Annotated in this window: 57 protein-coding genes and 1 tRNA gene (2 of these 58 running past the window's edge); 26 read left to right on the forward strand and 32 right to left on the reverse strand. The window is 69.9% G+C overall.

All coding sequences use genetic code 11. From position 1 onward, the window contains the following. The 3 genes from CVO96_RS13055 to CVO96_RS13065 all read left to right on the forward strand — a co-directional run. A protein-coding gene (locus CVO96_RS13055; RefSeq protein ID WP_103312608.1) for an alpha/beta fold hydrolase crosses the window boundary here: on the forward strand, positions 1-84 show its 3' end. It extends 663 nt beyond the left edge of the window; the window shows 84 of its 747 coding nt (coding positions 664-747); its start codon lies beyond the left edge, outside the window; the stop codon is at positions 82-84. Between the two features lie 28 nt (positions 85-112). Further along, positions 113-817, forward strand: coding sequence for a CoA transferase subunit A (locus CVO96_RS13060; RefSeq protein WP_103312609.1), 705 nt, complete (start codon positions 113-115; stop codon positions 815-817). Between the two features lie 80 nt (positions 818-897). Next, positions 898-1,527 (forward strand): CoA transferase subunit B, encoded by a 630-nt coding sequence (locus tag CVO96_RS13065; RefSeq protein ID WP_103312610.1) that lies wholly within the window; start codon positions 898-900, stop codon positions 1,525-1,527. An 86-nt stretch (positions 1,528-1,613) separates the two neighbouring features. Here CVO96_RS13065 and CVO96_RS13070 read toward each other — a convergent pair whose 3' ends face one another. After that, positions 1,614-2,237: a CBS and ACT domain-containing protein gene (locus CVO96_RS13070; protein ID WP_103313481.1), complete on the reverse strand. Its 624-nt coding sequence runs from the start codon at positions 2,235-2,237 to the stop codon at positions 1,614-1,616. A 184-nt stretch (positions 2,238-2,421) separates the two neighbouring features. Here CVO96_RS13070 and CVO96_RS13075 point away from each other — a divergent pair, with 184 nt between their 5' ends. Both CVO96_RS13075 and CVO96_RS13080 read left to right on the forward strand, forming a co-directional pair. Further along, positions 2,422-2,913, forward strand: a complete 492-nt coding sequence (locus CVO96_RS13075) for an OmpH/Skp family outer membrane protein (RefSeq protein WP_103312611.1) — start codon at positions 2,422-2,424, stop codon at positions 2,911-2,913. Positions 2,914-3,010: 97 nt separating this feature from the next. Then, entirely contained in the window at positions 3,011-3,481 is a 471-nt protein-coding gene (locus CVO96_RS13080; RefSeq protein WP_103312612.1) for an OmpH family outer membrane protein, read from the forward strand. A 148-nt stretch (positions 3,482-3,629) separates the two neighbouring features. Here CVO96_RS13080 and CVO96_RS13085 read toward each other — a convergent pair whose 3' ends face one another. The 12 genes from CVO96_RS13085 to CVO96_RS13140 form a co-directional block, all read right to left on the reverse strand. Further along, positions 3,630-4,124 (reverse strand): pyridoxamine 5'-phosphate oxidase family protein, encoded by a 495-nt coding sequence (locus CVO96_RS13085; RefSeq protein WP_103312613.1) that lies wholly within the window; start codon positions 4,122-4,124, stop codon positions 3,630-3,632. Between the two features lie 111 nt (positions 4,125-4,235). Continuing rightward, positions 4,236-5,501, reverse strand: coding sequence for an MFS transporter (locus tag CVO96_RS13090; protein ID WP_103312614.1), 1,266 nt, complete (start codon positions 5,499-5,501; stop codon positions 4,236-4,238). Positions 5,502-6,058: 557 nt separating this feature from the next. Further along, entirely contained in the window at positions 6,059-6,361 is a 303-nt protein-coding gene (locus CVO96_RS13095; RefSeq protein ID WP_103312615.1) for a MarR family transcriptional regulator, read from the reverse strand. A 13-nt stretch (positions 6,362-6,374) separates the two neighbouring features. Then, the gene (gene feoB, locus CVO96_RS13100; RefSeq protein ID WP_243398348.1) at positions 6,375-8,609 is read right to left on the reverse strand and encodes a ferrous iron transport protein B; all 2,235 of its coding nucleotides are present in this window, start codon (positions 8,607-8,609) and stop codon (positions 6,375-6,377) included. Continuing rightward, positions 8,606-8,836 (reverse strand): FeoA family protein, encoded by a 231-nt coding sequence (locus tag CVO96_RS13105; protein ID WP_103312616.1) that lies wholly within the window; start codon positions 8,834-8,836, stop codon positions 8,606-8,608. The genes feoB and CVO96_RS13105 overlap by 4 nt, the downstream gene beginning before the upstream one ends. Positions 8,837-9,001: 165 nt before the next feature. Further along, a complete protein-coding gene (locus tag CVO96_RS13110) occupies positions 9,002-9,337 on the reverse strand; it encodes a type II toxin-antitoxin system PemK/MazF family toxin (protein ID WP_165795297.1) in 336 nt (111 codons plus the stop codon). Beyond that, positions 9,334-9,588 carry a hypothetical protein gene (locus CVO96_RS13115; RefSeq protein WP_133161795.1) on the reverse strand — a complete coding sequence of 85 codons (255 nt, stop codon included), beginning with the start codon at positions 9,586-9,588 and terminating at the stop codon, positions 9,334-9,336. Before CVO96_RS13115 ends, CVO96_RS13110 begins: the two co-directional genes overlap by 4 nt. A 57-nt stretch (positions 9,589-9,645) precedes the next feature. After that, positions 9,646-10,371: an RluA family pseudouridine synthase gene (locus CVO96_RS13120; protein WP_243398349.1), complete on the reverse strand. Its 726-nt coding sequence runs from the start codon at positions 10,369-10,371 to the stop codon at positions 9,646-9,648. Continuing rightward, positions 10,368-10,958 (reverse strand): NADPH-dependent FMN reductase, encoded by a 591-nt coding sequence (locus CVO96_RS13125; protein ID WP_165795298.1) that lies wholly within the window; start codon positions 10,956-10,958, stop codon positions 10,368-10,370. The genes CVO96_RS13120 and CVO96_RS13125 overlap by 4 nt, the downstream gene beginning before the upstream one ends. 29 nt (positions 10,959-10,987) lie before the next feature. Further along, complete coding sequence (locus CVO96_RS13130; protein WP_103312620.1) at positions 10,988-12,103, reverse strand: M48 family metallopeptidase; 1,116 nt, start codon at positions 12,101-12,103, stop codon at positions 10,988-10,990. Then, a complete protein-coding gene (locus CVO96_RS13135) occupies positions 12,103-13,152 on the reverse strand; it encodes a YjgN family protein (protein ID WP_243398350.1) in 1,050 nt (349 codons plus the stop codon). Before CVO96_RS13135 ends, CVO96_RS13130 begins: the two co-directional genes overlap by 1 nt. Positions 13,153-13,460: 308 nt before the next feature. Next, entirely contained in the window at positions 13,461-13,727 is a 267-nt protein-coding gene (locus CVO96_RS13140) for a cold-shock protein (protein WP_103312622.1), read from the reverse strand. Between the two features lie 411 nt (positions 13,728-14,138). On the opposite strand from CVO96_RS13140, the gene CVO96_RS13145 reads away from it, so the two are divergent. Both CVO96_RS13145 and CVO96_RS13150 read left to right on the forward strand, forming a co-directional pair. After that, positions 14,139-14,804: a gamma carbonic anhydrase family protein gene (locus CVO96_RS13145; RefSeq protein ID WP_112778686.1), complete on the forward strand. Its 666-nt coding sequence runs from the start codon at positions 14,139-14,141 to the stop codon at positions 14,802-14,804. Further along, positions 14,801-15,757 carry a hypothetical protein gene (locus tag CVO96_RS13150; RefSeq protein ID WP_243398351.1) on the forward strand — a complete coding sequence of 319 codons (957 nt, stop codon included), beginning with the start codon at positions 14,801-14,803 and terminating at the stop codon, positions 15,755-15,757. The genes CVO96_RS13145 and CVO96_RS13150 overlap by 4 nt, the downstream gene beginning before the upstream one ends. 82 nt (positions 15,758-15,839) lie before the next feature. Here CVO96_RS13150 and CVO96_RS13155 read toward each other — a convergent pair whose 3' ends face one another. Continuing rightward, positions 15,840-16,760 carry an SDR family oxidoreductase gene (locus CVO96_RS13155; RefSeq protein ID WP_103313485.1) on the reverse strand — a complete coding sequence of 307 codons (921 nt, stop codon included), beginning with the start codon at positions 16,758-16,760 and terminating at the stop codon, positions 15,840-15,842. A gap of 386 nt (positions 16,761-17,146) precedes the next feature. Here CVO96_RS13155 and CVO96_RS13160 point away from each other — a divergent pair, with 386 nt between their 5' ends. Next, on the forward strand, positions 17,147-19,180 hold the full coding sequence (locus CVO96_RS13160; protein ID WP_103312623.1) for a vWA domain-containing protein: 2,034 nt from the start codon (positions 17,147-17,149) through the stop codon (positions 19,178-19,180). A 6-nt stretch (positions 19,181-19,186) separates the two neighbouring features. On the opposite strand, the gene CVO96_RS13165 is transcribed toward CVO96_RS13160, so the two are convergent. After that, positions 19,187-19,522: a DUF705 domain-containing protein gene (locus CVO96_RS13165; protein WP_243398352.1), complete on the reverse strand. Its 336-nt coding sequence runs from the start codon at positions 19,520-19,522 to the stop codon at positions 19,187-19,189. 17 nt (positions 19,523-19,539) lie between these two features. Then, complete coding sequence (gene recG, locus CVO96_RS13170) at positions 19,540-21,885, reverse strand: ATP-dependent DNA helicase RecG (protein ID WP_103312625.1); 2,346 nt, start codon at positions 21,883-21,885, stop codon at positions 19,540-19,542. A 64-nt stretch (positions 21,886-21,949) separates the two neighbouring features. Between recG and cax the strand changes: the two genes are divergently transcribed. Continuing rightward, a complete protein-coding gene (cax, locus tag CVO96_RS13175; protein WP_279327010.1) occupies positions 21,950-23,107 on the forward strand; it encodes a calcium/proton exchanger in 1,158 nt (385 codons plus the stop codon). A 433-nt stretch (positions 23,108-23,540) separates the two neighbouring features. On the opposite strand, the gene CVO96_RS13180 is transcribed toward cax, so the two are convergent. After that, complete coding sequence (locus CVO96_RS13180; protein ID WP_103312626.1) at positions 23,541-24,947, reverse strand: MDR family MFS transporter; 1,407 nt, start codon at positions 24,945-24,947, stop codon at positions 23,541-23,543. Positions 24,948-25,024: 77 nt separating this feature from the next. Between CVO96_RS13180 and CVO96_RS13185 the strand changes: the two genes are divergently transcribed. The 3 genes from CVO96_RS13185 to CVO96_RS13195 all read left to right on the forward strand — a co-directional run bounded on the left by CVO96_RS13185 (position 25,025) and on the right by CVO96_RS13195 (position 27,460). Beyond that, positions 25,025-26,005, forward strand: coding sequence for an aldo/keto reductase (locus tag CVO96_RS13185; protein WP_207795313.1), 981 nt, complete (start codon positions 25,025-25,027; stop codon positions 26,003-26,005). A gap of 155 nt (positions 26,006-26,160) precedes the next feature. After that, the gene (locus CVO96_RS13190; protein ID WP_103312627.1) at positions 26,161-27,291 is read left to right on the forward strand and encodes a deoxyguanosinetriphosphate triphosphohydrolase; all 1,131 of its coding nucleotides are present in this window, start codon (positions 26,161-26,163) and stop codon (positions 27,289-27,291) included. A 92-nt stretch (positions 27,292-27,383) separates the two neighbouring features. Continuing rightward, positions 27,384-27,460: transfer RNA gene (locus CVO96_RS13195), tRNA-Ile, on the forward strand. Positions 27,461-27,509: 49 nt separating this feature from the next. On the opposite strand, the gene CVO96_RS13200 is transcribed toward CVO96_RS13195, so the two are convergent. Both CVO96_RS13200 and CVO96_RS13205 read right to left on the reverse strand, forming a co-directional pair. Next, positions 27,510-28,682 carry a M28 family metallopeptidase gene (locus tag CVO96_RS13200; RefSeq protein WP_103312628.1) on the reverse strand — a complete coding sequence of 391 codons (1,173 nt, stop codon included), beginning with the start codon at positions 28,680-28,682 and terminating at the stop codon, positions 27,510-27,512. Between the two features lie 59 nt (positions 28,683-28,741). Beyond that, positions 28,742-29,614, reverse strand: coding sequence for an EamA family transporter (locus CVO96_RS13205; protein ID WP_103312629.1), 873 nt, complete (start codon positions 29,612-29,614; stop codon positions 28,742-28,744). A gap of 86 nt (positions 29,615-29,700) precedes the next feature. On the opposite strand from CVO96_RS13205, the gene CVO96_RS13210 reads away from it, so the two are divergent. The 3 genes from CVO96_RS13210 to CVO96_RS13220 all read left to right on the forward strand — a co-directional run bounded on the left by CVO96_RS13210 (position 29,701) and on the right by CVO96_RS13220 (position 31,291). Then, positions 29,701-30,198: a MarR family winged helix-turn-helix transcriptional regulator gene (locus CVO96_RS13210; protein WP_103312630.1), complete on the forward strand. Its 498-nt coding sequence runs from the start codon at positions 29,701-29,703 to the stop codon at positions 30,196-30,198. Positions 30,199-30,202: 4 nt separating this feature from the next. Next, positions 30,203-30,760 (forward strand): chloramphenicol phosphotransferase CPT family protein, encoded by a 558-nt coding sequence (locus CVO96_RS13215; protein ID WP_103312631.1) that lies wholly within the window; start codon positions 30,203-30,205, stop codon positions 30,758-30,760. Positions 30,761-30,967: 207 nt separating this feature from the next. Further along, the gene (locus CVO96_RS13220; protein ID WP_103312632.1) at positions 30,968-31,291 is read left to right on the forward strand and encodes a hypothetical protein; all 324 of its coding nucleotides are present in this window, start codon (positions 30,968-30,970) and stop codon (positions 31,289-31,291) included. Positions 31,292-31,358: 67 nt separating this feature from the next. On the opposite strand, the gene lipA is transcribed toward CVO96_RS13220, so the two are convergent. Continuing rightward, complete coding sequence (gene lipA, locus CVO96_RS13225; protein WP_103312633.1) at positions 31,359-32,351, reverse strand: lipoyl synthase; 993 nt, start codon at positions 32,349-32,351, stop codon at positions 31,359-31,361. Positions 32,352-32,354: 3 nt separating this feature from the next. Beyond that, positions 32,355-33,071 carry a lipoyl(octanoyl) transferase LipB gene (gene lipB, locus CVO96_RS13230; RefSeq protein ID WP_103312634.1) on the reverse strand — a complete coding sequence of 239 codons (717 nt, stop codon included), beginning with the start codon at positions 33,069-33,071 and terminating at the stop codon, positions 32,355-32,357. A 191-nt stretch (positions 33,072-33,262) separates the two neighbouring features. Here lipB and CVO96_RS13235 point away from each other — a divergent pair, with 191 nt between their 5' ends. After that, positions 33,263-33,787 carry a GNAT family N-acetyltransferase gene (locus tag CVO96_RS13235; protein ID WP_103312635.1) on the forward strand — a complete coding sequence of 175 codons (525 nt, stop codon included), beginning with the start codon at positions 33,263-33,265 and terminating at the stop codon, positions 33,785-33,787. Here the strand turns inward: CVO96_RS13235 and CVO96_RS13240 are convergent. After that, entirely contained in the window at positions 33,784-34,569 is a 786-nt protein-coding gene (locus tag CVO96_RS13240) for a hypothetical protein (RefSeq protein WP_423739363.1), read from the reverse strand. The genes CVO96_RS13235 and CVO96_RS13240 overlap by 4 nt on opposite strands. 206 nt (positions 34,570-34,775) lie before the next feature. On the opposite strand from CVO96_RS13240, the gene rplS reads away from it, so the two are divergent. From rplS to CVO96_RS13270, 6 genes are all read left to right on the forward strand, one after another. Then, entirely contained in the window at positions 34,776-35,243 is a 468-nt protein-coding gene (gene rplS / locus CVO96_RS13245; RefSeq protein WP_103312636.1) for a 50S ribosomal protein L19, read from the forward strand. Between the two features lie 269 nt (positions 35,244-35,512). Then, on the forward strand, positions 35,513-36,310 hold the full coding sequence (locus CVO96_RS13250; RefSeq protein WP_103312637.1) for an HAD-IIB family hydrolase: 798 nt from the start codon (positions 35,513-35,515) through the stop codon (positions 36,308-36,310). A 338-nt stretch (positions 36,311-36,648) separates the two neighbouring features. Continuing rightward, positions 36,649-36,930: a hypothetical protein gene (locus CVO96_RS13255; protein WP_103313489.1), complete on the forward strand. Its 282-nt coding sequence runs from the start codon at positions 36,649-36,651 to the stop codon at positions 36,928-36,930. A gap of 60 nt (positions 36,931-36,990) precedes the next feature. Next, a complete protein-coding gene (locus tag CVO96_RS13260; RefSeq protein ID WP_103312638.1) occupies positions 36,991-39,087 on the forward strand; it encodes a transglycosylase domain-containing protein in 2,097 nt (698 codons plus the stop codon). A gap of 56 nt (positions 39,088-39,143) precedes the next feature. Further along, positions 39,144-39,845: a VWA domain-containing protein gene (locus CVO96_RS13265; protein WP_103312639.1), complete on the forward strand. Its 702-nt coding sequence runs from the start codon at positions 39,144-39,146 to the stop codon at positions 39,843-39,845. Further along, positions 39,842-41,338: a hypothetical protein gene (locus CVO96_RS13270; protein ID WP_243398355.1), complete on the forward strand. Its 1,497-nt coding sequence runs from the start codon at positions 39,842-39,844 to the stop codon at positions 41,336-41,338. The genes CVO96_RS13265 and CVO96_RS13270 overlap by 4 nt, the downstream gene beginning before the upstream one ends. Before the next feature lie 91 nt (positions 41,339-41,429). Here the strand turns inward: CVO96_RS13270 and CVO96_RS13275 are convergent, their stop codons facing one another. Continuing rightward, a complete protein-coding gene (locus CVO96_RS13275; RefSeq protein ID WP_103312640.1) occupies positions 41,430-41,999 on the reverse strand; it encodes a DcrB/PsbP domain-containing protein in 570 nt (189 codons plus the stop codon). A gap of 180 nt (positions 42,000-42,179) precedes the next feature. Between CVO96_RS13275 and CVO96_RS13280 the strand changes: the two genes are divergently transcribed. Beyond that, positions 42,180-43,097: an SMP-30/gluconolactonase/LRE family protein gene (locus CVO96_RS13280; protein ID WP_207795314.1), complete on the forward strand. Its 918-nt coding sequence runs from the start codon at positions 42,180-42,182 to the stop codon at positions 43,095-43,097. A 95-nt stretch (positions 43,098-43,192) separates the two neighbouring features. On the opposite strand, the gene CVO96_RS13285 is transcribed toward CVO96_RS13280, so the two are convergent. Then, the gene (locus CVO96_RS13285) at positions 43,193-44,623 is read right to left on the reverse strand and encodes an ATP-binding cassette domain-containing protein (RefSeq protein ID WP_103312642.1); all 1,431 of its coding nucleotides are present in this window, start codon (positions 44,621-44,623) and stop codon (positions 43,193-43,195) included. An 87-nt stretch (positions 44,624-44,710) separates the two neighbouring features. Between CVO96_RS13285 and CVO96_RS13290 the strand changes: the two genes are divergently transcribed. The 3 genes from CVO96_RS13290 to CVO96_RS13300 are packed head-to-tail and all read left to right on the forward strand — an operon-like array spanning position 44,711 to position 46,697. Further along, entirely contained in the window at positions 44,711-45,265 is a 555-nt protein-coding gene (locus CVO96_RS13290) for a histidine phosphatase family protein (RefSeq protein ID WP_103312643.1), read from the forward strand. Positions 45,266-45,304: 39 nt separating this feature from the next. Beyond that, positions 45,305-46,225 carry an SPFH domain-containing protein gene (locus CVO96_RS13295; protein ID WP_103312644.1) on the forward strand — a complete coding sequence of 307 codons (921 nt, stop codon included), beginning with the start codon at positions 45,305-45,307 and terminating at the stop codon, positions 46,223-46,225. Positions 46,226-46,229: 4 nt separating this feature from the next. Beyond that, on the forward strand, positions 46,230-46,697 hold the full coding sequence (locus tag CVO96_RS13300) for an NfeD family protein (RefSeq protein WP_103312645.1): 468 nt from the start codon (positions 46,230-46,232) through the stop codon (positions 46,695-46,697). 72 nt (positions 46,698-46,769) lie between these two features. On the opposite strand, the gene CVO96_RS13305 is transcribed toward CVO96_RS13300, so the two are convergent. From CVO96_RS13305 to CVO96_RS13340, 8 genes are all read right to left on the reverse strand, one after another. Continuing rightward, entirely contained in the window at positions 46,770-47,336 is a 567-nt protein-coding gene (locus tag CVO96_RS13305; protein ID WP_103312646.1) for an antibiotic biosynthesis monooxygenase, read from the reverse strand. A gap of 288 nt (positions 47,337-47,624) precedes the next feature. Then, the gene (gene rpsI, locus CVO96_RS13310) at positions 47,625-48,026 is read right to left on the reverse strand and encodes a 30S ribosomal protein S9 (protein ID WP_103312647.1); all 402 of its coding nucleotides are present in this window, start codon (positions 48,024-48,026) and stop codon (positions 47,625-47,627) included. Positions 48,027-48,028: 2 nt separating this feature from the next. Then, positions 48,029-48,454: a 50S ribosomal protein L13 gene (rplM, locus tag CVO96_RS13315; protein ID WP_103312648.1), complete on the reverse strand. Its 426-nt coding sequence runs from the start codon at positions 48,452-48,454 to the stop codon at positions 48,029-48,031. Positions 48,455-49,125: 671 nt separating this feature from the next. Continuing rightward, positions 49,126-49,557: a type II 3-dehydroquinate dehydratase gene (gene aroQ / locus CVO96_RS13320; protein ID WP_103312649.1), complete on the reverse strand. Its 432-nt coding sequence runs from the start codon at positions 49,555-49,557 to the stop codon at positions 49,126-49,128. 55 nt (positions 49,558-49,612) lie between these two features. Beyond that, entirely contained in the window at positions 49,613-50,668 is a 1,056-nt protein-coding gene (gene aroB, locus CVO96_RS13325) for a 3-dehydroquinate synthase (RefSeq protein WP_103312650.1), read from the reverse strand. Continuing rightward, positions 50,655-51,257, reverse strand: a complete 603-nt coding sequence (locus CVO96_RS13330; RefSeq protein WP_103312651.1) for a shikimate kinase — start codon at positions 51,255-51,257, stop codon at positions 50,655-50,657. The genes aroB and CVO96_RS13330 overlap by 14 nt, the downstream gene beginning before the upstream one ends. A gap of 200 nt (positions 51,258-51,457) precedes the next feature. Further along, complete coding sequence (gene aroC / locus CVO96_RS13335; RefSeq protein ID WP_103312652.1) at positions 51,458-52,606, reverse strand: chorismate synthase; 1,149 nt, start codon at positions 52,604-52,606, stop codon at positions 51,458-51,460. Positions 52,607-52,769: 163 nt separating this feature from the next. After that, positions 52,770-54,849, reverse strand: the 3' portion of a protein-coding gene (locus CVO96_RS13340) for a secretin N-terminal domain-containing protein (RefSeq protein ID WP_243398356.1). Its footprint extends 146 nt past the window's final position; the window shows 2,080 of its 2,226 coding nt (coding positions 147-2,226); its start codon lies off the right edge, out of view — the gene reads right to left on this strand; it ends in the stop codon at positions 52,770-52,772.

Genomic DNA, 54,849 nt, shown 5'->3' on the forward strand with positions numbered 1-54,849 from the left:
GGCCGTGGCCACGGCTTCCCGCAGGAAGACCCGGCGGGCTTCCGCGCCCGCCTCGACGAATTCCTGAGTACCCTGAGTGCCTGATCCCACTGCTGATCCATCCGGAGGTCGAATGAACAAGGTTTACCCGAGTGCTCCAGAAGCGCTCCGTGACATCGTGCACGGCGGCCAGACCGTCGCCGTGGGGGGCTTCGGCCTGTGCGGCATCCCCGAGGCCCTGATCCTGGCGCTGCGCGACTCCGGCGCCATGGGCCTGACCGCCGTGAGCAACAACGCCGGTGTGGACGGCTGGGGCCTGGGCCTGCTGCTGCAGACCCGCCAGATCCGCAAGATGATCTCGTCCTACGTGGGCGAGAACAAGGAATTCGAGCGGCAGTACCTGGCGGGCGAGCTGGAACTGGAGTTCACGCCGCAGGGCACCCTGGCCGAGCGGATGCGGGCCGGCGGGGCGGGTATCCCCGGCTTCTATACCAAGACCGGCGTGGGCACCATCGTGGCCGAGGGCAAGGAGCACAAGGACTTCGGCGGCGTGACATACATCCTGGAACGCGGCATCGTCGCGGACATCGCGCTGGTGAAAGCCTGGAAGGCCGACCGCGCCGGCAACCTGATCTACCGCAAGACCGCCCGCAACTTCAACCCGCTCGTCGCCACCTGCGGCCGCGTCACCGTGGCCGAGGTCGAGGAGATCGTCGAGACCGGTACCTTCGACCCCGACGACATCGACACCCCCGGCATCTACGTGCAGCGCGTGGTGCTCAACGCCCACCCCGAGAAACGCATCGAGCAGCGCACGGTGAGGAGTGCGGAAGGCTAATAGCAGATGGCTGATGGCTCAACCGCCTCTGGCCATCTGCCATCGACCATCTGCCTTCCGCCCCTCCGAAGGAGGCTTTCATGCCCTGGACACGAGACGAGATGGCCGCCCGCGCGGCCCAGGAACTGCAGGACGGCTACTACGTCAACCTGGGAATTGGGCTGCCGACGCTGGTCGCCAACCACATCCCCGCCGGCATGAGCGTCTGGCTGCAGTCGGAAAACGGCCTGCTGGGCATCGGCCCCTTTCCCACGGAAGCCGAGGTCGATCCGGATCTGATCAACGCCGGCAAGCAGACCGTGACCGCGCTGCCCGGCGCGAGCATCTTCTCCAGCGCCGACAGCTTCGCCATGATCCGCGGCGGCCACATCAACCTCGCCATCCTGGGGGCCATGCAGGTCTCCGAGCACGGCGACCTGGCGAACTGGATGATCCCCGGCAAGATGGTCAAGGGCATGGGCGGCGCGATGGATCTGGTGGCCGGCGTGCAGCGCGTGGTCGTGCTGATGGAGCACACCGCGAAAGGTGACGCCCACAAGATCCTGCGCGAGTGCAGCCTGCCGCTCACCGGCCAGCGGGTGGTCGACCGGATCATCACCGATCTGGGCGTGCTGGACGTGGCGCCGGAGGGGCTGAAGCTGGTGGAACTGGCCCCCGGGGTGACCCTGGAGGAACTGCGCGCGAAGACCGGGGCGGAGATCCACGCCTGATCCCCCCGTCCGCCCGGAGGCTCAGGCCAGCCGGGCGGACGGCGGGTGAACCGTCCACTCAGCCCATCAGCTCCAGCCCATCAGCGTCAGTCCAGCAGGGTGATGCCCGCCGCGCGTACCCGCTCGCGGACGTCCTGCACGCCCTCACCGTTCACGCGCATGACGAAGCGCAGCCGCCCGTGGTCGCCGCCGTAGGTCGCCACCGAGATGATGTTGCTGGGCAGGATCGCGGTGGTGGCGGCGGCCAGGCTGCCGGGCACGTCGTTCATCTCCAGGGTCAGGCGCTGCCCGCCCTCGCGCATCCCCAGGATGTTCGTGAAGGCTTCCAGGATGTCGCGGGTGGTGATCACCCCGGTGAGTCTGCCCGCGTCGTTGAGCACCGGCAGGCCGCCGACGCGGTGTTCCAGCATCCGCAGGGCGGCGTCTTCGAGGTACTCGTTCTCGGCCGCCGTGACCACCGGGCGGGCCATGATCTCGGCCACGGTCAGCTTGCTCAGCAGGTAGTTCAGCTCCCACACGCTCAGGGTGGTGGCCTTGCTGGGCATGGCGTCTTTCAGATCCTTGCGGGTGGTGATCCCGATCAGCTGGCCGTTCTCCATGACCGGCAGGCGGCGGAAATTCCGCTCCTTGATGATCCGCAGGGCGTCCATGACGGGCGTCTCCGGGGTGATGGTCACGGGGTCGTGGGTCATCCAGTCGCGTACCAGCATGGGGGTAGTGTAGATCACCCGGAGGCGGCCGCTGGCTCATGCGGCCCTGCAGAGCGGTTCGGACGCCCCTTCACCGGGCTCCCCCTCGAACACCCCGCGAAGCTGACTGAAGCGTGACGGCGCATGTGAAGCGGCTGTGAAGGACTTCATTCGGCTCAGGAAGGTGCGTGGTAGCGTCTTCCTCATGAAGATGTCCGCCAAAGCACTTGCCCCCATTGCCCTCATGGCCGCGTTCGGCCTGGGAACCCTCGCCCCCCACGCCCAGACCACCCCCCAGAAGGTCGGCTTCGTGGACGTGTCCAAACTGCTGGCCGCCCACCCCAACGACAAGGAAATCCAGGACGTGCAGAAGAAGGCCGACGCCGAACTGGTGGGCCTCGATAAGCAGGTCAAGGCCATCGACGCCAAGGGTACCGCCGCCACAGCCGCCGAAAAGCAGCAGCGCGAGCAGCTGGTCGCCACCATCAAGTCCAAGGCCGAGGCCTACGACAAGCAGATCCAGCCCAAGATCGCGGTCGTCGAGAAGGCCGTCGATACGGCGGTCGGCGCGATCGCCAAGTCCAACGGGTACGCCATCGTCATGGATCGCTCGGTCGCCCAGAAGAGCGGCCTCGTGATCTACGCCGACGCGACTACCGACATGACCGACGCGGCCGTCAAGGCCCTGAAGCCCTGATCCGCCGCTCCCCACGCAGCTCAAGACCTGGGAGCCCCGCCCTGCGGGGTTTTCCATTGCCCAGGCCAAGCCCCATCCACACCCAAGAGGGGACACCGTGAACAAGGTATTGATGCTCCTTCCCCTGGCGCTGCTGGCCACCGTGCCGCACGCCCAGCAGAGCAAGAGCCGCGTGGCGATGGTCAACGTGCAGACGCTGATCAAGGCCATGCCCGGCAACGCCAGTTATCTGGCCCTGATGACCAAGGTCGACAAAGACCTCAAGAGCCGGCAGGCATCGCTCCAGACGCTGGCCGCGAAGGCCGCCACGACGCGCTCGACCGCCGATCAGCAGGCGCTCACCAAGGCCCAGCAGGCGTACACCGCGCAACGGGCCGATTACGACAAGCAGATCCAGACCGCGTTCAAGCCCCTGGGCACCCGACTGAACACGGTCGTGGCCCAGGTCGCCCGCGCCAACGGCATCTCCGTCGTGATGGACGACACGGTGGCCGCCCAGACCGGCCTGGTCGTGTATGCCGACCCGACCGCCAACCTGACGAACGCGGTGCTCAAAGCCCTGAAGTAAGGGCGTTCAAGGGATCGGAAGCGGGCCGCCCGGGCGACCTGAACATAGGCGGAAGGGCGGCCGACTCCGGTGGAATGCCGCGTCAGTGAAAAGAGAGACCCCAGGAGCAGTCCGTCCCTGGGGTCTCTCTTTTCGCTGTCTCCGCCTCCTACAGCTTGACCGTCTCGTTGCTGCCGGGGTGGGCCTGCTTCCCGGTCACGGCGCCCTTCGCCATCTGAAACAGTGTGCGAATCTTGCCGTCGCTCTCCCAGTATTCCGCGCCGTTCGCGTGAATCTTGATGAGCTGGATGTTGGGGTCTTCGCGGCCACCCTCGAAGTAGGCCTTGTAGAAGTCGCTCCACAGCTCGTCGAGTTTGGCCTCGTCGGTGGGCAGGCTGGCCTCGCCATTCAGGCTGACGTACTCGCCCTTGTCGGGGCGCGAGTAACTCACGTTCACCTGGGGCCGCGCGGCGATGTCCTGCACGGCCTCGCTGCGCTTGTCGCCGATGAACCAGAGGTCGCCGTCGAACTCGGTCTGCTGGGTGGTCATGGGCCGCGAGTGCATGTGGCCCTCGGCGGTGACCGTGGTCAGCATGGCGAATTTCACGTCCCCAATGATGCTGGCGATCTTCTTCACGTTGTCCTGATGGCTGGGTTCACTCATGGCCTGACCGTGGCACGCCCGCCTGCCCGTGTCTGGAACGGGCCGCACCGTCTGAACCTCCCGTCAAGGCGGTGTGAGCCCACGCTCAATTCCGGGCCGGAGCAGGCGATCTCAGGCCGGGACAGGGGCGCGCACCCGGTCGGGCACGTTGCGAACCAGGATCACGCCCAGCGCGAAGAACACGGCGGCGATCCCAAAGACCAGCGTGTAGCCCAGGTTGCCCCCCTGCGCGTTGCCCCAGTCGAGCAGCGCACCCTGCGGCCCCCCGATGAACTGCGGCGCCACGAACGCCACGTGCCAGATGCCCATGTCGCGGGCGTAGGAGGCGCTGCTGGGCATGGCGTCCGAGCCCAGCGCCCAGTCCACGGACGTGAAGGCGCCGTAGCCGAGGCCGAACACCACCGCCAGGGCCAGCGCCGCCCCGAAGCCCGGCGCCACCAGGAACAGCAGGGCGGTGGTCGCCATCGTGCCGCCCGCCACGTAGATCACCGGCTTGCGGCCCACGCGGTCGCTCAGCCGCCCGCCGACCAGCGCCGAGACGATGCTCGCCACGATGATGCAGGCCAGCATGTACAGGTTCGAGCGCACCGGATCGGCCTGCTGCAGCACGTCCCGGTTGTAGAACTGCAGGAAGGGCTGCACCGAGTACTGCCCCAGCGCGAACAGGGCGCGGGTCACGAACACCCACAGGAAGGGGGAGTGCGCGAACAATGCCGTCCACGAGGCGGCGGGCTGGGCGGTCTCCGCCGGGGTCTGTGCCGGGCGAACGTCCTGTGTCCCGACGCCCCGGATGGTGATCAGCGCGGGCAGCAGCAGGGCCACGCCGACCATCAGGAACAGCGCGGCGTCGGGCAGCTTCAGCAGACTGACCACCAGGGCACCCACCGCGCCCAGCAGTTGCCCCGCCGCCTGCAGCATCCCCATGGAGCCGCTGTAGCGCCCACGCTGCTCCACCGGCACGAGTTGGGGAATCAGGGCCGAGTAGGGGGCCGTGGCGTAGTTGTTGCCGAACTGCACGAGCAGGAAGCCCAGCACATAGACCCAGAAGCCGCCCATGCCGCTCTGGGTGGCCACCGCGAAGGCCATGACCGCCAGACCGGCCAGATTGACCCCCAGGCCCAGGCGCAGGTAGGGAAGCCGCCTTCCCGCGCGGTCGGAGTGCGCGCCCACGATGGGCGGGATCACCAGGGCCATGACGGCGCCGACCACGGTCAGCAGGCCCACGAAGGTGCCCTTGCGCCCCTCCCCAACGAACTGCACCACGTTGGCGGGCACCAGACTGAGCAGGATCACCAGCCAGTGGAAGGCGGTGCCGAACCAGAAGGCGGACAGCACCCAGGGGCTCACTTGTACCCGGCCGGGAGATAGGGATGTCATTGCGGCGAGTATAGGCGGCTGGGGTGGTGTTCTTGGTCAAGGGATACGGGTGGGCGCCTGCGGCGGACTACCCCACCCCCAGCCCCCAGCCCCCCTGGGGTAGGGGGAGCGGCGCTCCGCTGAGGAAGAGTTTCGACTGTCGCGGCGTAACTGGGCTGGGCGCTGACGTGTCCGGCCTCGACGTCATCCTCTGCTTCGCAGATCTGCGAGTCCCGCCCCGCGCTAGGCCCGCGCGCTTCGCGCATGAGCGAGTGATACGCGCTGCGCTCAATTCCGGAACATCCAGGAAAGCACCGGATGTTCCTCCATACCGCACAGCACGTACTTTTTGCTCCTCCCTTTGGTCGGGTTGAATCGCTAAAGTTTTAGCGACTGGGCCGCAATTGGTATGAGCCTATATCGATTGGTCAAGATGAGTGAGGAGCCGTCCCCGAACGGTTTGGGCCATATCCCGACGGCCGGTGGAGGTCTGCCATGAGTTGATCGGCAGGACGCTTGGAACGGCTGATCGACTATTGAGAGAATCAGGGCTGAAAGCGTGCCGCTGGGGCAACTTCCTACGTTCTGCTACTCGACCTCTGCCGCCCTAAATACACCTCGCCCCGCGCAGTCAACTTCAGCAAAGTCAGGCTGGGAGCTGGTGAATCGGCGTTGCGGCACAGGCTTTTCAGGGCGCAGGGGCCGCAGGCGCAGCCTTCCTGTTCGGGCTGGGCTTCCTGCACGTAGCCGCCCGTATGCAGGGTCTGGAGCATTCCGCTCAGGGCGTCCTCGGAACTGTCCAGGGCGCGGGCCAGTTCGGCGGGGGTGCGGGGTCCGCCGGCCACCGCGCGCAGGATCATGGCCAGGGGGGCGGCGGTCATGCACGCTCCGAGGTCACAGCAGCCTCAGGGCGAGCTGATAGACCACGAAGGCGGCGACCCAGGCGGTGACGAGCTGGTAGGCCACGGTGATCCAGGCCACGCGCCGTCCGTACTCCTGGGCCAGGGCGCCCACGGTGGCGATGCAGGGGGTATACAGCAGCACGAACACCAGATAGGCCAGTCCGGAGGCCGGGGTGAACGCCTGCGCCAGCGCCGAGGCCAGCGGTGTTTTCGCATCCGCCGTGGTGTCGGTGCCCAGGCTGGGCAGCGCGATTACGGTCGGGATCGCCTGCAGGCTGGCCCGCACGGCGTCCCAGGTGGCGCCCAGGGCCTGCCGGGCGCCCTCCAGCACGCCGAGCGGCGCGGGGGCGGCCGCCTGCTCACCCAGGTAGATCTGCCCCAGCGTGCCCACCACGACCTCCTTGGCGATGAAGCCGGGCACCAGCGCCCCGGTAGCCTGCCAGTTGCCGAAGCCCAGCGGCGCGAAGAGGGGCGACATCGCCTGGCTGACGGTGCCGAAGAGGCTGTCCTGCGGGGCCACGGTGGCGAAGCCCTTGCCCTGCACTACTGGAATCGCCAGCAGCACCCAGACCACGGCCACGGTCGCCATGACGGTCGTGCGGGCGCGCCGGGCGAAGCTGGCGGTGCGGCGCCACGCGTGCTTCCAGAGCACCTTCCAGGCCGGGAATCGGTAGGGCGGCAGCTCCAGCAGCACCCCGCCGCCCTCGACCTTCAGGGCGGTGCGGCGCAGGCCGAGCGCGAAGGCGAAGGCGACCAGCATCCCCAGCACGTATAATGCCCAGACCAACACGCTACCCTGGCGTGGAAACAGCGCGGCGGCGAACACCACGTACACCGGCAATCGCGCCGAACAGCTCATGAAGGGCAGGATCATGCCCACCAGCACGCGATCGGAATGCCGCTCCAGCGTGCGCGTGGCCGAGACCGCCGGCACGTTGCAGCCGAAGCCCAGGATCAGCGGAATGAAGGCCCGGCCATCGAGCCCGATGCCGCGCATCACGCGGTCCATCAGGAAGGCGGCGCGGGCCATGTAGCCGCTGTCTTCCAGAAAGCTCATGGCGAGGTACAGCACCAGCAGCGTGGGCAGGAAGCTGAGCACCGTGCCCACGCCGGGAATGATGGCGCCCACCACCAGGTCGCGGCCCAGCGGAAACCACGAGAGCAGCGCCGAGGCCCAGCCGCTCAGGGTGTCCTGCAGCGGCCCGCCGATCAGGCCCACGAACGGGCTGGCGACGCTGAAGGTGAGCCGGAAGACCAGCAGCACCAGCGCCAGGAACAGCGGGATGCCCAGCAGCGGGTGCAGCGCCAGCGAGTCCAGCCGCTCGCTGAAGGTGCGCCGGGCCTGGGCCCGCGGCACGGCCAGCCGTGCCAGATCGCCCGCGCGGGCGTAGCGGGCCTCGGCAATCTCGATCAGGGCGTCCTGCCCGCCTGTCTCCAGCGCGGCCAGATGGGCGTCGGCGCTGCCCAGCAGGCCCTGGTGCCCGGTGGCGGCCAGCCGCCCGCGCACGCTGGGATCGCCCTCCAGCAGCGCCAGCGCCAGGTAGCGGTGGGCGTGGGGCGGCAGGGTCGGCAGCGCCCCCATACGGGCCATCAGGTCGGCCACCGCCGCCTCGATGGGGGCCGGATAGCGCACGCCGATGCCCAGGCTCGCGCGGCCCAGCACGCCGCTCAGCACCTCGGCGGTGCCCTGGCCCCGGCTGGCGACCGTCTCGACCACCGGCACGCCCAGGCCCCGGGCCAGCGCCCGGGCGTCCACGCTCAGGCCCTTGTCTCTGGCCTCGTCCACCAGATTCAGGGCGACCGCCACGGGCAGCTGGAAATCCATGAGCTGCAGGGTCAGGTACAGGTTGCGTTCCAGATTTCCGGCGTCCAGCACGTTCAGCACGGCGTCCGGGGCCTCGTCCAGCAGGGCGGTGCGGGCGACCAGCTCCTCCGGCGTGTGGGGGCTCAGCGAGTAGGCGCCGGGCAGGTCGAGCAGGTACACGCTGCGGCCCCCGTGCTTCAGGTGAGCCTCGCGCTTCTCGATGGTCACGCCGCCCCAGTTGCCGACCTTCAGGTGGGTGCCCGCCACCGCGTTGATCAGCGTGGTCTTGCCCACGTTGGGATTGCCGACCACCACGATCCGGGGCTCGCGTGCGGCCTGCAGGCGGGTCAGCGTGTCGAGGCAGGCGGCCTCGTCGGGCATCAGGCTCTGGCCCAGGGGGGTCGGGAGGGCGGGGGCGCTCACACCCGCACCCGGATACCGCGCAGATCGGCCTGCCGGAGCGCCAGATCGGTGCCGTTCACGCGCAGCTCCATCGGGTCGCCCAGCGGCGCGCGGCGCACCACAGTCACCGGAGCGCCGCGCACGAAGCCCAGTTCCAGCAGCCTTCGCCGCAGCGGGTGCCGGGGGTCGAGGCCCAGCACATGGGCCGTCTCGCCGGTGGAAAGTTGATCGAGGGTTCGTTCATCCATGCCCGTCTCCCTATACCCGAGCAGAATAGTCGGATTTGGGGATTTGGCAAGGGCAGAAGCCGGGTTCTGATTGAGTCTCACCGGCGGCCTCTCGGCAGGCGATCACGAGCGCTGTTTCGGGTTCACAGGGGCAGGCCCCAGCCCAGTTCCATCAGCTCAGGCACATCAGCTCAGGCCCAGATGAACCTTCAGCCGCCGGTCGAGGTCGGCCAGTTGCGTGGGGGTGAGGCTGCCCAGGTATGCGCCGATGCGGGTGCGGTTCAGCCCACGGATGTAGTTCAGTTGCACCCTACTCGACTCCGGCAGGCCGCAGCTTCCGGCGGGGAGCATCACGTCGAAGGGGTATTCCCGGCTGACGTTGCTCGTGATCGGGGCCACCACCAGATGCGGCAGACTCTCGTTGGCGAGGTTGTTGGTCAGAATCACGGCGGGCCGTGTCCGGGCCGGCTCACCGCTCACGCTGGGCTCGAAGTTCACGGCGTAGAGGTCGCCGCGCCTCACTGGATGTCCTGTGGGTGCTCCTGCATGGGGAACTCCAGCCACTGCTCGGCCTCGGCCTGCGCCTGCGGATCGCTGGCGTAGTCCTGGGCGTAGCGGGCGTAGGCGTCACGGCGTTCCTGCTGCTCCAGCGCCTTCGTGGCGGCCTCGATGGTGGCGCTGAAGGAGGGAAGGCCGTGCTCGCGTTGATACCGCTCGAGAAACCTGAGGACGTGATCTGGAAAGACCACATGCTTGCGGTGGGTCTCCGTCATGTCCATGAGTCTACCCATCGTCGGTGGGCACGATTGTGCACACCTGGGTGTGTCGATCTAAGCCAGCCCCTCCCAGTACGCCCTCAGATCCTCCGGCAGCTCAACCTCCGCCACGACCTGCGCCCCGTCCCAGGGAAAGGCGAGGCGCGAGGCGTGGAGGGCCTGGCGATCCAGCCCCAGCCGCGCCGTCAGCTCGGGCGTCTGCCCGGTCTGCATGAAATCCAGGAACACGGCGGGGTCGCGGCCGTAGATCTTGTCGCCCACCATCGGCAGGCCCAGGTGCGCGAGGTGGGCGCGGATCTGGTGCAGCCGCCCGGAGCGCGGGTAGGCCTCGATCAGCGTGTGCCCGGCGCGGCGGGAGAGCACGCGGAAGTGGGTCACGGCCGGGCGCCCGTCCGGCACGACCGCCTGACGGATCAGGATGCGGTTGGCGCCGCCCAGGCCCAGCTCGCCCAGCGGCGCGTCCAGCACGAAGTCGTCCCAAGTGGGCTGCCCGTGCACGATGGCCTGGTAGGTCTTACCAACCAGATGGGTCTTGAACAGCGTGAAGAAGCGGCGCGCGGCGTCGGTGTCGCGGCTCAGCACCTGGGCGCCGCTGGTCTCGCGGTCGAGGCGGTGGGGCGGCGACAGGCCCTCCTCGCCGGTCTCCTGCTGCATGAAGCTCACCACGTCGGGCACGGGGAAGGCCGAGCGCACCGGGTGGGTCAGCCAGCGCGCGGGCTTGTGCACCACGTAGAAGTCCGGATGCTCCAGCACGATATGGGGTCGTTCTGGAGGGGTCAAATCTCCCACACGCTTCTGTAGTCGCGGCCCCGCAACCGCGCCGAGAGGTCGGTGGCGCGGTCGACAGTGCGTTCCAGGCGGGCGGCCAGCCACTCGCCGGGCACCTCCGGCGCGTCCCAGTGGGCCGAGGTCGCGTAGACGAAATGTGGATTGACCACGCAGCGGAAGTCGGTCATCAGGCCGAAGGCGAAGGCCCCGTGGCTGAGGTAGCCGTGATCCAGCCCGCCCGATACCAGGAAGGTGACGGGGCGGTCGAACCAGGCGCCGTGCAGGCCACGTTCCACGTCCGAGGAGCCGGTCAGCTCCACCAGCGCCTTCACGCCCGAGCCCAGGCCCCAGGTGTACACCGGCACGCCCAGCAGCACGCCGTCGGCCCCGGCGATGGCGGCGTGGTACAGAGCGGCGTGCGGGTGCTCGTAGCAGCCGCCCGGCCCCTGCACGTTGTCGAACGGGGGCAGGGGTGTGGCCCGCAGATCCAGAGAGGTGACCTCGTGGCCCTGGGCCCGCAGCTGCCCGGCCGCCAGGGCACACATCCAGGCGCTGCGGCTCTCGGGGTCGAGGCTGGTGGAGATGACCGTGAACTTCACGCCCCGCAGGGTAGCGCGGAGTTCTCCGTCTACTTCCCGGCCCCCCCCTCGTCCTCGATGGCCTTGAGGTGCGCGATCCGCTGCGGGGTGCCGGGGTGGGACTGCAGCAGGTCGAAGACGCTGGGTTTCTGCGCCTCGCCGTCTCCCCGCTCCTTCTCCAGGCGGCCCAGGATGTCGCGCAGCGGGCGGGTCGTGCCGTACTTCAGCAGCAGGTAGCGGCCCGCGACCTCGTCGGACTGGGTCTCGGCGGCGCGGGAGTAGCCGCCGCGCAGCAGGGCGGCCGGCACCGCCGCCGCGAAGGTGCTGGCACTGACCAGATCGCCGGTCAGGACGGTGGTGACCAGGGTCAGGCCCAGCGCCTGATACACACCCGCCAGCCCGTGCCGGTGGGTCACGTGCCCGGTCTCGTGGGCCAGCACGCCCATGAGCTCGCGGTCGCTGCGGGCCAGGGCGACCAGCTGGTCGGTCATGACCACCGTGCCGCCCGGCAGCGCGAAGGCGTTGGGGCCGATGCCGCTCCCTATGCCGCCGCTCTGTCCTGCCGGCTCGCCGTCGCGCAGCAGCAGGCGGTAGGGGTAGCCGCCGCCCGCCCAGGCGGTGACCGCGCGGAACTCCTGCTGAAGCTGGGCCTGCCGCGCCGCACTCAGGCGGCTGGGGCCGACATAGTCGCCGCTGGACAGCACCTTCAGGGTCTCGCGGTCGAAGGAGGCCAGCACGCTGCGGGGCGTGACCGCCGCCGCCTGCCGGCTCATCGCCGGAATCCCGAACACCACGAACAGGGCCACGGCCGCGGCGGCCAGCCCCAGGGCGGCGAGCGCCGTGCCCCAGCGCTGCTCCAGCCAGCGCACCCCGCCCAGCGCGCGGTTGCGGCCTGCCCGCCGCTCCCACGCGCTGATCGCCGGGTCGTCGGTCGTCTCGAAGCGGCCGCCGTCCGGGAACTTCAGGGAGCGCCGCACGCCCGGAATGGGCGGGTCAAGGCTGATCTCGGTGCTGGCCCAGCTGCGGTTCAGGCCCAGGTCGGGCACGGTCAGGGCCACGCCCTGGGGGCCCAGGTGCAGGGTCGCGGCGTGGTCTCTGGAGCTGCGGCCATCGAAGTACACGCCCGCCACCGGGGGAGACGTATCCTCCAGCCCCGCCGGGGTCATCAGAAGCCCACCTGGATGTCCAGCAGTTCGGAGGCCGCCTCGCCCAGCGCGGATTCACGCTGCAGGGCCCCGGCCGCGAAGTCGTCCAGCGGGGCGATGGCACGCACCTGAATCCCCTCCAGCACGTAGCGCGAGCGGCGGATGGCGGCCCAGGGCGTCGCCAGTCCCAGCGTGAGCACGGTCACGACCGCGTTCGAGACGCCGATCCAGACCAGCCGCCAGGAACTGAAGGTGGCCCGCGTGCGAACCACGCCGCCCAGTTCGCCGTGGTCGAGCACGTATTTCATGGTGGCGCCGCGGATGTACTGCCACACCACCGTGTACAGCAGGATGAAGGCCACGTAGCCCACGATCAGCGCCGGCAGCAGGGTGCCTGGGTCGAGCGTCTCGACCGAGAGCGCGCCGCGCCCGAACGAGGCGAAGGCCACGGCCGCCAGGGGCAGCAATACCAGCAGGCCCGCCCCGATCGCGATGCCCACCGCCGTCACGGCGATGATGTAGAAGGGGGCCACGTCCCCCCGGAAGTGGCCGCGCGCCGTGCCGTAGGCCACGTGGTCGAGCTGGTAGCGCCGCTGCATGAACCACGCCCAGGGCAGCGCGAACAGGCCCCCGATGCCCCCGATCACGTTCGCCACGCCGTAGGCCACGTAGGAGTCGCGCACGGTGCCGCCGAACCCGAAGGGCAGCCCCCGGTGCAGGGTGTTGGCTGCCTGGAAGCGCAGCGACTGGCGCACCAGCCAGGGATAGAGCCCCACGTAGAGCAGCAGCAGCGGCCCGGCCAGCCAGTAGTACTCGAACTGTGCCGAGAGCGAATACGCCACGAACAGCGCCCCGACCAGCAGGTAGCCGCGCAGCAGCGCGACCGGGTTGGCGCGGTACTCGAAATTCTGCCCGTCCAGCCAGGTGTGGCCGTAGAAGTACTGCCGGGTTCGCACCCGCGCCCACGGCAGGTAGATGCCCAGCGTGAGGAGGGTCAGCGCCACGTTCACGATCCACAGCCGGAAATACTCGCCGGCCGTGCCCGTGAAGGTCACCGGGTATTCGGTCACGGGAGACGCGGTGTGGGGCGCTGGGAGTGCCGGTTGGAGGCCCTGGCCCGCGTTCAGGGGCCCAGCGCTCCGGGGTTCAGCGCTCAGGGGCGCGGCGTGCCGGCCGAGGCCGGAGTCCGGGCCCGGCGGAGACTCAGGCCTGGGGGCGTCGGCGTCGGTCATGGTGACATCCTACGGGGGTCGCGGGGTCGTCGGGCGCCACTCTGGGGGCCTGTGGGGGTGTCGCCGGGGGCTCCCGGCCGGCCCCAACACGAAGCGGACGCTCTGAGGCGCCCGCTGTCACGGAGACTTCGGAAACGGGAGACCGCTTACCAGCGGCTGCCACCACGGCTGTCGCCCATGCCGCCGCCCATCGGTGCGGGCGCGGCGTTGGTCACGACCACGTTCTTGGCCTGGGGGCCCTTGTTGCCCTGGCCGGCCTCGACCTCGAACTCGACTTCATCGCCCTCGTTGAGCTTGCGGAAGCCGCCGCTCTGGATAGCGCTGTAGTGCACGAAAACGTCGGGATTTCCCGGGTGCTCGATAAATCCGTAGCCTTTTTCGACGTTGAACCACTTCACTCGACCTTGAGCCATAACTCTCCTTGCATCCCTAAGACCGCCGCCCGGTTACCCGCCCTCTGGGCCAGAACCACGAAATGGAGCGAGACTTGAGACGAGTGCATTATCGCACGTTCGCCCCGCGCATGTCACATTTCTGCCCCCCGTGGCGGGGCTGGGCGTGGCCCCCCACGGGCCGCGCTGGCACGGGCCTGAGCCCCACTTCGGCCGGGTCTCCGGGGATGCCGGCCGGCCCGGATCCCCCCCCAGGTGGAGGCCCCCTGCCCCCGGCACAGCGGCCACCCGTGCCCCCGACCTGGGCCCTCCCAGGGGCAGGGCGCGTGATAACCTTGACCGCAAGTTCACCCCGCTGTGTGCCGCACTGGAAGCCCCCCGCCCGCCGGGCCCCTGGCCCTCCCGTGTGACGCGCAGCCCCTGGAGGAAGGCATGTCGCGCTACGCCCTGGACGGGCACGTCCCCGAAATTCACCCGACTGCGTTTGTCGCTCCCAGCGCCGATCTGATCGGCCAGGTCAGGGTCGAGGCGCAGGCGAGCGTGTGGTTCGGCGCGGTGCTGCGCGGCGACCTGGAGGGCATCGTGGTCGGCCAGGGCAGCAACGTTCAGGACGGCGCCGTGCTCCACACGGATCCGGGCTGGCCCTGCACGCTGCACGACCACGTGACCGTCGGGCACCGCGCCATCGTGCATGGGGCGACCTGCGGGCCGGGCAGCCTGGTGGGCATGGGCGCCGTGATGCTCAGCGGCTCCAGCCTGGGCCCAGGCGCGGTGCTGGGCGCCGGCGCGGTGCTGCCCGAGGGCGCGCACGTGCCCGAGGGGATGCTGGCGGTGGGCGTGCCGGCGCGCGTGGTGCGGCCCGCTCCGGGCACCGGGAACGCCGTGCGCTACATCCAGAACGCCGCGCGCTTCCGCAGCGGCCTGACCCTGATTCCCAGCGCCCTGGACTGCGCCGCCCTGGATGACCCCGGTGCAGTCAGCGCCCACCCGGCCAGTGCTCAGCCGGCCAGCCCCCATCCAGACAGTGCCCACCCAGACAGTGCCCAGCCGAACGGCGCCCTCCCCAGTGGCGCCCCCTCCGTGCTGGAGGGCGTGTGAGCGACGATCTGCGCCCCGCCCGCCCGGACACCGACGACGCCGCGCCGCCCCTGTCCGACCCTGGCGCCGAACACGCAGCGGCCCACGACCTGCCCCTGGAGCTGGACGCCGAGCTGTCGGCCGGGTACGACGGGAACCACGAAGCGGACTATGAGCCCGGCCCCCTGGAGGCGGGGGAGGAACTGGCGGAACTCATTCCGGAGCTGGGCCCCATGTTCCCCGGCGCGGCCCCGTTCCTGGCCCGCTTCCTGCCGTACTCGCCCCCGGCCCACGCCGGGCTGAACCAGAATTTCTGCGACCTGCACGCCTTTTTAAAGTACCTGCACGAGCACTCCTGGTACGGCTACCTGCACGCCCTGCTGGGCGACCAGAGCGCCTACGTGCTGCTGTTCGAGGGCCGCACGGTCACGGCCGCCGCTGCCAGCGCCACGGGCGAGCAGGCGCTGGGCGAGCTGCTGAACCTCTACGAGCAGGGCGCCTCCCTGAGTGCCCACCCGCTCTCGCCGCACTACGCGCACGTGCTCAGCGGGATCGGCTCGCGGGCCTGGAAATTCAACCTGACCGAGGACTTCACGGGCCTGCACGCGCGGCCCACGGGCGCGATCTTCTACGTGCGCGGCGAGATCGTGGCGACCATGCCCGCCACCCTGCCCTACGAGGGCGCCTTCCCCGCCCCCCTGCGCCCGCAGACCCTGATCCTGCCCAGGAGCCTGGCGGGCTGGGCGCACCACCACTACGCCCTGACGCTGCGCGGCAAGGACGCCCTGAACGCGATTACCGGCGTGCACCAGAACTTCCGGCTGCAGCACGGTCAGGGCGGCCTGTATTTCCTGCGCTCGCTGGGCGAGAACCTCACGCCCGCCGAATACGCCATGCGCTCGGACGTCGCCCTGCACGACCTGGAGCCCATGATCCAGGACTTCCTGAAGACCGGCTGCATCAAAGAGGGGTAGATCGGGCGTGCCCGGCTGGCCGGTGGGGGAGGGCCTTCCCCCCGTTCAGACGGACACTCCCTGGGGTCTGGACGGCTCCCCTCTACGGGGAGGCCGCGTCCGACGGTGAAGGCGACACGCCCTGTCCCGCTGAGGGGCGATCCACGTAGGCCTCGCTGAGCTGCCACAGACGCAGCGCCGCGCTGTCGTCGAGCGCCTGCGGTCTGGGAGTGGCCCGGCGGGACTTCTCGAAGTACAGGCCGCTGTCCTCCAGCGGGTCGGCGGCGAGGTGGATGCTGGTCTGGGCGCCCTGCACGGCGCTCAGGGCGAAGCGGTCGATGATCCTGTAGATGCCGCTGAACAGGCCCCCCTGGTGGCTGCCGAAGCCGCTGGCGACCATGCCGGGGTGCAGGCTGTTGGCCTGGAGCCACGCCTCACGCCGCGCGAGTTCCCGCGTGAACAGGATGTTCGCCAGCTTGCTCTGGGCGTAGGCCGCCCAGCCGCTGTAGCCGCGCCGGAACTCCGGGTCGTCGAAGCGGATGCGGCCCATCGCGTGCGCCGCCGACGACACCGTGACCACCCGTGGCGCGTGCCCGCGCCGCAGCAGGGGCAGCAGCTCACGGGTCAGCAGGAAGGGCGAGAGGTGGTTGAGCGCCCAGGTGCGCTCGATGCCCTCGCGCGTCTCCTGGCGGGTATTGAACAGTGCCCCGGCATTGTTCAGCAGCACGTCCAGGGTATCCCCGCGTTCCCGGAACTCGGCCGCCGCCCGGCGCACCTCGGAGAGTTCCGCCAGGTCGGCGATCAGCGTGCCCGCCGCGCCGATCTCCCCGGCCACCCGCCGGGTCTTGCCTGGGTCACGGCCGACGATGGTGACCTGGGCGCCGCGCCGAGAGAGCTCGCGCGCCGCCTCCAGGCCGATGCCGTTCGTGGCGCCGGTGACCAGCACCACCCGGCCGTCCAGGCGTCGTGTGGAGAGCGCTGTGGATGGTGTGGCTGTGGATGTCGTGGCGGTGGGCTCGGTCATGCGCCCAGCATAGGCGCGCAGGCCGGGGGCGACCTGTACCGCGTCCCACAGCCCGCTGCCCGGAACCAAAAGGAAGGGCTGAATCTCATCGACTCAGCCTCTTCCGCGCTGCGGACTTCACCCGGCCCGCTTCCAAGTTGTTCGCGCTGATGGGTGAAGTGTACGCGCCGCCCTCTGACAGGGCTGTCACAGCGCTGTCACGCATCTTCCCCCTGTCTGGGGGTGCGGGTCAGGGGTGACCGGGGGACGCCTGAGCGGCACGGTGGCCTGAACCTTGAGTCACAATGCATCCAGCACGAGGGGCCGGGGGGCTGTCCACAGAGGGGGCCCCGTGCCCTTCCCAGGGGCGTCGGGGCGGCCAGCGGCCCTGCGAACAGGGGGACTGCATGAGGGGAGATGTCGACACCACCTTCCGGACTGGCCGACCACGGCCCGTACACCTGCTGGCGCCGCTGCTGCTGCTCGGCGCCGCCCAGGCCCAGAGCGGGCCCAGCAGCGGGCCCAGTTACGTTCAGCTGATTCTGGACGCCTCGGGCAGCATGTTCACGCGGCTGGAGGGCGGCCAGACCCGCATCGCGGCGGCTCAGGCGGTGCTCACCGACTTCATCGGCCGGCTGCCGGACGATCCCGGCCTGAACGTGGGGCTGCGCCTGTACGGCGCCCGCACCCAGGCGGCCGAGAGCGGCGCCTGTCAGGACAGCGAACTCGTGCTGCCCATGCGGGGGCTGGCCCGCCAGGAGCTGCTGGGCACCGTGAACCAGACCCGCCCCAGGGGCGCCACCCCGATCGCCTACTCGCTGACCCAGGCCGCCGCCGACTTTCCCACCACCCCCGGGCGCAAGCTGATCGTGCTCGTCACCGACGGCCAGGAGTCCTGCCGGGGCGACCTGAAAGCCTCGCTGGACGCCTTCAAGGCGCGCGGCATCGAGGTCGATCTGCGGATCATCGGCATCGACCTCGATGCGCGGGCCCAGCAGTCCTTCGCGGGCGTGGGCACCTTCGTGAACACCCGCTCGGTGCCCGAACTGGCGGCCGCGCTGGGGCAGGCCGTGGGGCCGGTCGCGGCCAGCGCCCCGGTGAAACTGCCCGTGACCGTGACCCTCACCTCTGGCGGCGCCGCGCTCGCCAGCGGCCCCACCGTGAGCTTCACGGCGGCCCTGGGTGGGGCCAGCGAGGCGTTCGGCAACGCGGGCGGCGTCTACAGCGCCCAGGTGCTGCCCGGCGCCTACACCGCGACCGTCCAGACCAGCTCGGCCACTCAGACATTCGGCGGCCTGACCGTCAGCGTGGGTGCGCCCAACCGCTTCACCTTCGACGTGACCCCCGTTTCAGGGGTGAGCCTGAAGGTGGAACCGGCCCAGCCCGTCGCGGGCGGGCGCGTGCAGATCAGCTTCAGCGGCGCACCCGCCAGCGGCACGCGGAACTGGATCACGGTGGCCCGCAAGACCGACCCCGACCCCGCCTACCTGGACTACAAGACCGTGCAGGGCGTCAGCGGCCAGCTCGACCTGACCCTCCCCGACGACGAGAGCGAGTTCGAGGCCCGCTATCACCTCGCCAATCCCGACGGCAGCACCCGCGTGATCGGCCGCAGCGCGCCGTTCACGCCCAAACGCGCCACGGTCAGCGTGACCGCCCCGACCACCGCCGCCGCCGGGAGCACCATCCAGGTCGGCTGGACGGGCCCCAACAACCCCGGCGACTACCTGACCATCGTGCCCATAGGGGCCGCGCCCAGCGCCTACACGAATTACTTCTATACGCGGGACGCCAACCCCGGCACCCTGACCGTGCCCACCCAGCCCGGCGATTACGAGGTGCGCTACAACAACGACCTCTCGAACCGCGTGCTCGCCAGCGCCCCCATCGTTCTGAGCGCCAACACCTACGCCCTGCAGGCGCCCGACTCCGCCGTGGCCGGCAGCGTGGTGGAGGTGAGGTGGACAGGCCCTGGCAACCGCCCAGACTACGTCACTATTGTGAAAACAGGCGCCCCGGTCGGCACCTACCTGAACTACTTCTACACCCGCGACGGCAACCCTGGCAAGCTGAAAACCCCGGTCGAACCCGGCGACTACGAACTGCGCTACTCCACCGAGGCCGCCAGCCCGAACCCGACCCTGGCGACCCGGCCGATCAAGCTGACGGCCGCCAGCTACGGCCTCCAGGCGCCGCGCGAGGGCAAACCCGGCGCCAGTATCCAGATCAGCTGGACAGGCCCGAACAGCCCCGGCGAGTACGTGACCATCGTCAAGAAGGGCGCGCCGGTCGGCACCTACACGGTCTATTTCTACACCCGTAACGGCAACCCCGGCACGCTGAAGCTGCCCGCTGAACCCGGCGAGTACGAGATCCGCTATTCCACCGAAGCGGCGAGCCCGAACCCGACCCTGTTCAGCGTGCCGATCACGGTGAAGTAGAGGAGGTTACCCTGCTGGGCAGCCTCGGTTCAGGGCTGCCCGATACGTGTCTACATCCTGATCTTCACAGGAGAGTGGGTGAACCTGCACCAGCCGCCGCCAGGTGTCCACGGGTTGATCGTCCAGCATGACCTGGGGTTTTGGCAGGAATGCCGTGAACACGTCCTCCAGGCCCACCTCGCGCGCACTCTCCCGCGCATAGGCGGCGCCGCCGGAACTCCAGCAGTACAATTCCGCCCCCTGCTCAGCAAGGGCACGCACATGTCGGATAGCGACTGGAATGGGAATCCGCGCCCGGCCTGCGTTGCGAACAAGCGTCTCGTCCACATCGACGTAGATCACGAGTGTTGTCCCCGCCATCAGATCACCTCTCTGTACGCCACGCTCTGGGAGCGGTTCTGCAGTTCGCTCCGCAGGTACTGCAACCTCGGGTGCTCCAGCCGGGGGTCGTGGGCCAGGATGTGCTTGGCGAGTTCGCGGGCCTGTTCGATGATCTCGGTGTCGTTCGCCAGGTCGGCCAGTCTCAGATCCGGGATGCCGCTCTGGCGGGTGCCGCGCAGCTCGCCGGGGCCCCGCAGTTTCAGGTCGGCCTCGGCGATAACAAAACCGTCGGTGCTGCCCTCGATGATCTTGAGCCGCTTGCGGGTCTTCTGCGAGTGCTCGCCCGCGATCAGCACGCAGTAACTCTTGGCGGTGCCGCGTCCGACCCGGCCCCGCAGCTGGTGGAGCTGCGAGAGGCCGAAGCGCTCGGCGTTCTCGATGACCATCACCGAGGCGTTGGGCACGTCCACGCCGACCTCGATGACGGTGGTCGAGACCAGGATGTCGAACTCGCGGGCGCGGAAGCGGTTCATGACGTGATCCTTCTCGGCAGCGCTCATCTTGCCGTGCAGCAGGTCGATGCGGGCTTCGGGCAGGATGACCTTGAGGTCTGCGGCGAGCTGCGTGGCGGCCAGCAGTTCCAGCGTGTCGGACTCCTCGATCAGCGCGGTGACCACGAACGCCTGCTCGCCCTGGCGGATGCGGCCCATGACGAAGCCGTAGGCCTGCTGGCGGTGCGTGTCCTGCAGCAGCTTGGTCTCGATGGGCGTGCGCCCCGGTGGCAGCTCGTCGATGATGCTCAGTTCCAGGTCGCCGTAGGCGGTCAGCGCCAGCGAGCGCGGAATCGGCGTGGCCGACATGACCAGCACGTCCGGACGCCCGGCGAGGAGTTTGCGCCGCTGCTGCACGCCGAAGCGGTGCTCCTCGTCCACCACGGCCAGCCCCAGATTGTCGAAGCGCACGTTCTCCTGGATCAGCGCCTGGGTGCCCACCACCACGTCCACCTCGCCCTGCGCGATGCGGGTCTGCATCTCCAGCTTGGCTTTCGCGGTCATCGCGCCGATCAGCAGGCCCACCCGCACGTCCAGCTGACCCAGGTAGCCCAGCAGGTTGGTGTAGTGCTGCCGCGCCAGGATCTCGGTGGGGGCCATCAATGCGCCCTGGTAGCCGTCGCGCACCGCAAGGTACAGGGCGCAGGCGGCCACCGCCGTCTTGCCCGAGCCCACGTCGCCCTGCACCAGCCGCGCCATCTGCTGGTCGCTGCGCATGTCGTCGGTGATCTCCAGCAGCACCCGCCGCTGGGCGTTCGTGAACCGGAAGGGGAGGGCGCCTTCGAAGGTACTGATATCGCTCCCCGACGCCTGGAAGCGCTTGCCCTGCAGCACGGCGTCCTCGCCCTGCAGCAGCATTCGCAGTTCCAGAAAGAGGTATTCGTCGAAGCGCAGGCGGGCGTTCGCGCGGCTCAGGTGCGCCTCGTCGGAAGGCAGGTGGATGCCCCACAGGGCGTCGCTCAGGTCGGTCACGCCATATTTCTGGCGCCAGTGGGTGGGCAGATAGTCGCCCTGCGGCACGGCCTGCAGCGCCCGGTACGCCGCGCGGCGCAGGAACTCCTGCGAGATGCCGTCCTTGGAGTCGTAGACGCCCACGATCCGGCCCGTGCTCAGCGAGTCCTGGGCGTTCTCGACCGTTTCCAGGTGCTCCACGCCCAGCTGCACGGAGCGGCCGAACTTCTTGACCCGCCCGGTCAGCACCAGCCGGGCGCCCTCGCGCAGCTGCTTTTCCACCCAGGGCTGGTTGAACCAGGTCGCCTTGACCCGCCCGCCCGAGGGCGTTTCCAGCGTCACGTCGATGACCAGCATGCCGGGCCTGGGCGAGCGGCGCGACTTGGCGACCACTTTCCCCTCCACCGTGACCTTCTGGCCCTCCTCGACTTCGTTCAGATCGGGCAGCGCGCGGCGGTCTTCGTGGCGGTGAGGGTAGGCGTGCAGCACGTCGCGCAGGGTGTGCAGGCCCAGCGACTGGAGCTTGCGCGCGCCGCCGGGGCCGGTGTCCAGCCGCGCGACCTCGGCGTCCGCGGGCAGGCGTTCGCCGGGAGCCGCGGTGGGCACCGCCTGCCGGGTCGGGGCCTTCCTCGGCGCGCTGGGCGGGGGCGACGCCGCTCCGTCCAGCAGAGACAGCGCGGTTCGCAGGGCCTCGCCGCGCGCGTCCTCGGCCTTCTGGGCGTAGCCGCTCAGGGCCTCGCGCACTCCCGGGAAGGGGTTGCCCAGGGGCGAGGCCAGCAGCTTGTCCACGCCGCCCGCCACCACGCGGTTCTGACAGCCCGACGCCAGCTCGGCGGCGAGGGGTCGCCGAAGTCGCTCACGCAGTTCCGCCACCGTCGCCATCGCCCGTCAGGCTAGCAGAGGCCCCCGCCGGGCGTCCGTAACCCCCTGCCCGGAGTGGGCGCCTGTGGCCTGCGGGCTTGATAAACCCGGCCTCATCCCGTGGTCGCCGGCCCGTCCGGATAATGCTGCAGAGGTCACCATCGTGAAATGGTTGAACATCCTGCTCGTCTTTCTGCCCGTCGCCGTCTTTCTGGAGGTCACGGGTGGCAACCCCACGCTGATCTTCATCAGCGCCTGTCTGGCGATCCTGCCGCTGGCCGGGATCATGGGGAGCGCCACCGAACAGCTCGCGGTGCGCGCCGGCAGCACGGTGGGCGGCCTGCTGAACGCGACTTTCGGCAACGCGACCGAACTGATCATCGCGTTCTTCGCGCTGCAGGCGGGCAAGCTGGAGGTCGTGAAGGCCAGCATCATCGGCTCGATCCTGGGGAACCTGCTGCTGGTGATGGGCCTGGCGGTGTTCCTGGGCGGGCTCAAGTACAAGGAGCAGAAGTTCAACCTGAAGTCGGCCAGCACCATCGCCAGCCTGCTCACCATCAGCCTGATCGCGCTGAGCATCCCGACCATCTTCGACTACGCCGCCCGCGCGGTGGCCCCCGAACGGGTCGCGCAGCTCGACGTGAACCTCAGCGACGCCACGGCGGTCGTGCTGATCATCATGTACATCGCGTACATCTTCTTCACCCTGCGAACCCACAAGGACATCCTGAGCACCTCCGACGACGAGGGCGCCCGCGACGAGCACGACGGCCCGCTGTGGAGCGTGCCGCTGGCCGTGGGGGTGCTGGCCGGCGCCACCATCGGCGTGGCGTTCATGTCGGAGTTCCTGGTCGGCACGCTGGAGGCCGCCACCGCGACCCTTGGCCTGACCGAGTTCTTCGTCGGCCTGATCCTCATTCCGATCATCGGCAACGCCGCCGAGCACGCAGCCGCCGTGATGTTCGCGCTGAAGAACAAGATGGATCTGTCCATGACGATCTCGCTGGGCTCGACGGTGCAGGTCGCGCTGCTGGTGGCGCCGCTGCTCGTGCTGGCGGGGCTGATCGTGGGCAAACCCATGAATCTGGTGGTCACGCCGCTGGAACTGATCTCCATCGGTGCCGCCGTGCTGATCGGCAACTCGGTGGTGCGGGACGGCGAGACGAACTGGCTGGAGGGGATCCTGCTGCTGGGCGTGTATGTGATCCTGGCGTTCGCGGTGTTCTTCTACCCGGTGGCGTGAGGGAGCTGCGAACCCCCAGTCCCTCACCCAGACCCGTCAATCCGCTGAGCAGTGGGGCGGGAGAGCGGGCGCCCCGCTGAGGATGAATTTCTGCTGATGAGGCGCATTTGATCTGGACGCTGACGTATCCGACCTCGGCGCCGTTCCCCCCCATCTCTGCAGGCTCGTGCGCCGCGCCTGCGGGCGAGGGCGCCTACGTCAATGAGATGAAAGGCGTCAGAGGCTGCCCCAGAGGTGAGCGCCACTTCCCGACAACCGGTGATCCACAGTCCGGTGATCCACAGTGAGGTGATCGGCGGGATGCCTGGAAGGGCTGATCACTCTTGCAATGCCAGCACACGCCTCGCCTCCGTGTCGTGTTTCTCGCACGCCACGGGGGTTCAGCGTTGTCAGGAGTGACCCGCCCTCGACTGTCCTCGACCACTTCTACCCCTCACTCCACCGTCGCTGCCCTCTCGCTCGCCCGGCCGCTCTGGCTGGCGGGGACGATCCGCAGGAGCAGGCTCAGGGCGAAGGCCACGCCCACCATGCCCAGCGCCAGGATGTACGCCCGGCGCAGCCCCTCGGCCAGGTCGTAGCCCCCGGTCTGGATGGCGCCCGCGCCGATCAGCAGGGCCATCAGCGCCACGCCCAGGGCGCCGCCCATCTGGCGGGCGAAGAGCACGCCGCTGGTCACGGCGCCCAGCTCCTCGCGCGGGGAGCCCTCCTGCGCGGCCAGCAGCAGGCTGAGCATGGCAAAGCCCATGCCGGTGCCGACCGCGAAGCCCAGGACGGAGGTCACCCACAACGGCGCGTGCACCGCGAAGATCAATGCCGCGAACATGACCACCAGCACCAGAAAGCCGGCCTGGGCGATGCGCGCCAGCGGCACGGTTCTGACCAGCCGGGCGGTGACGATGGCGGTGAGCGTCCAGCCCACCAGCATGGGGGTCAGGATCACGCCGGCCGCCGTGGCGCCCCCGCCGCTGACGCCCTGGGCATAGAGAGGCAGGTAGGCGATCACGCCGAAGTAGGCGGCCCCGCCCAGCAGGTTGCCCGCAAAGGCCACACGCGGCAGGCGCTCCCTGAGGGCGCGCATGGGCAGCAGCGGATCGGGGTGGCGGCGCTCGACCAATACGGCCGCGATCAGGGTCACGGCGCCCAGGCCCACCAGGGCCCACTGCCGCTGCTCCAGGCCCCAGACGACCAGAGCGCTGCCCAGCGTGAACAGCCCGGCGCCGAACCAGTCGAGCCGCGCCGGGCGGGGGCGGCCGGTCTCGGGCAGCGAGCGCAGGGCGATGGCCAGGGCCGCCACGCCGAAGGGCAGACACGAATAGAACGTCCAGCGCCACGACAGCGTTTCGGTGAGCCAGCCGCCCAGCAGCGGCCCCAGCAGCCCCGACACCCCCCACACGCCGGAGATGAAGCTCTGCACGCGGCTGCGCTCGGCCAGCGTGTACAGCTCGCCGACCATGGTCAGCGTGAGGGGCAGCAGCGCCCCGGCCCCGATGCCCTGCAGCGCGCGGGCCGCGATCAGGCCGCCCATGCCCTGGCTCAGCCCGCACAGGGCGCTGCCCACCAGGAAGATCACCACGCCCCAGAGGTAGAGCCGCCGCCGGCCCACGATGTCCGAGGCACGTCCCCACAGCGGGCTGGAGACCGTGCTGGTCAGCAGATACACCGCGAACGGCAGGGCGTACAGCCGCTCGCCGCCCAGATCCTGGATCACGCTGGGCATGGCGGTGGCGACCACGCTGGCCTCCAGCGCCGCCAGAAACACGCCGATCACCAGGCCGGCCGTCGCCAGTCGGCGCACCTCTGGGGAGATGGCGGGAGGCAAGGCGGGGACGGGCGCGGTCATCCGGGCAGCGTACTCCGGGGCCAGTTCTAAAGAGCGAGACAATGGATTCACCAACTCTGAATCGTTACAGTCTGCCCATGACCATGCACCAACGGAAGCTCGGCCGCACCGGCCTGAACGTCAGCGAGATCGGCTACGGCGCCTGGGGCATCGGCGGCAAGCAGTGGATCGGCGCCGACGACGACACGTCGCTGCAGGCCTTGCGCCGCTACCTCGACCTGGGCGGCAACTTCATCGACACGGCCCTCGCCTACGCGGACGGCCACTCGGAGGAACTGGTCGGGCAGGTTGCGCGTGAGCGGGGCGGCGTGATCGTCGCCACCAAGATTCCCCCGAAAAACGGCCAGTGGCCCGCCGCTCCGGGCGCCAGCGCCGACGACGCCTTCCCCGGCGACTACGTGATCGAGTGCACCGAGCGCAGCCTGAAGAACCTGGGCATGGAGCGCGTGGACGTGCAGCAGTTCCACGTCTGGAACGACTCCTGGCTGGGTCAGGGCGACTGGCAGGACGCCGTGCAGAAGCTCAAGAAGGACGGCAAGGTCGGCCACTTCGGCGTGTCCATCAACGACCACCAGCCCGAGAACGCCATCAAGGCCATCGAGGCCGGGGTGCTGGAGACCGTGCAGGTCATCTACAACGTCTTCGACCAGACGCCGCAGGATCGCCTGCTGGACGCCTGCCAGGCGCACGGCGTCGGCGTGATCGTGCGCGTGGCGCTGGATGAGGGAGCGCTGAGCGGGCACATCACGCCCGAGACGGTCTTCGACAAGGACGACTTCCGCAACAGCTACTTCGGCGGCGACCGCAAGGCCGAGCTGCAGCCGAGGTTGCGCGCCATCGAGAGCGACCTGGGCATCGGCACCGACGACCTGGCCGCGACCAGCCTGCGCTTCGTGCTCTCGCACCCGGCGGTGTCCACCGTGATCGTGGGGATGCGGTCGATCCGCAACGTGGAGCGCAACGCCGCCCTGGCCGACGGCGCGGGCCTGCCGCCCGAGCAGCTGCAGAAGCTGTACGCCCACCGCTGGGATCGGAACTGGTACACGCCGGCGAAGTGAGGCCAATCGTTGATAGATGATGGTTGATGGAAAGGTTCAGAGTCGCGCTGGCTCAGGACTGTGGCAGGCGACGCCTCCGTTCCTCGCCGGATGCTCCGTGACCCATCGACGATCAACCATCAACCATCTCCGCCCACGTCTGCCAGACTGCCCCCATGGTGACCCGCGCCCAACTCGAAGCCCGTGAGGCGGCCACCCTGGCGCCCTACGCCACCCTGAGCGGCCAATCGCGGGGCCGCGAGCATCCGGAACCTGAGAGCGCCAGCCGCACCGCCTTCCAGAAAGACCGCGACCGGGTGCTGCACACCACGGCGTTCCGGCGGCTGGAGGCCAAGACCCAGGTGTTCCTGAACGCTAGCGGCGATCACTACCGCACCCGCCTGACCCATACGCTGGAGGTGCAGCAGGTGGCGCGTTCGGTGGCGCTGAACCTGGGCCTGAACGAGACGCTGGCCGAGACCATCGCCCTGGCGCACGACCTGGGGCACCCCCCCTTCGGACACGCGGGCGAGCGCGTGCTCAACGCCCTGATGGCCGAGTATGGCGGCTTCGACCACAACGCCCAGGCCCGCCGTATCGTGACCCGGCTGGAGCACCGCCGCCCCGATCTGCCGGGGCTGAACCTCACGCTGGACGTGCTCGACGGGCTGAACAAGCACGACCGCGCGGAGCTGCAGCGGCCCAGCCTGGAGGCGCAGGTCGTGGACGCCGCCGACGCCCTGGCCTACACCGCCCACGACCTCGACGACGGGCTGCGCAGCGGGCTGATCACCCCCGCCGCCCTGGCCGGGCTGCCGCTGTGGCGGGAGCTGACCCGCCGGGCCGGGGTGGACGCCCTGCGCGTCAGCGACCGCGAGCGCCGCCACCTGCACCGCGAACTGCTGGGCTGGCTGATCACCGACTTGACGGCCGCCAGCGACGCGGCCATCCGGGACAGCGGGGTTCAGACGGCGGCCCAGGCGCAGGCCCGGCCGGAGCCCCTGATCACCTACAGCCCGGATGTCCGGGCGCTCCTGCGGGAGACCAGCACCTTCCTGCGCGAGCAGCTGTACCGCCACTGGCGCGTGGAGATGCAGGTCGAGCAGGCCACGCGGGTACTCACCACCCTGTTCCAGGCGCTGGTCGCGCGGCCGTCCATGCTGCCGCCGCAGTACCGCGAGTGGGCGCAGGGCAGCGGGGTCGAGCGGGCCGTGTGCGACTACGTTGCCGGCATGACCGACCGCTACGCCCTGGAGATCCACGCCGGCCTGACGCCCCCGGCCGGCAGCGTGCCCTGGCTGCGCTAGCCGCCGCGTTCGCGCCCGTGGCGTTGACACCCTGGCGCCCCCCTGCTAAATTGACTGCCGCTTGTCCGCGAGGGCCGGCCCTGTGAAGGTGCGCGGGTGTAGCTCAGCTGGTTAGAGCGCACGCCTGATAAGCGTGAGGTCCCCAGTTCAAGTCTGGGCATCCGCACCACGGAAAGACCCCTGCCTCGGCAGGGGCTTTTGCTTGGAGTGAGGTCGAGTCAACGAACTGGAGTCGCGCTCAGCACGCTGTCGGCCACCTTCAGGGCGACCTCCACCGTTTCGCTCACCAGCGCGGGGTCGAGCACCTTGTCGCCGGGCTGGTGGTAATTCTTGTCCAGGCCCCGGTGGAAGAACAGCGTGGGAATACCGGCCTGGGCGAAGGGCACGTGGTCGCTGCCGCCGGGCTGACCGGCGCTGGCCTGCACGCCCGCTATCCCTCTGGCCGCCTCGACCAGCTTGCTGTCGCCGGTCAGCGACAGAGGCGTGACGTCCACGCCGACCATGTCCAGGTTGAACATGGCCTTCAGCGTGCCCACCAGCGGAGCGTTGTCCTTCACGAAGGCGCGCGAGCCGAGCAGGCCGTCCTCCTCGCCGTCGAAGAGCAGGAAGTAGGCCCTGGCGGCCAGGGGCGTGTTGGCGGCGCGGCGGGCGATCTCCAGTACCGACAGCGTGCCCGAGAGGTTGTCGTTCGCGCCGGGCGCGCCCTGCACCGAGTCCATATGGGCGCCGAACAGCAGCTCCGGAGCCGTCACGCCGCTCTTGTACGCGATCACGTTCGAGGCCTTCACCTCGCCCTCGCGCACGCGGACGCTCAGGGTCACGGCGGCGCCGTCTATGAGGGCCGCGCCCACGGTGGGGGAGACGCCCAGCACGGGCAGGGCCACGCGGTCGCCCAGGGTGCCCCGCAACTCGCCGTCCGCGTTGTTGACGATGACCAGCCCCGCCGCCCCCGCCGCCAGGGCGTTCCGGGCCTTCTGGGCGAAGGGGATCTCCCCACGGGCCACCACCGCCACCTTGCCGCGCACGTCCACCCGGGCAAACTCCTCCGTGGTGCCCACGCCCGGCACCCGCACCACCGGCCCACTGAGGGTGCCGCCGGTCGAGTTCTGCAGGGCGTTGCCGCCCAGCACCCGCTCGCCCAGCTTCACGTCCGAACCCAGGTCGTCGAAGCGCGGGTAGCTGAAGTCCTGGCGGCGGGTCTCGTAGCCCAGGGCCCTGAACTGCGCCTCCAGATAGGCGCGGGCCTGCTCGTTCGCCGGGCTGCCCGCCACGCGCGGGCCGAAGTTCAGGATGGTCTGGGCGTCGTTGTCCAGGGTGGCCGAGGCGCTGCCGAGCAGCAGAGGTACGGCCAGCACGGTCACGGCCAGGGCGGGCCGGATCAGTTGTCGCATGTCAGGAAGTACAGCACGACCTGGGTGCTGTGACCGTGGTGCTTGTGGCGATCCGGGGACTAAGCACTGGGCGCGGCCTTCAGACTGTGCCGAGCCGGCAGCGCCGTGAGGATCACGCTGCCGAGGATGAGCAGGGCTCCGGCAGCCTGCGCGGGGCTCAGGGCGTGGCGCACGATCAGCAGGTCGAGGCCCAGCGCCATCAGGGGGCTGAGTGGCCCCAGCAGACTGACCTGCTGCACGGGCAACAGGTTCAGGCCGCGCTGCCACAGCCAGGCGGTCAGCGCCGTGCCGATCAGGGTCAGGAAGGCCAGCGCCGCCCAGCCCCCGGCCGTGACCGACGCCAGCGCCTGCAGGCTTCCCAGGCTGAGCGGCAGCAGCATCAGCCCGCCCAGGGTCAGCTCCCACGAGGCCTGCTGCAGCGGGGTCGCGCCCGCCGGCCAGCCCCAACGTTTGAACAGCACGACCCCCAGCGCGTTCACGAAGGCGAAGCCCAGGGCGTACAGCAGCCCCAGCCCGCTGAGCGCCGCGTCGGCCCCCAGGCTGACCAGGGCCACGCCGAGCAGGCCCGCGCTCGCCAGCCCCAGGTGTAGCGCGCTGGGCCGCTGCCCCAGCAGGGGAAAGGCCAGGCCCAGCACCAGCATGGAACTGCTCGCGCCGATGGTGGCGGCGACGCCACCGGGCAGGCTCTGGGCCGCCGCGTACAGCAGCGTGAAAAACAGCCCCTGACGCAGCAGGGCCAGCACGCCGATCCGCAGCCACCACTCGCGCGGCGGCAGCCGGCGCACCGCGAGCAGCAGGAGCAGCCCCGCCGGCAGAATCCGCAGCACGCTCAGCAGCGGGGCGGGCACGCCGGCCAGGAAGCTGGAGGTCAGCAGGTAGGTGCTGCCCCAGATCAGCGGGGCCAGGGCAGTGGCGAGAAGCACCCGGTTCATGGCCCCAGTGTAGCAGATTTATTTTCACGTCTAAATACCATGAATGGCTTGGCTCCTGGTGTGCGTCCGGATGCTAGAACCCGGCTATGGACACCCACGCCCTGCTCACGCGCATCCGCTCGGACTGGGTCGCGACCCGCCCAGGGCTGGAGCCCACGCCCATGCTGCGCCTGATCCTGCTCGCCCGCGCCGCGCGGCTGGCCGCCGACCGGGTGGAACGCGTGCAGCACCAGCACGGCCTGAACCACGCGCATACCGATCTGCTGTTCACCCTGTACCGCAGTGCCCCCCCGGAGGGCCTGACCCCCATGGAACTGACCCGGCTGGCCGCCGTGACCCCCAGCTCCATCACCAACCGCATCGATGGGCTGGAGGCCCAGGGCCTCGTCGAGCGGACGCCCCACCCGACCGACGCCCGCTCGCGCCGCGTACGCCTGACCCCCGCCGGCCGCGCCCGCGTGGAGGCCCTGCTGCCCGAGCACCTGAACAACGAGACCGAACTGCTCTCCGGGCTCAGCGAGGCCGAACTGCAGGAGCTGGATCGGTTGCTGCTCAAGCTGGTCAGGCATCTGGAGGGTGGCTAGCGCGATGTCCGGGAGCCTGATCCTGATCAACGGGGCGTCGAGTGCAGGTAAATCGACTCTCTGCCGGGCGCTGCGGGATGCCCTGCCGGTGCCCTTCCTGCACTTCAGCCTCGACTTTTTCATGTTCGGTTCGGACGTGCTGCCGCGCACCCCGGACGGACGGATACGCGACTGGCCAACCATCCGCCCGCAGGTCTTCGGAGGATTCAACCGGTGCCTGCCTGCCCTGCTGGGTGCTGGAAACAACCTCGTCGTGGACTACATCATCGAAACGCCGGGGATGTGGCAGGACTTCTGCGAACTGTTGCGCGGCTGTGACGTCTTCGTAGTCGGTCTGCACTGTCCGGGAGAGGAGCTGGAACGGCGCGAAGCCGCCCGCGGAGACCGGCGCCCGGGGGACGCCCGCCGGGACGCAGCCACCGTCCATACCTTCACCGGCTATGATCTGGAACTCGACTGCCAGACGCCCCTGGCGCCGAACGTCCAGCACGTCATCTCTGCGTGGCAGGCGCGGAGCGGGGCAGCGCACCGGGCCTTTCCACCCCGTCCCCTGCACTCCTGAACCGCTGCCTCGGGCATGAGCGCCCGGTGCGGCTTTCCTGTATCCCCCTGAAGCGGGTGTGAAGCTGATGGTGGAAACCGCTTGAGCCGGCCGTAGGCCACGCTTCACGCCCCGTTGACAAAGCGGGATTTCGCCCAGAGTGGCCCACCGGTGCCCGCCAGGATGGCGTCCAGAGCCCAACTGAGTCCCACCCCAGGAGGAACCACCATGCCCACCCGTATTCAGCCCACCCTGACCGCCCTGCAGGGCAGCCTCACCGACCTCGACCCCAAGAAGGGCGCCGACCTGATCGGCAAGTGGACGGCCGACATGGAGAACGCCGACTGGCGCGGCGCCAAGACCATCCACGCCAACCTCACGGCGCTGCAGAAGCAGCTCGAGGGCGGCAGCCCGGACGGCGCCAGGATCAAGGAACTGCTCACCAAGCTCGGCGAGGAAACCGGCCGCGCCGCCTCGCACGCCGAGGGCAACACTGGCAGCCAGCTCAAGCAACTGGCCGACGCCCTGCAGCAGGCGGGCGACAGCCTGTAACGTCCAGAACCCGACGCAATAGGAAAAGCCCCCGCCGAGTGCGGGGGTTTCCAGTGGGAGATAGGGCTCAGATCAGGCTGAGTTCGCTGCCCGCCTCGAGGTGTGCCAGGTGCTCCGGCAGGGTTCCAGGCCGATCCATCACGATCTGCTCGGCCTTGTAGGAGCTGCGAACCAGCGGCCCCGAAACGATCTCCAGGAAGCCCAGCTCCATGCCTTCCTCGCGGATCTCGTCGAACTCCTCGGGGCTCACGTAGCGCTCGACCGGCAGATGGTGCATGGTGGGGCGCAGGTACTGGCCGAAAGTCAGCACGTCTACGCCGGCTGTGCGGCAATCGCGCATCGCCTCGGCAATTTCCTCCCGCGTTTCGCCCAGGCCCAGCATGATGCTCGTCTTGGTGATCACGTCGGGGCGCGCCCGCTTGGCGTGGGCCAGCACCGCCAGCGTCTGGTCGTAGGAGGCGCGGATGTCGCGCACCGGATGGGTCAGGCGGCGGACGGTCTCCAGATTCTGGGCGTAGGTGTCCACGCCACTGTCCAGCACCAGATCGACACAGTGCGTGTTGCCGCTGAAGTCGGGCGTCAGGGCCTCCACGCGGGTCTCGGGGTTGAGCGTCTTGATGGCCTGCACGGTCTTGGCGAAGTGGTAGGCGCCGCCGTCGGGCAGGTCGTCGCGGTCGACTGAGGTCAGCACCACGTACTTCAGGCCCATCAGGCGCACGGAATCGGCCACCCCGGCGGGTTCGTCCAGATCGAGCCGGCCCATCGGATTGCCGGTATCCACGGCGCAGAAGCGGCAGCCGCGCGTGCAGATGTGGCCCATCAGCATGAAGGTGGCCGTGCCGCGCGACCAGCATTCGCCGATGTTGGGGCACATCGCTTCCTCGCAGACCGTGTGCAGGCGGTGTTCCTTGACGATCTTGCGAACCTCGGTGAACACGCCGCCGGTGGGGATGGTCACCTTCAGCCACTCGGGCTTCTTCTCGCGCACCGGCACGGAGTCCTTGCGGTAGATGCCGTTCTTGATGAACTTCGGTTCAGGTGTGGTGTCTGGTCGTGTCATGGCTTAACTCCCCGCCCCGGCAAGCTCCGGCAGCGTCCAGTCGTAGGTGGCGAAGGTGGTCTCGAAGGCGTGGGCGAGGGCCGTCCTGGCCTCCTCCACGCTGGCCGCACGGCTCAGGCCGCGCCGCCCGTATTCGCGGGCCACGGAGGTCATCTGGGTGTCCTCCAGGCCACAGGGCACGATGAGTTCGAAGTGCTGGAGGTTCGTGGTGACATTCAGCGCCAGCCCGTGCAGCGCCACATGTCGCCTCACCGCCACCCCGAAGGAGGCGATCTTCTGGTCGTACAGCCGGCCGTTGATGTCCCAGGGCGACACGTAGACCCCCGCGTAGCCGGGATTCGGACGGGCATCTGTCAGCCCCAGGGTGTGCAGCGCCGCGATGGTGGCGTTTTCCAGCAGCCGCAGGAAATCCGCGACCTTGCGGCCGACCGGGAAGACCGCGTAGGCGACGAGCTGGCCGGGGCCGTGGTAGGTGACGTCGCCGCCGCGCTCGACCTCCAGCACCTCGATGCCCTGCGAGTCCAGGTACTCCCGCCTGACGACGATGTTGTGGCCCTCTTTCGCCTTGCGGCCCAGCGTGAGTACCGGGGGATGCTCGACCAGCAGGAGGGTCGGCGTGGCCCCCGCCACCACCCGCGCATGGATGTCCTTCTGCAGCGCCCAGGCGTCGCGGTAGGGCATCACGCCCAGGTCAAGGATGTCGAACGCAGCGCCGGCCATGCCCCGGATTCTAAACCCGGCGGCGGCGGATTCACCGTGCCCTGGACAGAATTCGGCCCCCCATTCACCACTGCCGCTGGTGACTGTCCGGGTTCCCGCTGGTCAGGACGCCGCTCGACCTGTCCGTCCCTTCCGGACGGCCCCGCCAGACGGCGTATTCCGGCCCTATCCCGTGCCGGGCAGACTGGGTCATGCCGGAACTCGTGCCTCCCAGTGCCCGCTATAAAGCCAGTTTCATCGACGCCGTGCGCGAGGCCCAGGCCCTCGGCAGCGGCCTGGGCGACACCCTGGAATTCGATGTGGCCGAGATGGAGCAGGACTTCGCCTCCGTGCTGGCCGAACTGCGACGTTTCGAGCCCCCGGCCGTGCCACCCGAGGGTTTCGTGAACTCCGAAGCTCTCTGGCTGGTTCAGGGGGACACCTACCTGGGCCGCGTGAGCCTTCGCCACCGTCTGAACGAGCGGCTGCGTGTGTTCGGCGGCCACATCGGCTACGAGATCCGGCCCTCGGCGCGCCAGCAGGGGTACGGCACCCTGGCGCTGAGGCTGGCCCTGGGGCGCGCCCGCGGCCTGGGCCTGGAACGCGTCCTGGTCACCTGCGACGCCGACAACCTGGGGTCGCGCCGCATCATCGAGACGAACGGGGGCGAGCTGGAGGGGGAATTCAGGCTCGACTTCCACCCGAAGGTCATCCGGCGCTACTGGATCGCGCTCTAGCCCTCTTTGCGGATGTCCCTGGCCTTGCCGGTCATGGTCTCGGCGAGCTCCTCCAGCGCCTCCGCCTTCTTCCGGGCATCGGCGCCGGTGTCGCCCACCCGCTCGGCCACCGCCTCGCCAATCCGCGACAGGGCCTCGATCTGCTTAGGCGCGGCCTCGTCGAGCTCACCGATCCGCTGCACGATCTGCTCGCCGGCTCCGGCCAGCGCCTCGGCCTCGGCGCTGGCGGTGTATTCCCTCAGGGCACTGATGCGCAGCTGGTGTTCGGCGATGACCTCATCGAGCTTCTGCACCTGTTCCAGCGTGTCGGCCTGTGCCTGGGCCGAGGCGATGATCGCGCCCAGCGCCTCGACCTGCTCCAGCACGCGGCTCTGGATGGCTCTCAGGCGCTGCGTGCTGATCTCCGCGACCGGCGTGCTGGCGACCTCGTCCAGCGCCCGGCAGACCAGATCGTTCACGGTATGGGCCACCGTCAGCTGATCCTCACCGCTGTGCAGCACGTTCTGCAGGGTGGCCGCGTGTCCGGCCCGCTCCCTGTCGCCCGTGCTCAGTGGCAGCGTGCGGAGCTGTTCGCCGGTCAGGCTGACCACCTGCCTCAGCGCCTCGGTGGCGACCAGCCCTTCCTGCCCGGCCCGGATGATCGCTTCCAGGGTGCTGGCCTGTGCCCACCCGGCGGCCCCCACATGCTCGCGGGCCCGCACCTCGGACACCCGCCGCCGCTGCGACAGGGCGGCGATCTGTGCATCGGCCAGGAGGGTGTCGGGGGTTGAGGACAATTCCACACAGGAGATATTGCCGTGAATACAGTGTCTGAAAAGTGAGACGTCTCGCCCTTAAGCCACGCACCCTTGCTGACAGCCCTGCCTTCGCGTATACTCCCACAGTCCGGTTTGCCGTCAGCGTGCGGCAGGCCCGTCACCCGGAGTAAGAACGCCTCTGCCCGCCCGCGCGGGATCGTGGGGCAGTCCGCTGCCCGAAGGGAGTGAGTATGCAGAGCCAGATCAAGACCAACCGTGGTGCCATCCTGCGCGCCGTCGAGCAGCCCCACATCAAGACCGACCACCCCGAGTTCCGCCCCGGCGACACCGTGCGCGTGGAGACCAAGGTCGTGGAAGGCACCCGCACCCGCAACCAGGCCTTCGAGGGCGTCGTCATCGCCATGAACGGTACGGGCAGCCGCAAGAGCTTCACCGTCCGCAAGATCTCCTTTGGTGAAGGCGTGGAGCGCGTGTTCCCCTTCTCCAGCCCGCTGCTGGCCAAGGTCACCGTGCTGGAACGCGGCAAGGTGCGCCGCGCCAAGCTGTACTACCTGCGCGACCTGCGTGGCAAGGCCGCCCGCATCAAGAGCGACCGCAGCCGCGTGATGAAGGACGCCGCCGCCAGCAAGGCCGCCAAGGCCAGCGCGGCCAGCGAAGCCCAGGCTCAGGCGACCGCCGAAGCGCCCCTCGGCGAGTAAGCCTCTCCGCGCGACACACCGCCCGCCCCCATGGTGGGCGGTTTCGTGTTGGGGGCCCGGCCGGGCCCCGGCGGTCAGGGCAGCCCTGCGAGTCAAGCCCCCCTGGAGTCGGGCGGGTTCCCCAGATGCTCTAAAGCAGTTCTCCGAATTCCGCTGTCGGGACAACAGCTTCCCGACAGCTCCATTCTGCGTCCTGCTGGGTACAATTTACTCGCTCCGCTCGGTCGAAAGAACGCCGTTCTTTTGACCGATGCTCTAGGCTGCCCCCCATGACTCCTGCCCCTGCCCCCACGGGCCTCCCCCTGCTGATGGCCTTCGACCTGGACGGCACCCTGATCCCGGAGCGCGGCGACCGGCTGCAGGACGACGTAGCCACCGCGTTGAGCCGCCTCCGTGCACAGGGCGTGAAGCTCGCTATCATCACCGGGCGGGACATGGCGCCAGAGGCCGTGAGGGAAGCCATGCAGCCCCACGCCGTCGCCAGCAACAACGGTGGCCGGATCGAGATTGACGGCACCCTGCACACCGAGGCGATCTTCACCCCTGACGACCTGGAAGCCGTGCTGGCCCATGAGCTGGACGGCGCGCGGGCCATCCTGTTCACCGAGGGTGGGCTGTACGTGGACATCCCGCCCGGCTACGAGCCCGAGCCCTGGATGGTGCTGCGTGGCTACCGCCCGCTGGCCGAGGCGCCGCGCGACAGCATCCAGAAGGTCGGGTATTTCCACCCGCACGTGGCGGGCTTCGCTGCCCAGCTGCGCGAGTCCCACCCCCATCTGGTGCTGACCGGCGCGCAGGAGCCCTACCCGCACTTCCTGACCGTCACACCGACCGGCGCACACAAGGGCGCCGCGCTGGCGCTGATCGCGGACGCGCTGGGCGTGCCGCACGAACGCACGGTGGCCTTCGGCGACAGCGACAACGACGAGGCCATGCTGGAGATCGCGGGCTACGCCGTGCAGGTCGGCACGCTGCCGCTGCTCTCTCGGCACGCGCACGTGCGGGTGGAGATGCAGGTGGAACTGGGGACGTTCCTCTCGGCGTGGGCGGATCGGCTGGGGGGATAGCTGGGCGCCGGCGGCGGGCTTCCCTACCCCCCCTACCCCGGACTCGCAGAGCTGCGCAGCAGAGGGCAGGGGGTAGCGAAGCGCTGCGCTCGGCATGTGGTCGCCACGGTTCCCCCGCTGGCGCTGAGTTGTGGCTTCGTTGGCGTGGGCTGCGGACTTGCCCTCTGCGGTGTCGCCTCGTTGCCCGCGCGCTTCGCGCACTACGGCTTTCGGTGATTGCAGGGTAGGGCGCTTCGGCTTTTCCAGCCATCTGCCCTCCGCCATCTGCTATCTGCCACCCTTCCCCCTCATCCAAAAGGTGGAATCAGCCCTCACCCTCTCCCCCTATGCTGGAGGACATGAGCTTCGTGCGGAAGCCCCGGCCGTATTCATCCGGCCAGAGTGCGGCGGCGTTGCCGTCTATGCCGACCTCCCGGCCCCGTCGTGAACCCCGTCCGGTGGCGCGGGGCGGGGCAGTGCCCAGCGGGCCGCGGTCGAGCTGGGCCTCGGCGGTCACGGCGCTGGCCGCGCTGGGGCTGGTGCTGATCCTGCTGGTCGGGGCGTCGGGGCTGTGGAACACGCTGGCCCGCGACTGGCAGTTCCGCTCGGCGGCGGCGGGCGTCTCGGATGTGGTGCGCTGAGATCGGCAACGGCCCTGCTCCCGGCCGCGTACCTCACCCCATGAACCACGGAACCACGCCATGATGGGCCGCTGGCCGCGCACGCCGTTTATCCGGGGGCCGCAGCCCTGGACACTGCGCCGCCTGCTGCGGGCTGGGCTGGCGGGGGTGGGGGTGCTCACGCTGGGCACCGTGGGGCTGGGGCTGGCGGGGGCGCTGAGCACCGGGGCCTGGGGCCGGGCCTGGAACCTGCGCTCGGAACTCCTGCCCATCGAGGTGCAGGATCGCCGGGGCGACCCGCTGGGCGTGATCGACCACTGCCAGGAACGCAGCGCCGTGAACGCCGTGCCCTGCCGCGAGTCGCTGAGCGTGCCGCTTTCGGGGGTCTCGCCGGCCTTCCTGCTGGCCTACGTGGCCAAGGAGGACGTGCGCTTCTTCTCGCACGCCGGGGTCGACCTGGGAAGATTGCCCCGCGCGCTTCTCAGCGGCGCGGGCGGCAGCACGATCACCATGCAGCTGCTGAAGAACAGCGTGCTGGCCGGCCACTTCGACTACGACACCGGCCGCGAGGGCCTGGGGCTGGTGCTGGGCCGCAAGGCCGCCGAGTTCGTGCTGGCGCCGCTGATCACCTGGCGCTACGGCCGGCGCGAGGTGCTCGCCATGAGCGTCAATTCGCTGCCCTGGATCGGCATCGGGCAGCGCAAGGGCATCTACGACGCGGCGCGGGCCGTGTTCGGCAGCGACCCGGCCGACCTCACGCTGGCGCAGAGCGCCTTTCTGGTGGGCCTGCTGCCCGCGCCGGGGCGCTACCTCGTGTCGGAAGACACCCCACCCGAGACCGCCACCGCCCGCTTCCGCGCCATGCGCCGCTCGCAGCTCGTGACCCTGAACATTCTGCGGACGCGTGGGCTGATCTCCGAACAGACCTATCAGGAGGCGGCGGCCACCCCGCTGGAGCCCCGGCTGTGGCAGGTGGAATACGCGGGCTCGGGCGGCGACCTGCGCGTGGTGAGCGCCGTGCGGCGCCAGGGTTACCGCCAGGAGCCCGAGCCGGTGTGGGCCATGCAGGAACTCGTGCGACGTGAACTGCGCTCGTCTGGTCTCGATCCCCGGCGGGTGGGGCGCGTGGTGCTGACCATCGACGCGGGCGCCCAGGCTGCGCTCTCCCGCCGGGTGAGCGGTGAGGGTGAGACCGGCGCCAGGCCCCCCGGCACCGCCGAGGGCGCGGCCATCGTGGACGTGCGGGGCGGGGGCGTGATCGCGCTGGCGAGCTCCACCGGCGGCGAGCAGAGCAGCCAGCCGGGGCGGCAGTGGGCGGCGGTGGCCCGGCGGCCGGTCGCCAGCACCGTCAAGCCGCTGCTGTACGCGGTCTCTTTCGGCGAGGGCCTGACCCAGCTTTCCACCTTCCGGGACGAGGCCACGCGCTACGGGGCGCAGGCCATCGGCAACAACTCCGGCACCTTCCTGAACCGCGCGGTCAGCGTGCGCGAGGCCAACACCCGATCGCTGAACACCGTGGCCGTGCAGGTCGGCAGCGGGCGCGAGGCCGCGCTGCGGCGCGTGCTGGCGGGGGTGGGCTACACCGAAGACCCCGGCAACCGCTCCAGCCCGGCGCTGGGCACCTGGCGGGCCTCGCCGCTGAGCGTGGCGGCGGCCTACGCCTCCTTCGCCTCTGCCGGCCAGCTCTGCCCGCCGCACCTGCTGGCCGAGGCCTACGACCGCTCGGGCCGCCCCCTCCCGCTGCCCCGCCGGGCCTGCGCGGAGCTGTGGGACGAGGTGGTGGCCGCCCAGACCTTCGACCTCCTGACCGGCGCGGTGCAGGATCGTGCCAGCCACGTCCGCTTCCTGCGGCCCTCGCTGGCTGACCGCCTGACGGGCCGCGCCATGCCGCTGGGCGCCAAATCCGGCACCACCGACGACGTGAACGACACGTGGTGCGCGGGCCTGACCCCGCAGTACGCGATGGCCGTCTGGCTGGGCGATCCGGACGGCCGCGTCAGCGTGCCGGTAAACCTCTACCGCGAGCAGGCCGCCTGCCGGGAACTCTCTTTGCTGCGAACCCTGCCCCACGACCTGAAGACCCCCCCGGCGCCGCCCGGCCTGACCCGCGTGGGCGGCGTGGCGGTGCCCCTCGCCGGCCTCAGACCCCGCAATCCCACCCCGCCCTCACCGCGCTGAGCCAGACTTTTTGCTGAGCCAGACTGTCGAGTGAGCCAGACCCTTCAGGAGACCCCATGCCCATCCCCGCCGCCCTGAGCCTGCTGCCCCTGCTGGTGCCCACGCCCCTGAGCGCCGCCTCCGTGCTGGGTCTGACCACCCCGCCCCTGCATCTGGTGCTGGCGGTGGACATGACCGGCAGCTCCAAGAACCCGGCCTACGGCTACGCCCGGCAGGCCCGGCTGCTCGCCCAGAGCGTGATGCTCAATCAGGTGCGCTCCGGCGACACGCTGAGCCTGCTGCGGGTGTGCAGCGGCGTGCAGACGGTCGCGGATTTCACCTTCCAGTCCAAAAGTGGCGCCCGGCTCGCCCGCGCCGACATCCTGCGCTACACCGACGCCCTGACGAGACCCTGCACCGGCAGGGGCAGCGCCATCAGCGCCGCGCTCTCGCAGGCGGGCACCCTGGCCGCCCGCACCACGGGCGTGCGCGACGTGCTGATCCTCTTCACCGACGGCGCCCTGAACGACGACCCGCAGCGCGCGAGCCTGGGCGGCCGGGTGCAGACCCTGCTGGGCGCCAGCGCGACCCGGCAGCTCTTCCTGGCCGGACTGAGCCCCGAGGCCGGCGCGGGCGGTACGTCCATCCGGGACGCCTTCGTGAAGGCGCTGGGCGCCGCGGCCGACGACCGCCGGGTGCTGATGGCCGGGGCCTACGACCTCCAGAACGTCTACCCGGTCTTCGCCGAGCGCGTGAAGAAGGCCCGGAGCGGCGCGTGACCGGCCCCGATCCGAATCAGAGCGGGCCGAATCAGGCAGGAACGGTGCAGCCTGGGCCGCCTACAGCAGCCCCGTCCACCCCAGCCCCATCCACCCCAGCGCCATCCAGCCCAGCCCCGTCCACCCCAGCCCTACCGACTGTTCCTCCCGATCCGCTCGACCTGACCTTCACCGCGCCCGATGGGATCAACCCCTACGAGCCGGCGCTGCCGCACCCCGACCCCCTGGCGGCCGAACAGTTCCTGCCGGTGCTGGCGCCCGCGCACTTCGAGACCCTGCTGGCCGAACTGAGCGGCGAGCTGCCCCTGGTGCGCGAGGAAGCGGCGCGCAGTCTGCTGGTCTCGCGGGCCCGGCTGCTGCGGCTGAATGTGGAGCAGTACCGCGTGCACCACGAACAGGCCCGCGCGCAGCTCAACCGCGTGCTGGCCGAGACCGGCCTGGGCGTGCGCGGCTCCTGGGCGCGGCAGCAGGAACACCTGGAGTTCATGAACGCGGCGAGCAGCGGCGTGGAGCACGCCTACACCCGCGCGTCCGAGCAGATCGAGGAGGCCCGCGCCGTGCGCTTCGAGGCGCTGGCCCAGCACGGCATCACGCCCGACACCGCCAGCGCCGAGGCCTTCTACCAGCAGCAGGCGCTGGCCGATCTCGCCCGCGAGGGTCAGGCGATCCGCCCGCCGGAAGTCCGCAGCGGCAGCAAGCGCGTGTTTAACGGCTTCGCCACCTTCAGCAAGTTCTTCGTGGGCGTCATCAGCGGCGTGTCGATCAACCTGCTGTTCAACCCCGAATCGCGCCTCTACCTGACCCTGATCGCGCTGACCGCCGGGGTGATGTTCAGCGTGCTGCTGCTGTGGCTGGTCGATGAACTCGCCTACCGCGCCAAGCTGGCCCCCGGCCGGGAGGGGCGCCCGTACCTCGCCTGGATCGCCGCCGTGGGCGCCCTCTATCTGGGCGTGGAGGGCTTCCTCAACTGGGACGGCATCCTGCGCGTGTCGGCGCAGATCGCCGCGAACGCCGCCCAGCAGGGCCAGCTGACCGACCTGAGCACCTCTGTAGATACCAACGCCGTGCCCCAGCACTGGTCGCTGCTGGTGTTCACCCTGGCGCTGGTCGCCATGGCCGCCGGGGCCGCGCTGATCCAGGGCCGGGAGCGCGCGCGCGGGGTGCTGGAGCGCGAGCGTCTGGCCGCCCGGGTCGCCCTGCTCAAGCAGACCGGCAACTACGCCGAGGTCGCCCGCCGCGCTGACCATGTGGCCTACCTGGAGGCCGCCCGCGACCGCCTGGCCCCGCCGCGCGACGTGACCAGCCCCGACCATGCCCGCCTCAACGAGCGCGTCCTGAGCCACTGGGAGCAGGAACGCGAGCAGGGCGTGCAGACGGTGGCCGCCAACCTGATCCGCGAGGCCAGAGGGGTGCAGGAGGCCCTGGAGGACTTCGCTGCCCAGATCCACGCCGCCCGCTTCCCGAAGCCCCAGCGCTGGCCCCGCTTCTCGTAGGAGAGGGGGTACCCACCACGCCCCTGCTCTTATCTTCCATCCAGCTGAGCGGGGAGCCGATCACCTCGACTCCCCGCGTGTGCTCCAGCCCTTATTTCAGGGTCAGGCTGGTCAGGATCGCGCGGCCGCTCTCCAGCAGTTCGGCGGGCGCGCCGACCGGCGTGACCAGCGTGGCGGTGAAGATGCGGTTGTTCTTGACGGTGAACACCTGCGTCCAGCGCACCTGGCCGCCCTCGCCGTTGCCGACCAGCGTCCAGAGGATGGCGTCCCGGCCGCTCAGCTTGATCGTCTTCTCGCCGACGATCTTCAGGCTCTCCTTGCTCAGCGAGGGCAGGTTCTTGACGTTGATGTCGCGCACGTCGGCCAGGGTCACCTTCAGGTCGGCGGGCACGTCGTTGACCACCACGGTCACCGTCGGGCGGATGGTGCCCAGCGGCTTGCTGACGAACGCCACGTCCGCGCCGGGCACGTTCTTGAACGGTGTCCAGCCGGCGGGCACGCGGATGGAGTAGCCCTTCTGGCTGGTGGCGGTGATGGCCTCAATCGTCCGCTCACCCGCGGCCGGGGGCGTGGTCGGAGAGGCCGGGGTGGCCGTCTGGGCCAGGGTCAGGGGAGACAGCGCCCCGCAGAACAGGGCCAGGGTCAGGGCAAAACGTTTCACGCCCCGCAGGCTAGAGCCTGAAAGTGAGCTGAACCTGACGAAGCCGGCGCTGCGCCGGGGTTTGCCTCCGCCGGGACTGCCCCCGCCCGGCCTGCCCTGAGGATTCCCAACCCACGCTAAAGCCGAACCGGATGGAAAGCTGACCTGAGCCCCATATAAAGGGGAGGTATGCCAAAACTCATGACTGCCGTGCTGCTGACCGCCGCCCTCGCCGCCTGTGGTCTCGTCAAGGCCCCCCTGGTGAGCACCTATACGCTGCCTGGAAACGCCGTCTATCCGGAAGGCATCGCGCACCGGGCGGGCAGCCAGAACTTCTACGTCGGCAGCACGACCGACGGCACCATCTTCCGGGGCACGCTGGGCAAGGCGGCCACCGAGGTCTTCCTCGCGCCCACCGCCGAGCGTCCCACCGCTATCGGCATGAAGGTCGATGAGCAGGGCCGGCTGTTTATCGCGGGGGGACCCAGCGGCAAGGTCTTCGTCTACGACACGGCCAGTAAGGCACTGATCCAGGCCTTCAGCACGCCCGCCGCCACCGCGACCTTCCTCAACGACGTGACCCTGACGCCGGACGCCGCCTACATCACCGATTCGCAGCGGCCCGTGCTGTTCCGCATCGGGCGCACGGCGGGCGGTCTGGGCACCCTGGAGTCCTGGCTGGACTTCACCGGCACGCCCCTGCAATACGTGGCGGGCTTCAACCTGAACGGCATCGCCTCCACCCCGGACGGCAAGTACCTGATCGTGGTGCAGTCGAACACCGGCAAGCTGTTCCGCATCACCGTGGCCGACAAGTCCGTGACCGAGATCAACCTGGGCGGCGCCGCGGTCACCAGCGGCGACGGCATCCTGCTGAGCGGCCAGACCCTGTACGTGGTTCGCAACTCGGCCGTGCTGATCGTGCCGGTCGCGCTGTCGGCGGATTTCAGCAGCGGCACCCTGGGTACGGCCTTCACCGATCCCAGCCTGCGCTTCCCCACGACCATCGCGCAGGAGGGCAACCGCCTGCTGGTGGTCAACTCGCAGTTCGACAAGCGCGGCCCGGGTCTGACGCCGGAACTGCCCTTCACCGTGTCCAACGTGGCTCTGCCCAGGTAGCCGGGGGCACGCAGCAGCGACAACATGATTCTCGGGGCGGCGCAGGTCAGGGCGGGTTGACCTGCGCCGCCGTCTGCCCCTTCGTCCAGATGGCGTCAGCCCGTTCCAGCCGGCTCGGCCGCCAGCGCCCGGACGAACTCCGCCGTACCGCCGCTCAGGTGGAGGTGGTGAGTCAGGCCCGCCGGAGCGTCCTCCGCCCGGTGCGCGACGACCATCAGGTGCGTGCCGCCGCGCGCCAACTCGGGCAGCAGGGCCAGGAAGCGGGCCCTGGAGTAGGTGTCGAGGAAGTCCAGCCCTTCGTCCAGGATCAGCAGGCGGGGCCGGTGGACGACCGCGCGGGCCAGCAGCAGGCGCCGGAGCTGCCCCTGCGAGAGCGTGGCGGCGCTGCGTCCCAGCAGCTCGCCCAGGCCCAGGTACGCGGCGATGGCCTCCACCTCCCCGCCCTGCGTGCCGGACAGCTCCGGCGCGAAGCCCTCGCTGCCGCTCCAGGCGCTGGCGATCACCTCCTGGCCCGTCCACTCGCGGCGCTGCCGGATGCCGGTCTCGGCCCCGACCAGCCCCACCGTGCGCCGCCGCTCGCTCAGCAGGTCGCGCCTCAGGTACGGGCGCGTGACCTCGCCGCCCAGAGCGGGCCAGAACTCGCCGGCCACCAGCCGGGCGAGCGTGCTCTTGCCGGAGCCGTTCTCGCCCGTGACCAGCCAGTGCTGCCCGGCCTGCCACGTCCACGAGAGCGGCCCCAGCGCCCGGTGCCCATTGCGGAAGATCTCGGCGCCGCGCAGCCGCACCAGGTCGCCGGAGCCGGGCGGGCGGGGCAGGGGAGACGGAATGGGCGGCCTGGAGGCGTGGAACTCGTCGGCCAGCCGGCCGTCCTCCACGCGCAGGGTGCGCCAGGGCAGCGCCGGGGCCTCGTCGGGTCGGTGGGTCGCCAGGATCACGGCGACTCCGGAGGCGTGGAGGTCTCCCAGCACGCCCCCCAGTTCCGCCCGCGCCCCCTCGCTCAGGCCGTCCGTGAATTCGTCGAGCAGCACGAGTTCGGGCGAGGGCATCAGGGCGCGGGCCAGCACCACCCGCCGCCGCTGGCCGTGGCTGAGGGTGCGGAAATCGCGCTCCAGCAGGGCGCCGATCCCGGTCAGGGCCACCACTTCGGTCAGCCTGGCCTCGGCGGCCGGACTGCCGCCCCAGAGGTTCAGGGCTTCGCCCTCGAACCCGGCCAGCAGCACGTCGCGCACGGTCTGCACCCAGTCGCGGGTCAGGAAGAACGCCTCGGCGTCCGGGCCGACCAGGGACAGCGTGCGGCGGGCCTGCACGGCGGAGCGGCGTGGAACCCCGCCCAGGCCGTAGGTGCGCCTCCCGCCGACCGGGGCGACCTCACCGGCCAGCACCCTCAGCAGCGTGGTCTTGCCGCCGCCGTTCGGGCCGGAGAGCCGGATGGCCTCGCCCGGCTGGATGTGCAGGGTGACGTGCTGGAGCAGGCTCCGGCCTCCGGCGATCACGGTGACGTCTTGCAGCTCGACCAGGGGCAGCATCGGGCCTGAGTGTAGCGGTGCGGTGGGCATGGTCGGGCGTGACGAAGTCCGGTTTCATCCACCCCCCTCCCGTGCTTCCATAGCCCCATGCCGCGCACCCTCCACCTCATCAAACATGGAAGACCGACGATCGTTCCGGGCGTGCCGGCGCACGAGTGGGCACTGGCGGAAGGTGCGCTGGACGGCCTCCCGGCGCTGGTCGCCCGGCTCACCCCCCGGCCCGACCTCGTGGTGTCCAGCGAGGAGCCCAAGGCGGTGGCGACGGCTCAGGGGCTGGCGGCGGCGCTGGGGGTGCCGCACCGACGCATGGTCGGCCTGCACGAACAGCTGCGCTACACGTCCCCCTTCCACGCCGATCCTGCCGACTTCGAGGCCGAGATCGCCCGGTTCTTCCAGCATCCGGATCAGGTCGTGTCGGGTGAGGAGAGTGCCGAGGGTGCCCGAAGCCGCTTCGGCAACGCGGTGAACGCCGTCCTGGCCGCCAATGGGCAGGACACCATCGCCATCGTCGCGCACGGCACGGTGATCAGCCTGCTGGCGGCCCAGGCGAACAGGCTCGACCCGCTGCCGCTGTGGCGGTCGCTGGGGCTGCTGGGCGTGCTCACACTCGACGTTCCTGGCCTGCGTCTGCGGGAACGTTAGGCGCCTGGGGCGCGTACTGGCCACTACAGGAGGCAAGACATGGGATTGACGATCGTGGTGGTGTTTCTGGTGTTGCTGGTGATCATCACCCTGCTCGCCGGGGTCAAGAGCGTGCCGCAGGGGTACCAGTGGACCCAGGAGCGCTTCGGGAAGTTCCAGCGCACCCTCAAGCCGGGGCTGAACCTGATCATTCCGTACATCGACCGGATCGGGCGCAAGGTCAACATGATGGAACAGGTCATGGACGTGCCCAGCCAGGAGATCATCACCCGCGACAACGCGCTGGTGACGGTGGACGGCGTGGTGTTCTACGCCGTGCTGGACGCCGCCAAGGCCAGCTACGAGGTTCGCAACCTGGAGCAGGCCACGCTGAACCTCACCATGACCAACATCCGCACGGTCATGGGCTCCATGGATCTGGATGAACTGCTCAGCAACCGCGACCAGATCAACGCCCGCCTCCTGAGCGTGGTGGACGAGGCCACCGAGCCGTGGGGAGTCAAGGTCACGCGCATCGAGGTCAAGGACATCAAGCCGCCGGCCGATCTGGTCGCCTCGATGGCCCGCCAGATGAAGGCCGAACGCGAGAAGCGCGCCAACATCCTGGACGCCGAGGGCTTCCGGCAGGCCGCCATCCTGAAGGCCGAGGGTGAGAAGCAGGCCGAGATCCTGAACGCCGAAGGGGCCCGGCAGGCCGCGTTCCTGCAGTCCGAGGCCCGCGAGCGTCAGGCCCAGGCCGAGGCCGCCGCGACCCGCATGGTGAGCGAGGCGATCGCCGCCGGCAACGTGCAGGCCATCAACTACTTCGTGGCCCAGCGCTACGTGGACGCCCTGAAGGAGTTCGCCACCTCGCCCAACCAGAAGACCCTGATCCTGCCGATGGAGGCCACCGCCATCCTGGGCAGCCTGCAGGGCATCGCGGAGGTTGCGAAGGAAGCCTTCGGCGGGCGCAAGGACTAGGGCCGTGGACTGGCTGCCGACCCTGGAGCGTGTGCAGCCCTGGCACTGGTGGGTGCTGGGCGCTGGCCTGCTGATTCTGGAGGTGCTGGCTCCCGGCATCTTCTTCGTGTGGCTGGCGCTGGCCGCCTTCATGCTGGGACTGATCGTGTTCGTGCTGCCGGTGCCGGTGGCCCTGCAGCTCCTGCTCTTCGCCGGCCTCAGCGTGGCCGCCGTGCTGGTCGGGCGGCGCTACGTGAACCGGCTTGTGCTGGGCGGCTCGGAGGGCGACGATATGAACCTGGGCGCGGGCCGCCTGGTGGGCCGCACCGTGACCGTGACCACCGCCATCCACAACGGCGTGGGCCGCGTGCGGGTGGGCGACTCCGACTGGCGCGCGACCGGCCCGGATACCCCGGTCGGCGCGAACGTCCTGATCGTGGACGCCGACGGCACGACCCTGATCGTCCGGGAGATCAATGGGACGTGGGTGTAGGGGAGAGAGGGAGAGAGAGGGGCGGCCAGATGGGATGTGTCTGGCCGCCTTGTCCTGTCATGCGTGTCCGCCTCAGCGGGCCGGATACAGCCAGCGCCGCAGCGTGCGCGAGAGCAGGGGCAGCACCGGCCAGTTCAGGAACAGCGTCGCCAGGAACGCCGAGGGCAGGATGGCGGCCCACCATACCCAGTCCTGGGTCAGCGGCCGCGCCAGCCAGGTGAACAGCAAAATGAGCGGGTACACGCCCACGAAGCCCACCAGGACGGTCTTCCACAGCGGCGGCGCCGGCAGGCTGGCCGGACGGTCGAACCAGGCCTCCAGTCCCCGCGCCTCCCGGTAATCGACCTCGGCGGCCGTGAAGGCGGGCAGTTCCTCCAGCATCTTGCGGTAGGTCGGGTCGTGGCGCCACGCGTCCAGCGCCGCCTGGGAGGCGAAGCGCAGCAGCGTGATGTATTCCGGGGTGGGCCGCGAGGGATCGCGCAGCACGTGCAGGCCCACGAAGCCCGGGTGCTTGGCGAGTAGCGCCTGTACCCGGTGCGCCCAGGCCTCGTAGGCGGGCACCTGCGAGGGCCGCACCCGCTCGGTGATCACCAGCGTCACTCCGTCCGGCGTGGCGGCCGAGCCGGAAGGAACGGTCATGGCAGAGGGGGCTTCTGGCGCAGACATCAGCGGACGCAGCTTACTGTAAGTCTGCCCGGTTCATCATCCGGCGCCTCTGATACCCATTGCGGCACAGTCGCTCAAACTTGAGCGACTGTGCCCGACCAAAGGGAGAAGCAACAAGGACGCGTGGCGCGACGTGGAGGAACCTCCGGCGCTCTCCCGGAGGTTCCGGAATGAAGCGCAACGCGTATGACCCAGCCGGGCCCACACGAACAACCCCCTCCAGTGCGGAGGGGGCCAGGGTGAAGCGGAGTGGACTGAAGATCAGCGCTTGCTGAACTGGGGCGCGCGGCGCGCCTTCTTCAGGCCGTACTTCTTGCGTTCCACTTCGCGCGGGTCGCGGGTCAGCAGGCCCTTGGGCTTCATGGTGGCGCGGAAGTCGGGGTTGACCTTCAGCAGCGCGCGGGCGATGCCCAGCTTGATGGCGTCGGCCTGGCCGGTGGGGCCACCGCCGGCGACCGTGATCACGGCGTCGTAGCGGCCGGCGGTGCCGGTCTCGCGGAAGGCCTGCAGGGCGTGGACGGCGCGCAGCAGCCCACGGAAGTAGGTCTGGAACTCCTTGCCGTTCACCATGATCTTGCCTTCGCCGGGGCGGAGGAACACGCGTGCGACGGCCGTCTTGCGGCGGCCCGTGCCGTAGAACTGTTCAGGTTGCTGGATCGCCATGGTTATTTGACCTCAAGTGTCTGGGGCTGCTGGGCGGTGTGGGGATGCGCGGGGCCGGGATAGACCTTCAGGCGGCTGTGCATCGCGCGGCCCTGGCGGCCCTTGGGCAGCATGCCGAACACGGCGTGCTCGATGACGCGCTCGGGGTGCTTGGCCAGCGCCTGACGGGCGGTTTCGGTCTTCAGGCCACCCTGGTAGCCGGAGTAGCGGGTGTAGACCTTGCCGTCCAGCTTGTTGCCGGTCAGCGCGACTTGCTGGGCGTTCACGACCACCACGAAGTCACCCTGGATGATGTTCGGGGTGAAGTCCGGGCGGTGCTTGCCACGAATGCGGCTGGCGATCAGCGTCGCCAGTCGGCCCAGGGGCACGTTGGTCGCGTCGACCACGACCCAGTTCTGCTCGTCATTTTTGGGGATGTAGGTTTTCACCTTGAAACTCCATAAACAGTGGGATTTGGCTGGCGACCTCGGCCCACGCCGCCGGGGAGACGGCGCGTCCGTGTCCGGGAGCCTCCCGGTCATCTCGGCCCTACCAAGCGCGAGACACTAAAGGCCAAGGTATCAGATGTGGGGGTCTTGGGGCAAGGTCAGGACAGTGGCCTAGGATGAGTCTAATCAGCGGGCAGGCGGCATGGGCGGGCTTACGGGTGGACGTTTCCCACCGGGTTTGAACCAGCCGACGTTGAGTTTGGTCTGGGGGATGGGAACGGCAAGAGTTGCGAATCTGCCCGGCTGACCGCCCATATCCTGGGCAACCCGAATCTTCACGACTCCCCTCAGTGTCTGTTCGCCGGACGATACCGAGCCCAGATACTCCATTGACCTGACGGTGCCGACTCCCCAGCGCTCGGGTGGCCGGAGTTCGGCGGTGCAGACGATCCTGGCGGGCGGGAGCGCTGGCGCCTCCAGAACGAAGAAATCGAGCCTGCAACGAGTACCTGGGTCAAACCAGACGTTCCCAGGCCCTCTGTTGACGACATCCACGCGCACCAGTCCGGGATTGTATTCATACGCCCGGTTGACCCGAAGTGTCGCGGCGAATTGCTCAGGCGTCTGGGCCAGCCCCATAGACGTTGAAAGCAGGATCAGACACGCCCACCTCATCCCACTCCTTCGGTCAGGTATTCCAGCGCCAGGCGGTAGCCGAAGAAGCCCAGGCCACTGATCTTGCCCCGGCACACGGCGGCGGTCACGCTGGTGTGGCGGAACTCCTCGCGGGCGTCCACGTTGCTGATATGCACCTCGACCACCGGCAGGGGCTGGCTGGCGATGGCGTCGCGCAGGGCGTAACTGTAGTGAGTCAGCGCCCCGGGATTGATGGCGATGCCGGTGAAACCCTGCTCCTGCGCCTCGTGAACCCACTCCAGCAACTGGCCCTCGTAGTTGCTCTGGCGGCAGGTGACCGACTCGCCCAGCTCGGCGCCCCAGGCTTCGCACTGGCGTTCCAGATCCTCCAGCGTCTGCGCGCCGTAGACCCCCGGTTCGCGCAGGCCGAGGCGGTTCAGGTTGGGGCCGTTCAGCACGAGCAGCATGGCTCAGCCTAGCGGGTTTAGGGCCGAAAGGTGACGAAGCCGACCAGGGCTGAACTCACCAGCCCTGGGAGACCTCGGCCTGCCACGCGGCGAACTCCGACTTCAGAACGCCGCTCTCCACGCGTGTCAGGTACGGCCGGACCAGCTCGCGCAGCAGCACGAAGCGCACGCCGTCGGCGTCGGCCTTCTTGTCGCGCGCCATGAAGGGCATCACGTCGTCGAAGCTCAGCCGGGGCAGGGGCGCCGGGCGCTGCCAGCGCAGGAAGGCCAGCGTGTCCGGGGTCAGGTCGGCGCCGCCCAGGGCGCGGCCCAGGTGAGCGGCGTAGTGCATCCCGTAGGCCACCGCCTCGCCGTGCGGCAGGGCGTGGTGGGTCACCGCCTCCAGCGCGTGCGCCAGGGTGTGCCCGAAGTTCAGGAAGGCGCGCTCGCCCTGCTCGGTCAGGTCGCGGGTCACCACCCCGGCCTTCACCGCCACGGCGTCGGCCACGGTGTCCTCCAGCAGCGCGCCGCCGGGCCGGAACTCGGGGGCCAGCACGCGCGGCAGCAGGCTGGGGTCTTGAATCAGCCCGTGCTTGAAGGCCTCGGCGGCGCCCTCGCGGAACACGGCGGGCGGCAGGGTGCCCAGGGTGTCCGTGTCGCACCACACGGCTCTGGGCGGCCAGAAGGCGCCCACCAGATTCTTGCCTTCCGGCAGGTTCACGCCGGTCTTGCCGCCCACCGCCGCGTCCACCATGCCCAGCAGGGTGGTCGGCAGGGTATAGAACGCCACCCCGCGCAGGTAGCTGGCCGCCACGAAGCCCGCCAGATCGGTCGCCGCGCCGCCCCCGAGGCCCACCACGGCGCCGTCGCGGGGCAGGTTGGCCGCCGCCAGCTGCGAGAGCACGCGGCCCAGCACCTCTATGGTCTTGCAGTCGTCGCGGGCGGGGACGCTCACGGTCAGGGTGGGGGAGAGGGCCACCTGCACTCGCGCCACGAACTCGGCCGGCAGGTCGTCCGGGTGGATCAGGGCGATGTGGCGCTGCGGCAGGCTGACGGTCTCCAGCAGGCCGGCGCCGACCCTGACCTCGTAGCGGTGGGCCGGGCCGGCCCCGCCGACCTCAATCCGTCGCACGTTCCTCCAGCCCCGGCGGCAGCGCCTCCGCCTCGGCCCAGGCGTGCTGCGCGTCGGCCCAGTTCCAGAGCCGCTCGATCACCTCCTCCACGATCTCCTCGGAGGGGCGGCCGTCGCTGTGCACGTGGATGGTGCCCTGCTGGTAGACCGGGGCGCGCTCATCCATCAGGTGGCGGATACGGCCCATCGGGTCGTCGGTGCGGAGCAGGGGGCGGTCGCTGTGCTTGGTGCGGGCGTAGACGGTCTCGGGTGTGGCCCACAGCACGACCACCGGCCCGCGCCCGAGCAGTACCCGGCGGTTCTCCTCCTGGATGAAGGTGCCGCCGCCCAGGCTGATGACCGCGTGGTCGAGCCGGGTCACGCGCCGCACGACCTCCTGCTCGCAGGCGCGGAAGTACCCCTCGCCTTCCTGCGCGAACACCTCGGGAATGCTCTTGCCCACCACCCGCGTGATCAGCTTGTCGGTATCGACGAAATGCAGGGCCAGGGCGCGCGACAGCTCCCAGCCGACGCGGCTCTTGCCAGTGCCCATGAAGCCCGCCAGCGCCACCCAGTTCACCGGGCGGTCGATCAGGCTGGGGGCCAACATGGGGGACAGTGTAAGGGAAGCGCGCGCCGGGAGCGTGACCGATGCTCCTTCAATCCCCTGGCCGTGATCCCCGGCTGCCCCGCTCTGACCGCCTTCGCTGAGGTAAGCGCGGAGGCCCGCCTCGACCTGCCCGGGCAGATCGGGGTCGGGGGCCGGTTCAGGCCCGTGGGCGGGCGGCGGCCGTTCGGGCATGGCGGCGCTCAGTACGCCTGCGAGTAGGCCCGCGCGGCGCTGACCCGTTCCTGCACCTCCGCCATGGTGTCGCCCCCGAACTTCTCCAGCATCGCCTCGGCCAGCACGCAGCCGATCACGCACTGCAGGATCACCCCGGCGGCGGGCACGGCGGTGGTGTCGCTGCGCTCGCGCGCCGCGTCGGAGGGCTCGTGCGTGACCACGTTCACGGTCGGCAGCGGCTTCATCAGGGTGGCGATGGGTTTCATGGCGACCCGCACGATCAGCTCCTCGCCGTTGGTCATGCCGGCTTCCAGGCCGCCCGCCGCGTTGGTGTCGCGGGCGTAGCTGCCCTCCCGGTAGTACACCGCGTCGTGCACGCCGCTGCCCGGCCGCGTGGCGTTCTCGAAGGCCCGGCCGATCTCCACCCCCTTCATAGCCTGCACGCTCAGGCACACCTGGGCGATCCGGCCGTCGAGCTTGCGGTCGTAGTGCACGTAGGAGCCCAGGCCCACCGGCAGGCCCCGGAAGCGCACCTCCAGGATGCCGCCCAGCGTGTCGCCGTCCTTCTTGGCCTGGTCGATGCGCTCGCGCATCCGGGCGGCGGCGTCGACATCGGGGGTGCGCAGCTCAGAATCCTCGATGGCGTCCAGATCGTCCCAGGAGAAGGCCTGCCGGGTCTCGATGCCCGCCAGACTAGAGACATAATTCGCGCCCTGCACGCCCAGCTCCGAGAGCAGCTTGAGGGCCACCGAGCCCACCGCCACGCGCGCCGCCGTCTCGCGGGCGCTGGCCCGTTCCAGCACGTCGCGCAGATCCTTGTGGCGGTACTTGATGCCGCCGGTCAGGTCGGCGTGGCCGGGGCGGGCGTCGGTCAGGGCCTTCTTGCGGGGCTCGCCGCCCGGCTCGGGCGACATGATCTCCGTCCAGTTGCGGTGATCCCTGTTCTGGATGACCAGCGTGATCGGCGCGCCGGTCGTGCGCCCCGCACGTACCCCGCTCAGGATCTCGGCCTCGTCGGTCTCGATGACCATGCGCCGGCCGCGCCCGTAGCCGCCCTGGCGCTTCCTGAGCCACGGGTCGATGTCACTCTTCTCCAGCGGTAACTGCGCCGGCAGCCCCTCGATGATGGCCGTCAGTTGCGGCCCGTGCGACTCCCCAGCGGTCAGATACCTCATGCCTGCGACTGTAGCGCCCAGGCGGGCGTGCGGCCGGCCCCATGACCAAACAGCCGCGACCAGACAGCCGCGAGCAAACTGCGCGACCAGACAGCTGCAACCAAACAGCCATCAGAAAGGAGCGCCCCCCGGCAAAGGGAGCCGCTCCAGACAGGGGAAAGGCTTACTGGACGATGGTACCGGTGATGACCACCAGCAGCTGGGTCTGCTCCTTGCGGGTGGACTGCTTGCCGAACAGCGCGCCCACCACCGGCAGGCTCGACAGGAAGGGCACGCCGTCGTTGTTCTGCGTCTCCTTGGTCTTGAGCAGGCCGCTGAGCAGCACGGTCTCGCCGTTTTTCAGCGTCAGGGTGGTCTGGGCCTCGGAGTTGGTGAACTGCAGCAGGTTCGGCACGGTCGAGTTGTTGATCACGGTCGTCAGGTCGTTGATCTGGCCGCGCACGCGCAGGGTGATGCTGCCGTCCGGGGCGACCTGCGGGCTGAAGAAGTCCAGGTTCACGCCGTAGTCGATCTGCTTTTGGATGGGCGGCACGTTCGCGCCCACCGAGGGGATGTTCAGTTCCAGCCGTCCGCCGGACTTGATGCTGGCGGCCGCGCTGCTCGACGAGTTCTGGGTGTCGGTGGAGCTGCCCAGCGAGCGCTGACCGCTCTGCATGGTCACGGCGCCGTCGTAGACGCTCTTGCTCAGGCCCTGGTTCTGCAGGGTATTCAGCGTCGGCCCGAGGTTGAAGCCCACCAGGCTCTTGGTGGGGTCGAAGGCGGCCGTGAGGCCCCCCTTGCCCGCCGAGACGTTGAAGCCGCCGAAGCCCAGGTTCCAGTCCACGCCCAGGCTGCGGGCCGCCGTCTCGGTGATCTCCTGGATGCGGACCTGCACGTTGATCTGCGGCACCCGCACGTCCAGCCGGGGGATCAGATCGCCCACCTGCGCGACCTGCTCGGCCGTGCCGCGCACGATCACGGTGTTGGTGCGCTTGTCGGCGATGATCGTGACGGCGGAGGCGCCCGCGCTCGGGGCCGCCGTGCCCGCCGGCGCGTTGGCCGTGGTCTGGGCGCCGGTCGAGGCGCTGACCGGCGCGTTCGCCAGGGCACCCGAGGTGTAGGGCTGCCCGGTGAGCGGGTTGATCAGGGTGGCGCCCGGCACCAGGTTCGTGCCGTCGCCCGTGGCCAGCTCGCGGGCCAGCGTGCCCTCCAGGGTTGCCTTGATCTCCTCGGCGCTGGCGTTGACCAGCGTGAACACCTTCTGGATGGTGCCGGGCGCGGCGGCGGCGGGCCGGTCGACCTGCGCGAGCAGGCCCAGGGCGGCCGTGAGCTGATCCTGCGGGCCGTTGATGACCAGTTGCCCGGTCTGCCCGACCGGCGTGATCTTGAGGGCCGGGAACTGGGCGCCCAGCACGGCCACGGCGTCGGCCTGCGCGCCCTTGACCGTGTAGACCTGCTGCGAGGTCGCGGGGGCGGCGGCGGCCGGGGCCGGGGCCCTATCGACCTGGCCCAGCAGGCTCAGGGCGGCGTCCAACTGACTCTGCGGCCCGGTGATTACGATCTGGCCGCTCTGCCCGAAGGGCGCCACGCGCAGGGTCGGGAACTGGGTGCCCAGCAGCGTGACCACGTCGGCCTGGCTGCTCTTGACGGAGTAGATGCGCTGGGCCTGGGTGGGCGCCGCGCCCGGCGTGCCCTGCGCGGCCACGATCTGCGAGAGCAGCCGCTCGATCTGGGCGACTTCCTGGTTGGTGCCCCGGATGATCACCGAGTTCGAGGACGGTTCGGCCACGATCCGCATGGTCGTGGAGTCCAGCACGATCTCTTCCTGGGAGGAGGTGGCGGTGGCCGGGCCGCTTCCCTGCTGGGTCGCCTGTGCGGTGGCGGGCCTCAGCGTCCCGAAGGACAGCTTCAGCTGCCGCTCGACCGCGCCGGCCTCCAGGGTGGCGGGCAGCTTCACGATGCGCTGGATGGGCTTGAGGCCCACCCGCAACACCGTCTTGCCGCCGATGTTCAGCGACTCGTAGCTCAGGCCGTAGATGTCCAGCACCAGCGGCCAGACCTCGTTGAAGGGCTTGTTGCTGAAGGCGTACGACACGGTGGTGCCGGCGGCCGCAGAGGCGGAGGAGCTGCCCGCGGGGGCCGGGCTGGAGGACGCCACGCTGTTGGTTCGCAGCACCTCGTCGGCGTTGGGTTCGATGATCAGGTCGTAGCCGGCGCTTTTCGCCAGGGCCACGAGCACCGAGGTCAGGTCGCTGCCGGAACGC

It is taken from the genome of Deinococcus koreensis (genome assembly GCF_002901445.1).
Lineage (GTDB): Bacteria > Deinococcota > Deinococci > Deinococcales > Deinococcaceae > Deinococcus > Deinococcus koreensis.

Bases quoted from the DNA above. Each gene is read 5' to 3' on its own strand.
- CVO96_RS13220 (WP_103312632.1), top strand. From the start codon at position 30,968: ATGCCCACCCGTATTCAGCCCACCCTGACCGCCCTGCAGGGCAGCCTC.
- aroC (WP_103312652.1), bottom strand. From the start codon at position 52,606: ATGAGGTATCTGACCGCTGGGGAGTCGCACGGGCCGCAACTGACGGCC.
- CVO96_RS13060 (WP_103312609.1), top strand. From the start codon at position 113: ATGAACAAGGTTTACCCGAGTGCTCCAGAAGCGCTCCGTGACATCGTG.
- CVO96_RS13095 (WP_103312615.1), bottom strand. From the start codon at position 6,361: ATGACCGCCGCCCCCCTGGCCATGATCCTGCGCGCGGTGGCCGGCGGA.
- CVO96_RS13255 (WP_103313489.1), top strand. From the start codon at position 36,649: ATGAGCTTCGTGCGGAAGCCCCGGCCGTATTCATCCGGCCAGAGTGCG.
- CVO96_RS13145 (WP_112778686.1), top strand. From the start codon at position 14,139: ATGTCGCGCTACGCCCTGGACGGGCACGTCCCCGAAATTCACCCGACT.
- CVO96_RS13215 (WP_103312631.1), top strand. From the start codon at position 30,203: ATGTCCGGGAGCCTGATCCTGATCAACGGGGCGTCGAGTGCAGGTAAA.
- CVO96_RS13070 (WP_103313481.1), bottom strand. From the start codon at position 2,237: ATGCTGGTACGCGACTGGATGACCCACGACCCCGTGACCATCACCCCG.
- CVO96_RS13085 (WP_103312613.1), bottom strand. From the start codon at position 4,124: ATGAGTGAACCCAGCCATCAGGACAACGTGAAGAAGATCGCCAGCATC.
- CVO96_RS13160 (WP_103312623.1), top strand. From the start codon at position 17,147: ATGAGGGGAGATGTCGACACCACCTTCCGGACTGGCCGACCACGGCCC.
- CVO96_RS13235 (WP_103312635.1), top strand. From the start codon at position 33,263: ATGCCGGAACTCGTGCCTCCCAGTGCCCGCTATAAAGCCAGTTTCATC.
- CVO96_RS13285 (WP_103312642.1), bottom strand. From the start codon at position 44,623: ATGCTGCCCCTGGTCGAGCTGCAAGACGTCACCGTGATCGCCGGAGGC.
- CVO96_RS13115 (WP_133161795.1), bottom strand. From the start codon at position 9,588: ATGACGGAGACCCACCGCAAGCATGTGGTCTTTCCAGATCACGTCCTC.
- CVO96_RS13290 (WP_103312643.1), top strand. From the start codon at position 44,711: ATGCCGCGCACCCTCCACCTCATCAAACATGGAAGACCGACGATCGTT.
- CVO96_RS13305 (WP_103312646.1), bottom strand. From the start codon at position 47,336: ATGACCGTTCCTTCCGGCTCGGCCGCCACGCCGGACGGAGTGACGCTG.
- CVO96_RS13295 (WP_103312644.1), top strand. From the start codon at position 45,305: ATGGGATTGACGATCGTGGTGGTGTTTCTGGTGTTGCTGGTGATCATC.
- CVO96_RS13330 (WP_103312651.1), bottom strand. From the start codon at position 51,257: ATGTTGGCCCCCAGCCTGATCGACCGCCCGGTGAACTGGGTGGCGCTG.
- CVO96_RS13205 (WP_103312629.1), bottom strand. From the start codon at position 29,614: ATGAACCGGGTGCTTCTCGCCACTGCCCTGGCCCCGCTGATCTGGGGC.
- CVO96_RS13260 (WP_103312638.1), top strand. From the start codon at position 36,991: ATGATGGGCCGCTGGCCGCGCACGCCGTTTATCCGGGGGCCGCAGCCC.
- CVO96_RS13140 (WP_103312622.1), bottom strand. From the start codon at position 13,727: ATGGCTCAAGGTCGAGTGAAGTGGTTCAACGTCGAAAAAGGCTACGGA.
- CVO96_RS13250 (WP_103312637.1), top strand. From the start codon at position 35,513: ATGACTCCTGCCCCTGCCCCCACGGGCCTCCCCCTGCTGATGGCCTTC.
- CVO96_RS13180 (WP_103312626.1), bottom strand. From the start codon at position 24,947: ATGACCGCGCCCGTCCCCGCCTTGCCTCCCGCCATCTCCCCAGAGGTG.
- recG (WP_103312625.1), bottom strand. From the start codon at position 21,885: ATGGCGACGGTGGCGGAACTGCGTGAGCGACTTCGGCGACCCCTCGCC.
- CVO96_RS13210 (WP_103312630.1), top strand. From the start codon at position 29,701: ATGGACACCCACGCCCTGCTCACGCGCATCCGCTCGGACTGGGTCGCG.
- lipA (WP_103312633.1), bottom strand. From the start codon at position 32,351: ATGACACGACCAGACACCACACCTGAACCGAAGTTCATCAAGAACGGC.
- CVO96_RS13155 (WP_103313485.1), bottom strand. From the start codon at position 16,760: ATGACCGAGCCCACCGCCACGACATCCACAGCCACACCATCCACAGCG.
- CVO96_RS13265 (WP_103312639.1), top strand. From the start codon at position 39,144: ATGCCCATCCCCGCCGCCCTGAGCCTGCTGCCCCTGCTGGTGCCCACG.
- CVO96_RS13130 (WP_103312620.1), bottom strand. From the start codon at position 12,103: ATGACCCCGGCGGGGCTGGAGGATACGTCTCCCCCGGTGGCGGGCGTG.
- lipB (WP_103312634.1), bottom strand. From the start codon at position 33,071: ATGGCCGGCGCTGCGTTCGACATCCTTGACCTGGGCGTGATGCCCTAC.
- CVO96_RS13190 (WP_103312627.1), top strand. From the start codon at position 26,161: ATGGTGACCCGCGCCCAACTCGAAGCCCGTGAGGCGGCCACCCTGGCG.
- CVO96_RS13185 (WP_207795313.1), top strand. From the start codon at position 25,025: ATGACCATGCACCAACGGAAGCTCGGCCGCACCGGCCTGAACGTCAGC.
- rplS (WP_103312636.1), top strand. From the start codon at position 34,776: ATGCAGAGCCAGATCAAGACCAACCGTGGTGCCATCCTGCGCGCCGTC.
- CVO96_RS13105 (WP_103312616.1), bottom strand. From the start codon at position 8,836: ATGGATGAACGAACCCTCGATCAACTTTCCACCGGCGAGACGGCCCAT.
- CVO96_RS13065 (WP_103312610.1), top strand. From the start codon at position 898: ATGCCCTGGACACGAGACGAGATGGCCGCCCGCGCGGCCCAGGAACTG.
- rpsI (WP_103312647.1), bottom strand. From the start codon at position 48,026: ATGGCGATCCAGCAACCTGAACAGTTCTACGGCACGGGCCGCCGCAAG.
- aroQ (WP_103312649.1), bottom strand. From the start codon at position 49,557: ATGCTGCTCGTGCTGAACGGCCCCAACCTGAACCGCCTCGGCCTGCGC.
- CVO96_RS13075 (WP_103312611.1), top strand. From the start codon at position 2,422: ATGAAGATGTCCGCCAAAGCACTTGCCCCCATTGCCCTCATGGCCGCG.
- CVO96_RS13280 (WP_207795314.1), top strand. From the start codon at position 42,180: ATGACTGCCGTGCTGCTGACCGCCGCCCTCGCCGCCTGTGGTCTCGTC.
- CVO96_RS13200 (WP_103312628.1), bottom strand. From the start codon at position 28,682: ATGCGACAACTGATCCGGCCCGCCCTGGCCGTGACCGTGCTGGCCGTA.
- CVO96_RS13090 (WP_103312614.1), bottom strand. From the start codon at position 5,501: ATGACATCCCTATCTCCCGGCCGGGTACAAGTGAGCCCCTGGGTGCTG.